Genomic DNA, 44,183 nt, shown 5'->3' with positions numbered 1-44,183 from the left:
GTCAGGCGGTTGATGACTATATCTATTGGTATAACAACGGTAGGCTTCAGGAGCGATTAAAGGGCCTGGCTCCGATGGGGTATCGGAGCCAGGCTTTGGCAGCCCTGACGGTCTAGGATTAAACCAGTCCAACTTTCGGGGGCTAGTTCAAAGAGCGGGGGCAAGACGGGCTTTTATATTTTTCTCGTCTTTAGAGATTATCGATGGCGTACTGGGCCTGCTCGGGGGTGAATTTTTCACCGTATTCGCTAATGAGTTGATCGTAGAGACGGTCTGTGCTCATATCCATAGTATCTAGGTAATTACGGGCTGACTCTAGAGCCTCAGCATTCCAATCTGCCTTAACATTATCTACTGCATATTGAGCCTGCTCAGGTGTGAACTGTTCGCCGTATTCACTAGTTAACTGGTCATAGAGACCCGCGTATGAGAAAGGCATGATATCGATGTAGTTCTGTGCGCTTCCCAGGGCTTCAGCATTCCAGTCAGCGTTGAGATTATCCATTGCATACTGGGCTGCTTCAGGTGAGAACTTTTCACCGTATTCACTGGTGAGTTGCTCGTAGAGACCTGCGTACGAGAAATCCATGATGCTAAGGTAGCGGTTTGCGGTTGAAAGGGCATTGCTGTAATCGCGTGGGACATCACTACTAGCAGAATTAGTCTGCTGGGATGCTTCGGTAGACGGCGCGCTCGAAGCGGCAGGGGCAGTTGTAGCCGGGGTAGTTGTGGTTGGGGCTGCAGAGCTAGCAGGGGCTGTAGAACCTGTGGGAGCAGTTGCCGACGGGCTAGCTACCGCTGACTCAAGCTCTTGTAGACTCTGCTGGAGCTCAGAATCGTTGGCGATGGTGTTGAGGGCAAAGAAAAACAGGACGATACCTGAAATCACTGACCCGATTACCGAGAGTGCAATGGCGATAATCGAGGTGACTTTTTCCTTGTTCTTCTGGAAAAGGCCAACAATGCCGGTTACAAAAGCTGCAAACAGTAAGAGCCAGCCGAGTAACACAACCGCGGGGATGCAACCCAGGATAAAGCCGAGGACGCCCAAGCCTAGGGCCACCAGGCCGAGCACATTCTTAGGCTTTTTGCTGTTAGGCTGCTGAGGCGCGGCGTAGGGGTCGTAGTAGGGCTGCTGGCCCGGTGCGGCGTAAGCCCCAGCAGGCGATGAGGGTACTCCGGGCTGATTGGGCTGAGAAGACGGTGTGTTAGGTGTGTATGGGTCTTCGCTCATACTTTCCAGCTTAAAGACGAACTGGGTGCCCACTGGCTAGATGTCGGATTATTTCTCGGTGATTCCCGGGAACCTGCCACCGGCGTCGGCCTACCCTCTACCGCCAGCAGCGCAAAACCTGGAACACTCACCCAAACACAAACCACCCTTGCTATCCTTAAGAATGGTGTGCCCTGCGTCCGCGCTGCCCGCATAGGCCATTCAGGCCGCGCAGCCCCACCCCACCGCCGTGAAACCCGGCAGGTGACCATCCTATTCAGGAGTAAGACTTATGCCAGCAATTGTGATTGTAGGTGCCCAGTGGGGCGACGAAGGTAAAGGCAAAGCAACCGACCTGCTCGGCGGCCGCGTCGATTACGTCGTCAAGCCCAACGGCGGTAACAACGCAGGCCACACCGTCGTCGTCAACGGCCAGAAGTTCGAGCTCAAGCTCCTTCCCGCCGGCATCCTCTCAGAAAACGCTGTACCCGTCATCGGCAACGGCGTCGTCGTTAACCCCGAAGCCCTCTTCGAAGAAATCGACGGCCTCGAAGCCCGCGGCGCAGACACTTCCAAGCTCAAAATTTCAGCTAACGCCCACCTGGTAGCGCCCTACCACCAGACCATGGACAAGGTCACCGAACGCTTCCTCGGCAAGCGCGCCATCGGCACCACCGGCCGCGGCATCGGCCCCACCTACATGGACAAGGTAGGCCGCCTGGGCATTCGCGTGCAGGACATCCTCGACGAGTCCATCCTGCGCCAGAAGGTTGAAGGCGCCCTGCGTCAGAAGAACGAACTACTGGTCAAGGTCTACAACCGCCGCCACGTCGAGGTCGAAGAAATCGTTGAGTACTTCATGAGCTTCGCCGACCGCCTGGCACCCATGATTGTTGAATCAACCCAGCTGCTCAACAAGGCCCTGGACGAGGGCAAGACCCTGCTCATGGAAGGCGGCCAGGCTACCTTCCTCGACGTAGACCACGGCACCTACCCCTTCGTCACCTCATCTAACCCTACCGCAGGCGGTGCCTCCGTTGGTTCCGGCGTTGGCCCCACCCGCATCTCCCGCGTCATCGGTATTCAGAAGGCCTACACCACCCGCGTGGGTGCTGGCCCCTTCCCCACTGAACTCTTCGACGACATGGGCGAATTCCTGCGCACCACCGGTGGCGAGTTCGGCGTGAATACTGGCCGCCCCCGCCGCTGCGGCTGGTACGACGCGGTTCTGGCCCGCCAGGCTGTGCGCATCAATGGCTTCACCGACCTCTTCATCACCAAGCTGGATGTGCTCACCGGGCTTGAGAAGATTCCTGTCTGCGTCGCCTACGATGTAGACGGTGTTCGCCACGATGAGATGCCCATGACCCAGTCGGACTTCCACCACGCTAAGCCTATCTACGAGTACTTCGACGGCTGGACCGAAGACATCACCGAGGCTAAGACCCTTGATGAGCTGCCCGAGAATGCCCGTAAGTACCTTGAGAAGCTGGAAGAGATTTCCGGCTGCCGTATCTCGGCGATTGGTGTTGGCCCCGGCCGCGAGCAGACCATCGTTGTGCGCGACCTGATCGAGGACGAGAAGTAGGGCGGACGTCCGCGCCCCTCTTCCTGCGCCGGGTAGGTACCATCTAAACCAGAAAAACCCACTAACTAGGTGGGTTTTTCTGATTTAATATGGTCTTTTCTGTAGAAGGACTACGATAGACACCATGACCTTACTCAACACGCTCAACCACACCACCGGGGCCGTCACCGGCTACGACTCCCTCGCCGACCTTGCCCGGGCCTTCACTCCCGGCACCGACTGCGCCTATATCGGCCTGGTTGACCCTTCCCGCGGCGACCTCACCACCCTCACCGGCCTCTTCAACCTGCACCCCCTCGCTGTTGAAGACTCCGAGCAGGGCCACCAGCGCTCCAAGCTCGATCGCTACGGCAGCACCTACTACCTGGTGCTCCGCCCGGCGATCTACCTCGATGACACCGAAGAAATCCGTTTCGGTGAAACCCACATGTTCGTGGGCGAGAACTTCGTGATTTGGCTTGTCAAAGATGCCCTGCGCTCTGTCGACACCACCCAGCGCACCATGGGCGCGGTCTTCTCGAGCGCGCTGGAGAGCCCCACCATGCAGGCCTACCCACTGGCTTTCTTGCACCGGGTGCTCGATATGCTCGTGGACGGCTACTTCCCCGTTATTGAGGGTCTAGAAAACGACGGTGACGAAATCGAGGACGCCCTCTTCGCCGATAACTCCGAAGCCAGCGAGATATCGCAGCGTATCTACAGCCTGCTGAACGAGGTCAGTGACTTCAAACGGGCGGTCAAGCCAGTGGGGCAGATGCTGGACCTGCTCATGGGGCGTATTCGTATTCAGGCTGAGACCGGCAATGAGCACCAGCTTGAGCTGCTCCCCCACTTCCGCGACGTGAAAGACCACGTCATCAGCGTGGCTGACCGGGTAGACGATCTGCGCTCCTCCCTCGAGAACGCCCTGGCGGTGAACTCCACTATCGTGGCGGAACGGCAGAACGATGATACGAAGAGAATCTCGGCCTGGGCTGCGATTCTGGTGGCCCCTACCGTGATTGGCTCAATTTACGGCATGAACTTCGACGTGATGCCCAAGCTGCACTGGACCTTTGGCTACCCGGCGTCCCTGCTGCTCATGGTTGCGGTGTCCTTTGGGCTGTGGGTGGTTTTTAAAAAGAAAGAATGGCTTTAACGGTCCTCTTCTACATCTTCACCCCGCGCAGGGTGCGCACCACCATCACGGTGCAAATCAGCATGAGCACTACGCCAATGGCAGAGGTGTAGACCACGCCGGAGTCGAAGGCGTGCTGGGCCGAAGTCAGCAGGGCAGCGCCGGTTTCCCCGCCGATGCGTTCGGCGGTTTCTGCCGCCCCGCCCAGGGTCTCGCGGGCGGCGTCCGCGTCCGCTGCACTAACCCCCTCGGGCACCACCAGGTGGGCAACATAGGCCGCGTTCAGAATCGACCCCAGAATCGCGGTGCCCATGACCGAGCCGGTCTCGTAGGCGGTCTCGGAGATAGCGGACGCCGCACCCGCCTTGTGCGGGGGAACAGCGGACAGGATAATGTCGTTGGTCAGGGTTTCAGCGAAGCCAATGCCCACACCGAGCAGGGCAAAGGCGACCAGAATACCGGTGTCCGAGCCGGAATCGGCGGTGAAGAAAACCAGGGTGAAGGCTGCCGCGTTCATGAGTAGGGCGCCAGCAATCACGATCCAGGGCTTGATGATTTTGACCAGGTACACCACGACCAGGCCCGCAATGACGGTCAGTACCAGGCCGGGCAGCAGCACCAGGGCCGCGCTAAAGGGGGAGTGGCTGCTTACCAGCTGCAGATGCTGGGAGACGAAGTAGAGGAAGCCAACCAGTGAGAAGATCGCCATGAGGTTGGTGAGCACCGCGCCGGTGAACTGCTTGTTGGTGAAGAGGCGCATGTCCAGCATGGGGTTGGTGCGCGCCAGCTGGCGGCGGGTGAAAGCAATGCCGCAGACGAGGGCGACCAGCAGCAGGGCGATGGTGAGCAGGTCGAAGCCATCGTGGGCGAAGTGCTTGATGGCGTAGACGAAGGGGGCCATGGTCGCCATAATCAGGGCGATGCTGACGAAGTCGATGGTGCCGGGGGCAGGGTCCTTGGAGTTGGGAATCAGCCAGAAGCCCAGCAGGAGCATGGGTAGCAACACGGGCACTGCCATGAGAAAGACCGAACCCCAGTAGAAGTGCTCCAGCAGGAAGCCGCCGACGATAGGGCCCAGGGCGGCACCGCCAGCGAATCCGGATGCCCAGATGGCGATGGCGGTGCGGCGTTCGGTGGCGTCAGAGAACATGTTGCGGATAATCGAGAGTGTCGCGGGCATGAGCATGGCCCCGAAGATACCCATGCCGGCGCGGGCGGCAATGAGCCAGGCGGCGGTGGGGGCGAAGGCCGCGGCTGCCGAGATGACGGTAAAGCCGAAGCCTCCTAACAGGAGCATGGTGCGGCGACCAAAGCGGTCACCCATGCTACCTGCAGGAATGAGCAGGCCCGAGAGAATCAGCGGGTAGACGTCGTTGATCCAGAGCAGTTGGGTGCCGCTGGGGGAGAGCCGGGCTGAGATTTCGGGCAGGGCAAAGGAGAGCACTGTGTTGTCGACAGAGACCAAGAGCACCGGCAGCATAAGGACGGCTAGGGCCGCCCAGCGGCGGGAGTAGGGTGCTGCGGTGGGTTCGGTGACGGCTCTCATTTGGCCGGTTGTGGGGTGCATGTCTGCTCTTTCGTGAGGACGGCTACCTGGGATTGGGTGTCCGCTGGGTGCGGGTGTTGCATCGGTAGCTTTAGTTCAACATAGATTACTGTACCGTCTGGACGGTTTTGTTTTCAAGTGCCAGCCCGGTAGGATAGAACACATGAGTTCTCGCGAAAAAATCCTCGACGCCTACGAAGCCCTGCTCATTGAAGAGGGGGAGCGGGCGGCGTCCATGAACGCTATTGCCTCCCGCGCCGGGGTGTCAAAGGGGGGCCTACTCTACCACTTCCCCGATAAAACCGCCCTAGTTGACGGGCTGTTGGTGCGGGCCTGGGCGCTCGCCGAGCGGGATTTCAAGGCTATGGCGGATGATCCTGCCGGGGCCTGTGCCTACTATGTGCGCACGTCCATGTACCAGGACACCCCTTTTGACCGGGTGTTTGTGGCCGCGTCGCGCCTGTGTCAGGACGCCGCCGAGAAGGTAGCCGGGGTCTATGACAGGATCCAGGGCCGCTGGTTTGAGATGATTCGGGCCGAGGTGCCCTCGGACGCGGTGGCGCGCGCTATCTTACTGATGGGGGACGGGCTCTACTACAACGCGGCGGTCGCCAGCAGCGAGTCCCGCCCCAACCTTGCCCTCAGCGGCGATATGGACGCCCTGCTCGAGGTCGTGGAGCAGCTGAAGGGGACATTAGGTTCTGGGGCAAGGGCTCTATCTAGCCCTGGAGCCTAGATAGCCTATGCTGAATATCTTTCGTGGAGACATAAAGCTGGCGGTAATCCGGGTAGAGCTGGTTATAAATTGGCACTTCTCGCGGGTGAATCATATGATTAATGGGGTTCCATTCATTAATGTCAGACGCTACTCCTAGCGTTTGAGCAACCATAAAAGCGTCGCCCAAAGAAGCACCGATGGTGTACTTTCGTATCACCTGTTCGCGGCCGGTCACGTCAGAAATAATTTGTGGCCAGAAGTCAGATTTAACTCCTCCACCAGCACAGGTAATACCCTGAATATTGGCGCCGGCAGCTTCCATCGTCTCAATATTATGGCGGACGGCAAAAGCGGTAGATTCAAGCAGAGCCCGATAAATATGCCCGCGTGTATGATCCAGCGTGAGCCCGATAAGTGTTCCGCGAGCGTCTGCATCTTGAATAGGGGTTCGCTCGCCTGCGAAATACGGTAAAGCAAGCAGACCATGGGCGCCTGCGGGTGTACCTTCAGCCTCAGCAATCAGCTGAGCAAAATCGGTCGCCTCCGTCAGGTCTCGGAGCCAACTCGTTAACGCTCCCGAGGTAGCAAGACCACCGGCAAGGTGATGGGTTCCTTTACGCGTTCCGGCTGTTCCCCACATCGAAAGATGGCGTGCGCGGCGATCTGTGTTTGCGATGAGAAATAAGGTCGTCCCGTACATAAGAAAGAGGTGGTGATTTTCGGTTGCCCCTACAGACTCTTGTTCTGCCCAAGCATCAATGGTTCCAAAAATTACCGGAATTCCACCTTTTAGCTCAGGAATTTCGGGGTTCGGACGAGTTTCCCCTGCAATCTCGTTTGACCAACCCAGACAGGGCATCTCAAGGTTCTTTCCACCTATCTCGCTCACCATTGAATCATCCCATTCACCGGTTTCAGGCCTATATAGGGGCGTCATCTGAGATGCAGAATGCCGGTCAAGTGTATACTCCCCGGTTAGATGCCATATCACCCATGAATGCGGCATAAAAAACCGGACGCCGCGCTCAAAATCTGCTGTATACCGTTGCTGGAACCACGCTATTTTAGGGCCACCGGCTTGTGAAGTCAGCGCCGAATCATAGGTGTGTAGTAGGTAGTCCTCGCCATAGCGGGTAGTTAGTTTCTGGATTTCGTCTGTTGCCCGCCAGTCCACACCGTAGAGAGCTGATGGAGCTATCGGGATGCCTTCGAGACTGGTCATGCCAACGCACGGTCCCATGCCTGAGAGCCCGATTCCGATAACTTCGAAGTCTTGACCACCTATGAGCGCGCGGTACAGGTCTTTAAATTCTTGCCACCATACGAACATCGGCATCTCAACGAGGCCGTGTTCGCCGCGGGTAACGGTGTGTTCTGTTGTTGCGGTGTTAAGAAGCTGACCGTTCGTATCTATGAGAACTGCCTTGGTGCTTGAGGTTCCTACATCGAAGCCAAAAAATACCTTTTGTGTCATACTCCCCATTATGGTTGAGTTCTTTGGTGCTCAGAAAAACCCAGCTGGATAAGGTAAAACGATGAGGTTCGCTTCGCTTCGTTCTCGGTGATGCCCGTACAATGACGGTATGAAACGTGACATCTATAGGCTGACGCGCCGAGACATATCCGCTTTGGAAGTGGCGAGGCTCTACCATGAGCGGGGTCTTTCTCAGCAGGAAGTTGCTCAGCATCTGCATATTGCCCGTCCCACGGTTTCTAAGTTGCTTACCCATGCCAAAGACCGCGGTTTCATTCGGACAACTGTGATTGACCCACGTGATAATAACCAGATAATGGCGGAGCAACTACGAAAGAAGTATAGCCTTCTGGGTGTGAGGCTTGCCCCTGTGGCAGGGCGCGGACCGATGGACTTGAGGCATGCTTTAGGGCGGTCGGCAGCCCAGCTTCTTAAGGAGCTCGTTCGAGAAGGGGATATCATCGGTGTAGCGTGGTCGCACACCATTGCTGAGATGGCTCAAGCGCTAACTCCACAACAGGTGAGCGGGGTGAGGATTGTTCAGTTACGGGGTGAGGCTATGGATGGTACAGCCAGCCAGCACATTGCTCACACGTACCAGCGGTTTGCTGAAGCATTATCGGCTGAACTTTACAGTATGGATGAACCCGCTGTGTTCTCGACGTTTGGCGATAAAATGAGCCGGTCACGTGATGTTTGGGTGAGCGAGGTCTTGCGTTTGGGCGCAGAAAGCCGCATTGCCGTGTATAGCGTAGGAGCCACTGACCAGGGCTCAATCCTCTTCAGTTCGCCGCTGCTCTCACCCTCTGAAAAGGAGCATCTACGTCAGGTATCGGTGGGAGATATCTGCTCACGTTACCTGAACGAAAAGGGGCAGGTGTGCGTTCCAGAGCTCAATAACCGCACCTTGGGTATCTCTTTACCTGATATGCGTCATACGGAACAGAAAATCCTTGTTGCGGGCGGGCCTGAAAAAATTCGTGCCGTCCACGTGGCGGTAACCTACGGTTACGCGAATAGGCTGGTGACGGATGTCCAGACTGCACAGCAGCTACTTAAGATGTAACCTCCACGCAAAAGGTTACAAATGTTCCATCGCGGTATAAATGCTATAAAAATGGAACATATGTAATGATAATCCCGTGGTGCGGGGTGCAGGGCAACTTATATTTGTCTCATCAGAACTGACAAAGGAGTTGTTATGACGATGGTGTCACCCTTTATTTTCCACATCACCTTGATTCCTTCTTTCCCCTCTAGGAAGCCCTCACTCTACCGGGGAGGGGACAGCTAAGATGAACGTTGAAAACCCTACCCATGTTGAAGAACGCGGCGTATCCAACACCTCTTGGGGAATTATTAAAGACTCCGCACGGCAGCTGCGCAACGGATACCTGGACCGCACCCCAATTTTCCAGTACGTCCTGCTTTCTATCTGCTTCCCTATGTGGGGTGCAGCAGCTAGTCTGAACGATATTCTTATTGCCCAGTTCAAGCACATTTTTACTCTTTCAGACTTTGCAACTGCTTTTGTGCAATCTGCTTTCTACGGTGGCTACTTCGTCATCGCTATCCCCGCATCACGGGTTATTCGTCGTTTAAGCTACAAGGCCGGACTGCTCATCGGCCTCACGATTTACATTCTTGGTTGCCTACTGTTTTTCCCTGCTTCACAAGCAGCGACTTACTCCGTCTTCCTTGCCTCTCTTTTCGCTGTTGCTATCGGTCTGTCTTTCTTGGAGACTTCTGCTAACACCTACTCCTCCATGATTGGCCCAAAGAAAACAGCAACTCTGCGTCTGAATATTTCTCAGACTTTCACCCCTATAGGTTTCTTTGCTGGTGCCCTTATGGGTAAGTATCTTATCTTCACAGAAGGAGCTTCATTAGAAGACCAACTTAAAGGTTTAGATCCGGTAGCAGCCCAGCAACTCACCGAGCAGCTTCTGCAACGCACACTAGAACCTTATCGCTGGATTATCTGTGTCCTTATCGTGCTGTTACTGCTTATCGCGATTACTCAGTACCCTTCCAGCAAACCGCTTGATGCTAGCAACCACGAAAAATCAGCTGGTTTAGGTGAAACCCTGCGCTATCTCTTACAGAAGAAAGACTTCCTCGCAGGTATCTTCGCTCAGTTCATGTACGTCGGCCTGCAGACTGCCCTGTGGTCTTTCACCATCCGACTGGCGCTCACCCTTGATGATTCCCTCAACGAGCGTGCCGCTACCAACTACCTGCTTGCTGCCTACGTGGCCTTCTTTATCGGTAAGTTCATCGCGAACTTCCTCATCACCAAAATGAATGAAGACCTCGTCCTAATTATTTACTCCCTCATCGGTGTTGGAGCGCTAACCTATGTCGTTTTCGTCCCCAACATCACCGCAGTGTGGGCAGCGGTTTTGGCTTCCGGTTTGCTTGGCCCCGGATGGGCAACAATTTATGTGCGCACCCTGGATACCATTGAAGATAAGCGCTTTACCGAAACTGGCGGAGCTATCATCGTCATGGCTATCATCGGCGGTGCCGTCATCCCCGTTGTCCAGGGTCTGATTTCAGACCTCACTGGATCAATGTCTATCAGTTTCTCAATCAACATTCTCTGCTTCTTGGTTATGGCTCTCTACTTCTGGGGCCTTTACCGTCAGTCTAAGAAGGCATAACAATGAGCACGATTATTCCTCTCCATCACAGCCTCTTCACCAGCGAGAAAACAACGGTTCTTCAGAACGATGAATTTGCCGTCAGCGCGTTGACCTATCCCTCCGGAGTACAATCACTCACCCTGGCAAACTCTCGTGGTTTCGTTGAAGTGCTCCCCTTCATGGGGCAGATTATCTGGGACGCCGAGTTCGATGGGACCAGCCTACGCATGAAGAACATGTTCAACCAGCCTCAGCCTGCCTCAACAATTGTTGAGACCTACGGTTGTTTTGCCTTCCACTCGGGTCTACTCGCCGCTGGATGCCCCGCACCCGAGGATACTCACCCCCTCCACGGTGAATTTCCCTGCGCACCGATGGACTCAGCAGAACTTATCATAGAAGATCATGGGGCACTCACGGTGCGGTCGCACCGCGAATACGTCATGGGCTTTGGTCACCATTACCTGGCCTCGCCCTCCGTAACCGTCACCGCGTCATCCGGCTTGCTGACCATTGGCCTGAAGGTCAAGAACCTTTCAGCCTACGCACCCATGCCCCTGCAGTACATGTGCCACATGAACTACGCTTTCGTCCCCGGCGGTACGATGAGCGATAATCTCGCCGCAGACTCCTTTCAGCTACGCCGCACCGTACCCGCTCACGTCACCCCCACTCCTGCGTGGGAAAAGATCAATGACAGCATTCTTTCAGGGGAGCATGATGCTGACTCCCTGGTGGGTGCAGAAGCGTTTGACCCTGAGATTGTGTACTTCGCTGACGCTCTTGACCAGCAGGTCAAGGACGCTCAGTTCACCCTCACACACCCGGACGGCACTGCCTTTATTACCAGGTTCTCAACGGATCAGTTCCCCGTTGCTACACGGTGGATTTTGCATAACCCTGACCAGACGGTTGCGGCTTTCGTCTTGCCGGGAACGTCTCGACCTGAAGGCTATCTGGCGGCAGACGCTGCGGGAACCCTCATTCACCTCTCTCCCGGTGAAGAACGCATCTTTGAAGTAGAAACTGGTTTGCTTTCAGCAGCAGAAACGCAGACCCAGGCGAAGGAGTAATACCCATGGATATCGCAGTCATCGGTTCAAACAATGTTGACCTGATTTCCTACATCACCCGTATGCCCCAGGAAGGTGAGACCATTGAAGCACCAGATTTCCAACTGGGGTGTGGCGGTAAGGGCGCTAACCAGGCTGTTGCAGCTTCCCGCTTAGGCTCCGAAGTGCTCATGGTGACCCGCGTGGGTAATGATCTTTTTGCAGATAACACCATCGCCAACTTCAAAGCCAACGGCATGAGCGATAAGTACATTCTGCGGACGGACGCAACCAGCGGGGTTGCACCGATTTTTGTTGATCAGCAGTCTCGTAACTCCATCATCATCGTCAAGGGTGCCAACGCTCTGTTGACCCCTGAAGATCTTCAGGCAGCTCGTGAGGATATCGCCCGATGCAAACTGATAGTGTTGCAGCTTGAAATCAACCTTGAGACTGTTTATGCGGCGGTTGATCTGGGGAAGGAGCTGGGCATTCCCGTCTTGCTTAACCCCGCTCCGGCTGCCCCTGAGCTTTCACTGGAACGGGCTCGCTCAGTAGAGTTCATCGTCCCTAACGAGACCGAACTGTCTCTGCTATCGGGTATGCCCGTTGATACGCTTGACGATATTTCTAATGCTGCTGGTGTACTGCTTGATTCTGGTATCAAGAACGTGATTGTTACCCTCGGTGCACGCGGAGTTCTGTGGGTTTCTGCAGAGGGCGAGAAGCTCATTGAAGGGAATGCCGTTGATGCCGTTGATACCACCGGCGCGGGGGATGCATTTATTGGGTGCTTCAGCCATTACTGGGTGAAGAATGGCGATATTGCAGAGTCCCTGCGTTTGGCAAACTACTATGCCGGTGACTCAGTGACCCGCCAGGGTACTCAGAAGTCATACACGACCGGTGAGGACTTCCACCAGAGGTTCGCCCATATTTTCTAAGAAGTAGCGGTAAACGCCCCCATCTGCTCTGAGCCCGGTGTGCGGGTAGCGTCGGTGGGGGCGTTTTATCTTGGTCGTCGCTAGCCAGCCAGCACCGCTATCGCCTCATAGGGTCGCAGGGTAATGGCGCCCGCGTCAGCGGCGTCCGCCAGCACGGGCTCATTCTTGTAATTACACAGGAGCACTGACCCCGCCGCGAACTCCGCGGGCAGCTGCACGGCGGCGTCCTTGCCGTAGAAATTGCAGAGCACCAGCAGGCGCTGGCCCTCGTGCTCGCGCACAAAACCGTAGACGCTCTCGTGCTCCCGGGCAAAAGGCTCATAGGACCCCTCAGCAATCAGGGGCATCTCGTGGCGCAGGCGCACCAGCTCCCGGTAGAAGGGCAGAATGACGCCCTCCGCCTCTTCGCGCTCAACGTTAATCTCGGCCTGCGAGGTGGGCATCAGCCAGGGCTTCACCTGAGAGAAGCCGGCGAACTCAGAGGCGTCCCACTGCATAGGGGTGCGGGAGTTGTCGCGGGACTTCTTAGTGACAATACGGAAGGCTTCGTCCTCGCCCACGCCGCGCTCCCGCAGAATATCAAAGGCGTTGTGGGATTCAACGTCCACGTAGTCAGCCATCGACGAGTAGACCGGGTCAACCATGCCGATTTCTTCGCCCTGGTAGATGTAGGGGGTGCCGCGGGTCAGGTGTACGGCGGCAGCGAGCATGGTGGCGGACTCAGCGTGGTAGCGCTCAACATCGCCAAAGCGGTTGATAGCGCGCGGCTGGTCGTGGTTGTTCCAGAAGGACGCCTGCCAGCCGCCCCCTGCTTGGATGCCGACTGCCCAGTCGGTCAGCAGGCCCTTGAGCGCCATGAAGTCAAAGGGCACGTCAGACCACTTCTCGGACCCGTTGTAGTCCACCTTGAGATGGTGGAAAGAGAAGACCATGTCCAGCTCTTCATTGGCCGGGTTGGTGTAGCGCACGCTGCTGTCGATGGTGGTGGACGACATCTCGCCCACGGTCACGATGCCCTTGGTATCGCCAAAGGTGGCCCGGTGCAGCTCCTGCACCCATGGGTGCACGCGGTCGGTGTCGGTGTAGATTAGCTTGTCGTTTTCGCCGGGGGCGGCGTCCCGCAGATCCTCGGCCTTGCCAATCACGTTGAGCACATCGAAGCGGAAGCCGCGAACGCCCTTGTCCTTCCAGAAATTGACCACCTTGAAGAGCTCTTCGCGTACCTTGGGGTTGTGCCAGTTGAGGTCTGCCTGGGTCACGTCGTAGAGGTGCATGTAGTAGAGGCCGGTATCGCCAAACTGTGACCAGCAGGGGCCGCCAAACTTGGACTCCCAGTTGGTCGGCAGGGAGCCGTCCGCCTGCGCCGGGCGCAGGTAGAAGAAGTCCTGGTACTCTTTCTCCCCGGCCAGTGCCCGCTGGAACCACTCGTGCTCGGTAGAGACGTGGTTGAGCACCATATCGAACATAACCCCAATGCCCTCTCGCCCCAAGGCAGCAATCAGCTCTTCGGCGTCCTCCATGGTGCCCATCTCTGGGTCGACCTCGTAGTAGTTGGCGATGTCGTAGCCGTTATCGTTCTGCGGTGAGACAAAGAAGGGGTTGAACCAGACCATATCCACGCCCAGTGAGGCAATGTAGGGGACCTTCTCGATGATGCCCCGCAGGTCGCCTATGCCGTTGCCGCTCGAATCGTAGAAGGACTTGGGGTAGACCTGGTAGATGACCTTATCGTGAAAGCTCATGGTGTGCTCCAAAGGGTAGGACACCGGTGCTGGGGTAGGTGCGCCCGGTGGTGGGTGGGGGTCGGGGTAAAAGAAAAGAAGCGCACCCCATCAAAGCGGGGTACGCTCCTTAACCTTACCTGTCTAACAGGTTCTTCAGTCTGTATTACAGCCGATTTGGAACTTTATTCAGAAACCGGAATTTCCTGGCGGCGGTGCGCGAAGTCCAGGTAACGGAACTTATCGGCGCGGTGGCGGGAGATGGTGTACTGGAAGGCGGTGCCGTCCTCAAGTACGGTGATTGAGGTGGTCACTGCAACGTATTCGCCAGCGTGCAGGTTTAGGTACTTGGCATCGTTGGGGGTTGCCTGTTCGATAGTGATCTGCTTGGCTGATGACACGATGCTCAGGCCCAGCTCGCCCTCGAAGTAGTGGTAGAGGGAGTCCTCGGCGACCTCGCGGGGAATCTCGGGAACCACGCTCTTGATGATGTAGTCGTGGTCGATGATGGCGGGGGCACCGTCCATGTGGCGCACACGCATGATGTGGGTGACGGGAACCTGCTCAACTGAACCGTCGGTCAGGGCCTGGAAGGGTACGTGGGGTAGCAGGGTGTCTTCCAGTTCAACCAGTTCGGTCTGGGTGTCGCGACTGGCTGACTCGGCAAACTCCTTGTAGCTCACCAGAGAAGACACGGGGATCGAGTAACGCTTGTGGTCGATAACCAGGGAGCCCTTACCCATGATGCGCTGAATGTAGCCGCGGTCGGTCAAAATAGCCAGAGCCTTGCGGGCGGTCTCACGAGAGACGTTGTACTTTTCGGTCAGCTTCTTTTCGCTGGGCAGCAGGTCGCCCACGCCGTACTTGCCTTCATCAATGTCACGAGCCAGGTCGTGGTAGATGCGTTCAAACTTTCCCATTTGGTTCCCCTATGTAACAGGTGCGAGATGGAGTGAGAGTTTCACACGGTGATTGTGTTTCCCTATAGTCTAGGACTCGCATGGGGTGTTTGCGAGAGACACACATGTAAATGTGTGTCACACGCTGGTCAGGCCGCTCACGTGCAGGTTTTAAGCAATCGGGGCGCTCTCTGGCCTGCGAAAACACCGGTTAGCGAGAGCACCTCAACCAAAAGATGTGGTGCGAAACGCACCTGCCGCACCCGGAAAACAGCCCACCGGCGTCCGCCTGCCCGAATAGTGAGAACGCAACCGCTTTTTCACGCCATCCTACCCCTGCCGGGGCTACGCTCTACAAGAGCGCCAAAAAATCACTACTATAAACCTGTTCACACGAAAAGAATGACCTGCTTCGTGCTTGATCTGCCACCGCTATTGCCATCTACGTCAAGTGATTCGGCCAGTACAGCACCTTCATTGCCGGTATCCAGTAGTGGCAGATCGCCCTGCTCGTGCTCGTCACCGTGGTGGCCCTCAACCTTATTTCGGTCAAGGTCTTTGGCGAAATGGAATTCTGGTTCGCCCTCATCAAGGTTGCCGCCCTGGTTATCTTCCTGGTGGTCGGTACCTTCTTCGTCATCTTCGGCACCCCCACCGGCAGCGAAGTGGGTTTCAGCCTAATCTCTGACAACGGCGGTATCTTCCCCTACGGCATCATGCCCACCCTGGTGATTATGCAGGGCGTCATCTTCGCCTACGCTTCCATTGAGCTCGTGGGTACCACCTCGGGCGAAACCAAGGATGCCCGCAAGGTGATTCCCAAGGCCATCAACACCGTCATCTGGCGAATCGCCCTCTTCTACGTGGGCTCCGTGGTACTGCTTACCCTGCTGCTACCCCACACCGCTTATTCGGCCGACGGTCACCTTCTTTGGCTCTGTCGGCGTAGACTACGCCGCGCCCATCATGGAACTGGTCGTTATCACCGCCGCCATGTCATCGCTCAACGCGGGTCTCTACTCCACCGGCCGCATCCTGCACTCCATGGCAGCAGCGGGCTCCGCACCCCCGCTTTGCCCTACGCATGACCAAGAGCGGCGTACCCTACGGCGGTATTCTCATGACCGCAGCGGGTAGCCCTGATTGGCGTCGTCCTCAACTACTTTGTGCCCTCACAGGCCTTCGAGATCGTGCTCAACCTGGCCTCCATCGGCATTATCGCCGCCTGGGCCACCATCGCCCTGTGCCATATCAAGTTCCTCAAACTGGTTAAGCAGGGCGTATACACCCGCCCCGCCTACCGCATGCCCGGGGCACCCGTCACCGACTGGATCATACTGGCCTTCCTCGCAGGCGTGCTGGTACTCATCGGCTTCGACTACCCCGTGGGCACCTACACCCTGGCGTCCCTCATTGTGATTATCCCGCTCATGGTGCTGGGCTGGTTCGCCTGCCGCACCAATATCCGCCGGATCGCCGCAGAACGCCAGGGCTACACAGGCCTTAGCCCCGTAGTCGCTGACCGCCAGGTCACCGAATACTTCAAGAACCGGTAGGCGCCAGGCGGCTAGCCGAACAGGCGCTCGCTGGCGATGCGGGCGCCTGTGGCCAGCGACTCCAGCTTGGCCCAGGCAAGGTCGGGGTGTAGGCGTCCGCCCAGACCGCAGTCGGTTGACGCCACCACGTTCTCCTTGCCCACCACCTGAGCAAACTGCTCAATGCGCTGGGCCACCAGCTCGGGGTGCTCAATCAGGTTGGTCGAGTGCGACACGACGCCGGGAATCACGTACTTGCCCTCGGGCAGCTCCAGGTTCTCCCAGACCTTCCACTCATAGGCGTGGCGAGCGTTGGCAGCCTCAAAGGTGTAGCCGGCGGCGTCAATTGACAGCAGGGTATCGGCCAGGTGCTTGAACTCCAGGTCGGTGCTGTGCGGCCCGTGCCAGGAACCCCAGCACAGGTGGAAGCGGGTCTGCTCGGTCGGGATATCCTCAAGTGCGTAGTTAAGGGCATCAACTGCCACCTGAATAAAGTCAAGGTAGTCGCTGACGCTGGGCTCGGGGTTAATCTGGTCCCAGCCCTCAGCCACCGAAGGGTCGTCGATTTGCAGGGTAAAGCCGGCATCGGTGATGGCCTTGTACTCCTCCTTCAGCACGTCGGCCCAGGCGTAGATGTGCTCCTTATCGGTGGGGTAGTAGAGGTTACCCACGCGGGCCGCTGACCCGGGTGACAGGGCGGCAACAAAAGCACTGTGTACCCCCTTGTCCTCGGTGGCAGCCGCCAGGTTGCGGACGTCCCGCCCCACCTCGTCCTGACCCTGGTAGGTCAGCGGGGCAACGGTAACAGGGAAACTGCGGTCGGGGTCGTTGCCCAGGTCGAGCTCCGCGGTGTAGAAGTCCTGAAAACGGGTCCAGTCGCGGCGGTCAGCAAAGCTGGTGTACTTGAGCTTGCCCGGCTCAGAACGGTGTACCTCGTTGGCGGGGTTGCCCTCGGTCAGCAGCTTTAGGCCACCGGTGCGGGCAAAGGAGTAGTGCCACCAGGCGCCGTAATCCACGGCCTGACTCATGGCATGCCCGTACTCACCGTCATTCACAATGTCGATGCCGATTTCTACCTGGCGGTCAACGACCGCCTGGGTTTCTTCGGTCAGAATCTTCTGGAAGTCTGCCTCGTCGATGCTACCGTCGCGGCGGACGGCGTTAGCGCGAATTAGGCGCTCGCTGCGGGGCAGGGAGCCGACGTGGGTGGTCAGGATACGGTCGGTGTTGATGGGCATTATGTGCTCCTGGGTTGGTCCTACGGTTGTAGAGGCTGCCTGCGTCAGCGGTCTTGACTCCAGCTAACACCCGCACCCGGTAAGCCCCCAAACTCTTTTCGGTCTAAGACGGCACATTTCAAAAATGAACTACAGTGACGGCTGCGCGTCATACTCCCGTCATGAGCTCCTGCCTCACCCAAAGGGGACGGGACTGTTCGCCCCTATCTTCACTATATGAGAACCCCGCTTTCCACTCTGTGGACTACCGCACCGACAGGCGTAGACTAATACCCAAACCTCCAACCACAAACTTTCTTGGGAGCTATCGATGCCTGAACTGCGCTCGCGTACATCCACCCACGGTAGAAACATGGCTGGCGCCCGCGCCCTCTGGCGCGCCACCGGCATGGGCGACGACGACTTCGGCAAGCCCATCATCGCCATCGCCAACTCCTTCACCCAGTTCGTGCCCGGCCACGTGCACCTCAAAAACATGGGTGAGCTGGTCGCCGGGGCTATCCGCGAAGCCGGCGGTGTAGCCAAGGAGTTCAACACCATCGCCGTGGACGACGGTATCGCCATGGGCCACGACGGCATGCTCTACTCCCTGCCCTCCCGCGACCTGATCGCCGACTCCGTGGAGTACATGGTCAACGCCCACCGCGCTGATGCCCTGGTCTGTATCTCGAACTGCGACAAGATCACCCCCGGTATGCTCCTGGCGGCGATGCGCCTGAACATCCCCGTCATTTTCGTCTCCGGCGGCCCTATGGAATCCGGCGAAGGTATTGAGGGCGTTGTTGAGCACCGCCTCGACCTGGTGGACGCCATGGTCACGGCCGTGGACGACAGCGTCAGCGACGACGCCCTGGCCCAGGTCGAGAAGAACGCCTGCCCCACCTGTGGCTCCTGCGCCGGTATGTTCACCGCTAACTCCATGAACTGCCTCAACGAGGCAATTGGCCTGGCCCTGCCCGGCAACGGCACCACCCTGGCCACCCAGGTTGCCCGTAAGCAGCTCTTCCTCGAAGCGGGCACTAAGATTGTTGAGCTGGCCAAGCGCTACTATGAGCAGGACGACGAGAGCGTGCTGCCCCGCTCCATCGCCACCAAGGACGCCTTCGAGAACGCCATGGCCCTGGACGTTGCCATGGGCGGCTCCACCAACACCGTGCTACATATTCTGGCGATTGCCCACGAAGCCGGCGTTGACTTCACACTGCGCGACATCGACGCAATTTCCCGCAAGGTGCCCTGCCTGGCCAAGGTAGCCCCCAACTCCACCAAGTACCACATCGAGCACGTGCACCGCGCAGGCGGTATTCCTGCCCTGCTCGGCGAGCTGGACCGCGCCGGTCTGCTGAACCGCGATGTCCACTCTGTGCACTCCGGCTCCCTGGAACAGTGGCTGTCTGACTGGGACATCCGCTCCGGCGCCGCCACCGACACCGCCAAGGAGCTCTTCCTGGCTGCACCCGGCGGCGTCCGCACCACCCAGGCCTTCTCTGCCGCCAACAAGTACGAGAGTCACGAAACCGACGCCGAAAACGGCTGCATCCGCGCCGTTGAGCACGCCTACACCAAGGACGGTGGCCTGGCCGTTCTCTACGGCAACATCGCCGAGGACGGTGCCATCATCAAGAGCGCCGGTATCGATGAGGAGCTCTTCCACTTCGTCGGCAAGGCCTTCGTGGTGGAGTCCCAGGACGAGGCCGTCTTCGAGATCCTGTCGAAGAACGTGAAGGAGGGCGACATCGTCGTCATCCAGTACGAGGGCCCCAAGGGCGGCCCCGGCATGCAGGAAATGCTCTACCCCACCTCCTATCTCAAGGGCCTGGGCCTGGGTAAGAAGTGTGCCCTGATTACCGACGGACGCTTCTCGGGCGGCACCTCCGGTATCTCCATCGGCCACATTTCCCCCGAGGCTGCCGCCGGTGGCGCCGTGGGCCTGATTGAGCACGGGGATGAGATTGAGATCGATGTTCACAACCGCATCCTGCGTGTGAACGTCTCCGACGAGGTGCTGGCCGAGCGTCGCGCCAAGAAGGGCCCTGCCCCCTGGAAGCCCACTAAGCCCCGCGAACGCCAGGTCTCCAGCGCCCTGCGCGCCTACGCCTCCATGGTCACCAGTGCCGACAAGGGCGCCGTGCGCATCGTCCCCGAGTAAACCGCGCTCCTTTAACCTCGGGTAAGGACGCCCTGCCCCGGCTTACGTAAGCCGGGGCAGGGCGTCCTTGTGTTTAAGCGTTTGCTTTACCTAAAGCGGCGTTAACTTTGCGAGTTTCGCTCACCGCTATGCCGAAGGATACGACCCAAACTAGGGCATATATCACCAGCGCCTGAAGCAAAAACCCCGCAAAAGCAGAGAGAGTCAATGGAAACCAGTGCAGATAAGCACCAGCGAGTAAGACACTGGTAAGCACAATAAGGGCGTGCACCAGGGATGTGAGAGGCAACGGCCAGCTTTCCCTTTTATAGAGGCCCGCCGCTGCACAATACTGAATGGTGCCTAGCCCGGAATAGATAAGGCGTTGTATGAGCACAGCGATATTCTGGTTATCGAATTGATTGAGGTAACTAGTAACTCCCGGGATATAGGAGTTGCCGGCGAAAGCTGAAAGTAAAAGCTCCATAGTGCAACCAATTGCAAACCCGATGAGAGCACCAATAGCGATTTTGCGAATCATTTTTTTCTCCTGTGGATTAAAGGCCGAGAGCCCGTTTGACTCTGGCTAGCGAACGTCTAGAAACAAAACATCGGGTACCGTCTTTTAGCACTACGCCGATAGTGGTGGAGAACGAAACGTCGAAGCGTTCGACCCAGTGAATATTGATGAGTTCGCCCTGATTGATTCTGATAAAGCTGGTAGGCAACCTGGTTTCGAGCTCTTTCATACGGAGCTTGACGTTCAATACACCCTGAATCGTGTGCGCATAGACATTTTTATCTGAGGTATAGAACCGGAGAGTTTGCTTTAACTCCAACGGCACAGCGCCGCCCTTTGTATAGGCCAGAAGGGGAACTAGGGATTTGCTCGTTAGATAGCTCTGTAATTCTTCTACCTCAGCAGTGAGTTCCGGGGCCGTGACATCAACACAGGTTTCTTGGAATTTTCGATCAAGAGTAAGCGTGAACTTCATGGTTTCCCTTTCCATCGGGAGAATAACTAGAGCTGACATCCTTAGTAAAACGGATTCTCAGGAACCCCAGCAAGACTTTTGCGACATGCGGTAGTACCTGGCTGGTAAGCGGTATGAGATGGAGGCATCCTTATGCTTCGGTCTAGTTTCTGCCTAGGCTATCTTATGGGGTGCCTTCCTCTGGTCCGTCTGCCTTGCGAGTGCTTACCAGACTTGGGCAGTGCTCACATGAGCCTGCGCGGGCGCTGTATGAGGGCGGTCCCCCCGGTAGCCGCTGAAGCTTTCTTCTTGGACTGTTTCCCTTTGGCAGGCTTGTGGTGTAACCTACATATTGATAAACCTGTGACTTGAAATCCTCACTACACAGATAAGGGATGTCATGTCGCAACAGACACCTTCAGTCGTGACCGAAGATCCTTTCGCTCACGAAGATGATGGCTTGCACAAAGGCCTAGGTCGCCGCCAGCTTCAAATGATTGCTATGGGTAGCGCGATTGGTACAGGTCTTTTCTTGGGCGCAGGCTCACGACTAGAAACTGCTGGCCCCTCACTATTTATTCTTTATGCAATTTGTGGCTTTTTCGGCTATCTTATTTTGCGTGCTCTGGGTGAACTGATTGTTCACCGACCTTCATCAGGCTCCTTCGTTTCGTACTCCCGCGAATTCTACGGGGAGAAAGCCGCTTATGTATCTGGGTGGTTGTACTGGCTCAACTGGGCAATGACTGCCGTAGCGGATGCAACTGCCATCGCCATTTATATCAAATGGTTCGGTCAATACAGCTCCTTTATTGCGGGAGTGGATCAGTGGATCATGGCCCTCATCGTGGTCTGCTTTGTACTCTGCTTCAACTTAGTTTCGGTGAAGGTCTTTGGCGAGATGGAGTTCTGGTTCTCGCTAATCAAGATTGCCGCGCTTGTAATTTTTATGCTGGTGGGTATCTATATGGTGATTTTTGGTACTCCGACAGGTAGCGTTACCGGATTCTCACTCATTACCGATAACGGAGGTCTAATACCTAACGGGGTACTGCCTGCTTTGATTGTGGTTCAAGGTGTTGTCTTTGCCTATGCAGGTATTGAGCTGGTGGGCACTACATCAGGTGAGACTAAGGACGCTCGCAAAATCATTCCCCGAGCCATCAACACCGTGATTCTGCGTATTGCAGTGTTCTACGTTGGCTCTGTGCTTCTACTGTGTCTACTGCTTCCCTACACCGCCTACTCAGCTGGTGAATCCCCATTCGTAACTTTCTTTGGGTCGATTGGTGTTGAGTATGCTGCCCCTATCATGCAGTTAGTGGTTATTACAGCGGCACTTTCATCACTGAATGCCGGTCTCTACTCAACTGGTCGTATTATGTACTTCATGTCTCAAGCAGGGTCAGCTCCATTGTTTGCGGGCAAACTGACTAAGAGCGGTGTACCTTTTGGCGGTATTGTGCTCACCGCAGGAGTGGCGGTTGCTGGCGTATTCCTTAACTTTGTTGTCCCAGAGCAGGCCTTTGAGATTGTGCTGAATATGGGCGCTCTAGGAACAATGGCGGGTTGGGCTGCAATTACTCTTTCGCACATGAAATTCGTCAAACTAGCTAAGCAAGGTAAATACCAGCGCCCTGAATACCGCGCTCCTCTGTCGCCCGTTAGCGACTGGTTGGTCCTTGCCTTCTTGGCAGCTGTGATTGTGCTGATGGCCGTAGATTACCCGGTGGGCACCTGGACTCTTGGTTCCTTTATTCTACTGGTTCCTGTGCTAGTAGGAGGTTGGTTCGCTGTACGTAACCGGGTTAACGAGATTGCTCGTGTACGAGAAGGCTACACCGGTAACTTCCCTATTGTTGCTCATCGCCCGGGAACCGACGCTTATCTGCAACGCACACAAGGTAGCGTGAAAATCCACAGAGATCTTACCTCAGACGACTAACTCAGAGTCTCACATATGAAAGAAGGGCGCCCATGCCGCGATGCGGTGTGGGCGCCCTTCTTCTACAGCCGACTAATGGTGCGAAGGAGCAGACTAGACTCAGTATTTACGACTCCGGTTACAGAACGTATATGATGCAGGACTCTATCGAAGTCGGCTAGGTTTCTGCAGGTCACTTCGAGAACCAAGTCCCAGCTGCCGTTAGTAGTATGTAACGCCATAACCTCGGGGATCCCGCGTAAGTCTGCGATGGCTTGGGTGGCATTTTTGCGTTCCAGTGCAACCATGGAAATAGCGTGTACTTCACCGGGGTGACTATCTGTTGTGGTTCGTACGGTGTAGCCAACAATGATGCCCTCACTCTCGAGAGCATCCATCTTCTTCGTAACGGTAGCCCGCGTCACACCAAGGGTTTCAGCAAGGCGAGATATAGAAGCTCGTCCATTGATACGTAGCTCAGCGATGAGTTTAGATTCTAGGTCACTCAAAGGTCTCATAGTCATAATGTTAGTTCTGTGTACGCAATTTGCTCTTCTTGGGTAGAAAATAGATCAATTTTTTACTTTTAGGTCACAGTAACCCCTTGTACTGTTGTGCTTGTCACAGGTTTGTATCTAGTCCATCCTCAATGAAGAGAGCACTGTATGGTTCAGTTTGTTAACGTCACTAATATGGCACGCTGGATTCAGCGTGAGAGTGTTGAAAAGATTATCGATACCATGATTGGCTACATCGAACGTGACTTCACGAGATGGGAGAAGTTCGACAAAATTGCCCGTGTGGCTAGCCATACACCGTTTGGCGTCATCGAACTGATGCCGACTTCTGATGGTGAAGAGTACTCGTTTAAGTATGTCAATGGACACCCTTCCAACCCAGCCCGAGGCTTTCAGACTGTCACCGCATACGGCATGTTAGCTGATGTCGATAATGGCTACCCTACATTTATCGCAGAAATGACATTGCTAACTGCTTTGCGGACGGCAGCTACCTCAGCTATGGTGGCAAGAAAACTTGCACGACCCGACTCTCATACTATGGCGATGATTGGCAGCGGGTCGCAGTCGGAATTCCAGGCACTAGGGTTCCGTGCTGCAATGGGAATTGAGGATTTGAGGATCTTCGATACGGATCCTGCTGCTATGGAGAAGTTCCGCCGTAACATGGAGCCTCTAGGGTTTAGAATCCATGTTGCTTCTTCGGTCGATGAAGCTGTGGAGGGAGCCGATATCATCACTACGTGTACAGCGGATAAGGCACAAAATAAAATTTTGACGCGAGATCAGGTAGCTCCAGGAGTGCATCTGAACGCGGTTGGCGGTGACTGCCCCGGCAAGACAGAGCTGGAAGAGCAAATTGTCCGTGATTCTACTGTATTTGTAGAATTCCCGCCTCAGACTCGTGTTGAGGGTGAGGTTCAGCAGGTGGAGGACGACTTCCCTGTAGTTGAATTCTGGAAAGTTCTCACTGGAGTTGAGCCAGGCCGCACATCAGATGAAGAAATTACTTTGTTTGATTCAGTTGGTTTCGCAATTGCTGATTTCTCTGCCTTGCGGTGTGTGCGTGACTGGACTAAAGATAGCGATTTGCAGGATTACATTGAACTTATTGCTGATCCTGAGGATCCCAAAGACCTATTTTCACTCGTCGGATTGCTCAAGCCCGTAGGTTAATCAAGCCTAGATTAGCCGTACTCTATAAATCTTGGATAGGGTGAGTACTACTTCAAAGGACGCCCGCCCCGGCTTACGTAAGCCGGGGCGGGCGTCCCTGTATGTGGGGTTCTGTAGCCCTGCCCGGTTTGTCTCCTGCCGGGCTGTTTCGGCGTCCGTCCGCTCGTCCGCTCCGCGAGTGCTTACCAGACTCGCGCAGTGCTTACGTGCGGGGTGGACGCTCCGCGAAGCTGGTGGGCGTTCACCGAGAGAGTGAAGAGGGCCCCGATGCCCCTCACCTGTTGGCAAAACGACGCTGAGTTGGTATAGCTTTAAAGAGTAAGCAAAACAACTATAGACACCCCTTAGGAGATGAATAATGTGGAAATTACGCCTGCACATATCAAAAAATGTGAGCTGACCTGGGAACCGCCGGACTACACCAGCTCTTACCCGGCAGGGTTCACCGAGCAGGGCGTGGCAGTGATTGTGGTGGTCATGGACCAGGTGCGAGCCGCCGGTGACTGCCATGTGGGGCTGACGTCCTTCGCCCTTATCTCGCGTGAAAACGGCGAGCGTGAGGTGATTGAGAGTGAGCCTATCGCCGAATCCCTGACCCACAGCCTCATGGACCCCTGCGACACCGTGCACACCGACATGCTCGGGCGCGCCATTTTGGCCGCGATGGAGGCTATCCCCGAGGGTTACAAGACCAACCTCATCACCGTGACCGCCGATAAGCACTACCTGAAGCTGCTCTTCCGCAAGTTCACGGCCTTCCGCGACTTTCTGGAGTACCGCTCTATTGATAAGGTGATGAACCCCTACGAGTCGCACTCGCTGGGGGAGATTCACGTGAAGCTGATCGGCACCCCCGCGGGGGAGCTCATGCCCCACTTCATGGACGAGGCTTCGCGCCTGGCCCACCACGAGTTTGAGAAGAACACCGCCCAGCTGCCGGTTGAGAAGCTGGTGGAGTACAGCGTCTTTACCGACTGTTCGTACAGGTCAACGAACAATAAGAAGTATTTAAAGGGCGGACGCATGGGCATCGGCGGGGTGAGCGAAGACGGCTTCTTCTTCCATGCCCACTACGATGCAACGAACATTATGACCGGGGAGCTCTCGGCCATGTTGGCTGCTTTTAATATCTTCTATCACGGTGGTCGCCAGCTGATTATTCACACCGATTCGCTGGGGGCGCTGACCTTTGTGCTGCGCCTGGCGCACAACCGCTGGGTGTATAACACCTGGGCTACCGAGGGTGTGCAGAACCAGCAGGTTCTGGACGAGATGGAGCGGCTGACCGAGGCCATTCGGGAGCGCCGGGTGCTGGTTAAACATATCCCGGGGCATACCGGGCACGGGTTGCAGGAGTCGTCGGATTCTGTGTCGAAGATGCATCGGCACTTCCCCGGGCAGATTGTGGATAAGGGGCATGTCTCCGAGTTCAACCAGCGCTGCGAGTCGATTATTACTGCCCTGTCTGGGTGTGAGAAGGCTCTGCGCCTGCCCTGCGGCGACTGGATTCAGATTCGCCCGTCGGTGGTGCACGCCCGCAATCGTCTGTGGAAGTAGCGGGGCTGCTGCCTGTAGGACGCCCTACCCCTCAAAGGGGAGTAGGTGCTGGCGCGGGGCTCAGCTTAAGCCGTGCGGACGCCCGCCGCTAGGCTACGTCGCGCTTTTCCTGGCGGGCGCGGCGCAGCAGCCAGAGGAAGGCAGCCACGAGAGCCAGGGCTACTAGGGCGTATACAACCTTGGAGTACTGGTTGATGATGCCTTCAACGGCGGCCCAGTTTTCGCCGAGAATCCAGCCGCAGTAGATGAGCAGGGCGTTCCAGACGGATGAGCCGATGAGGGTGTAGAAGCCGAAGGTCAGCGGGTTCATGCGGTCGATACCGGCGGGAATCGAAATCAGCGAACGAATACCGGGGATAACGCGGCCGATTAGGATGGAGGCCTTGCCGTACTTGTCGAACCAGGCCAGAGCGGCGTCGACGTCCTCAACCTTGACCAGCCACATCCAGGCTGCGATCTTGCGTAGGCGGTTGGCGCCGATAGCGGCACCCAGGTAGTAGAGGAAGTAGGCGCCAGCCAAGGAGCCAATGGTCGCCCAGATGAAGGCGGCGACCACGTTCATGGAGCCCTGCGAGGCGGTGAAGCCAGCCAGGGGCAGAATAACCTCGGAGGGAATCGGCGGGAAGACGTTTTCAAGGAAAACAGCCAGGCCAACACCGGGTGAGCCGATGGCCTCCATGATTGAGATAACCCAGTCGATAATGTTCTGGAGCACGAGTGCCCTTTCTTCTGTATAAATGTGGGCAACGGCCCGGTGACAAAACTTTCTCTATTCTCTCGTAGAACCCTGTGTTTTGCTATGAGCTAGCTTGTAGAGAGGCTGGGGGTTTTGGTCACGTTATAGTAATGCTGCGTAACCTGTTCACACCGTGAAATAAGTTACCGCCGCCGCGCGGGCATGGGCGACTATGGAGGGTAGAGAACTAGGCCTATCGATCAGGAGAGTCCATGGCTGAGCATACTTTTGGCTTCCGCACCCGCGCCCTGCACGCGGGCGGCACCCCCGACGCTGAGCACGGCGCTCGCGCGGTTCCGATTTACCAGTCCACCTCCTTTGTTTTTAAGGACGCGGATGACGCCGCCAACCTTTTTGCCCTGCAGAAGTACGGCAACATTTATTCTCGTCTGGGCAACCCGACCGTGGCGGCTCTGGAAGAGCGCATTGCTTCGCTGGAAGGCGGTATTGGTGCGGTAGCGACTGCCTCGGGTATGGCTGCTGAGTTCATTACTTTTGCGGCGCTGTGCCAGAGTGGTGATCATATTGTTGCTTCGTCTAACCTCTACGGCGGCACTATCACCCAGCTGGATGTTTCCCTGCGTCGTTTCGGCATTAACACTACCTTTGTGGACGGTACCGACCCGGCCGATTTTGCCGCCGCAATCCGCCCCGAAACCAAGGCTATCTACACTGAAATCGTGGCTAACCCCTCGGGCCAGGTTGCTGACCTTGAGGGTCTGGCTCGCGTTGCCCACGAGAACGACATTCCCCTGGTCGTCGACGCTACCCTGTCTACCCCCTACCTGGTTCGCCCCATCGAACACGGCGCTGACATCGTGATTCACTCCGTTACCAAGTTCCTGGGCGGTCACGGTACCACTCTGGGTGGCGTGGTGGTCGAGTCGGGTCGTTTTAACTGGGGCAACGGCAAGTTCCCCACCATGACCGAGCCGATTCCCTCGTACAACAATATCTCCTGGTGGGGTAACTTCGGTGAGTACGGCTTCCTCACCAAGCTGCGTTCGGAGCAGCTGCGTGACTTCGGCCCCTCCCTCTCAGCCCAGGCAGCTTTCAATCTGTTGCAGGGTGTTGAGACCCTGCCCCAGCGCATGGACGCCCACCTGGCCAATGCCAAGGATGTCGTCGCCTGGCTAAACGAGGACGCCCGCATCTCCTACGTTAACTACGCCGGCCTGCCGGAGCACCCCCACTACGAGCGGGCGCAGAAGCTGCTGCCGCTGGGTGTTGGGTCGGTCTTCTCCTTCGGCGTTGCCGGCACCGAGAAGGCGGGCGGACGCGACGTGGGTGCCGAGTTCATCAAGAACCTGCAGCTGGCATCGCACCTGGCTAACATTGGCGATGCCCGCACCCTGATTCTGCACCCCGCCTCAACTACCCACCAGCAGCTGACTGCTGAACAGCTGGCAGCCGGTGGCGTGGGCGAAGACCTGATTCGTATTTCGGTGGGCCTGGAAGATGCCGTCGACATTATCTGGGACCTGGACCAGGCCCTGACCATTGCTTCTGGCCGCAACCATGCCGGTGAGGTCGTCGGTACCGCCAGTGCGGACGAGCTGGTGGCCCGCCGCGAAGCTGCCGAAGCTGAGGCAGCTGCCCAGAAGGAGGCACTGGAGGCGGACGCAGCCGCCCACGCTGCCGAGCGCGCAGCGCGTGAGGGGGCTGGGACGTCCGCACCGGCGTCCGCGCCCGCCTGCGAAATTCCTGCACCCAAGAAGGAGGCCTAAGCCGTGACTGAGATTCGTACCTGGGAAGGCCCCAGCGCGCCGGAGCGACTGAAGATTTTGCACGAGACGAAGTCCATTGCGATTGTGGGTATGTCTGACAAGATTTCGCGGTCTTCGTATTTTGTGGCGACGTATTTGCAGTCGTCGAGCCCCTACACCCTGTATTTTGTGAACCCGATTTTGGCGGCTAAGGGTAAGGAGGTGCTGGGGCAGAAGGTGTATGCGTCGCTGGCTGATCTGCCTGAGGCCCCTGACCTGGTGGAGATTTTCCGCCGCAACGAGGACCTGCCTGGTGTGGTTCAGGAGGCCATCGAGGTGGGCGCGAAGACGGTGTGGATGCAGTTGGGCTCCTGGAATGAGGAGGCTGCGCGTCTGGGTGAGGACGCCGGGCTGAACGTGGTGATGGACCGGTGCGTGAAGATTGAGCACGCCCGCTTCCACGGCGGCCTGCACCTGGCCGGGTTCGTGACCGGCGTGATTTCGTCAAAGCGGCAGGTGCTGGCCTAGGCACTAGGTACCATCTAAGTCAGAAATGACCGCCTAGTAGGTGGTCATTTCTGGTTTAACTGGTCTTTTCTGGAGGGGTAGAGGCAAGGAACAGGGCTGTCTGCAGTTGCTCCAGTAGGTAGCACCTTCACGAAAAAGCTGGTGAAATAGGATGAGGGCTTCGTGAGACTGATCTTCAAAGAAGTTTGGAGATGAGCCCTAGTAGTTATAACTAGATAGTCGTTCCTCATCTGTATGAGGCTAGTCCCCCTCAGCTTTGGCTGAGGGGGATTTTAATTGCATATATTTTTATAATTACTAGTTGACAGTTTAGGGTGGGGTTGTTAATCTGAACTAGACGACTTAAGTATTTGAAGGAATCTTCCAAGTAGAGAAGGTTGACGATGAAGCAACTTTTTACAGGTGATTTCCCTAGCTGGAGTCCGCAAGCCGCTAGTCTCTGGGCCAAGACTGACCGATCTGACGACCAGAGCACTGACTGGCTTAACCTGCCCCAGCACATGATGGATTCTGCCCAGGCCGGAGCCTACCTGTGGAGCCACTACCTTTCAGAAAATCACCGTAGCTTTATTCAGAGACAGCTTGGTTTATCCAATGAAGATTGCCAGCGATTTGTAGCTTTCCTGTGCGGATCCCACGACGTAGGCAAAGCTAGTCACTCTTTCGCAAGTCAGCTCAACGAATCATCTCGCTACAGTTTCCTGGCTGACCAGATACGTGCAACGGGGTTGAGCTTGCCTTCCGCAGTACCTTCAGATCAGTGGTCCCCACACTCTGCAGCGAGCTACATTATTTTGGCTCAGTTCTTCGATGAAAAATTTGGTCAGAGCAGCTACCGCACGTTATCCCATCTAGGTCAAATTTTAGGGGCCCACCATGGTCTCCCCGCAGGTGGTGACCATCGCAAAAATGCAAAGCGCGAAGTTGATAATCTGTCGGATGGGTGGGCGATAGTTCATAACGAACTTCTGAGCAAAATTCTTGAGCTCACTCAGGCTGAACCGGCAATTATCAAGCTTCTAAGTCAGCGAACCAAGCTTAAAGACAACGCCAAAATGATTCTGGCAGGCGTGGTCATTATGGCGGACTGGATTGCATCCAACGCTAATTATTTCCCGTTGGGTCTCTTTGCACCAGGTGACCAGCGTGCGCGTTTTGAGTCTGCTACTTCCAAGCTCAGGCTCCCCCCAAGCTGGAAGTCTGAAGATTTTTCCTACCGAACACCTGGAGAAATTTATGCTGCTAAATTTTTGTGGGATGCAACTAGCTCACCCAGGCCAGTGCAGGAAGCTGTTATTGAAGTACTTAACTTAGAGAACCCGCCCTCTATGCTTATTATTGAAGCTCCTATGGGGGAGGGGAAAACAGAAGCCGCTTTGGTAGCTGCTGAAAAACTAGCTCATCTCAATGGTTGTAGCGGCATCTTTTTTGGGGCTCCCACTATGGCAACTACTGATGCCCTTTTTACCCGTATAAAAAGGTGGGCAGAGCAGTCGCATAATTCACCGGTGATCTCGATGTATCTGGGGCACTCGAAGAATCAGCTTAACCCTTTCTACACTTCTATGGGGCGATACGCCCGTTATAACCTCGATGATGAGGATCAACATTCTGCTCACAATCATTCCCAGGTTATTGCTCACCAGTGGTTCAGAGGCCGTAAGCAGGGGATTCTCTCAAGTCTGGTTGTGGCTACCGTGGATCAGGTCCTCATGATGGCTCTGCAGAGTAAACATCTGATGCTACGCCACCTCGGTCTTGCAGGAAAAGTCGTAGTCATTGATGAGGTCCACTCCTACGGCGCTTATATGAATCACTATATGGAGACCGCCCTGCGCTGGCTGGGAAGTTACGGCGCTCCGGTCGTTCTGCTCTCGGCAACTCTGCCCCACGAAACCAAAGCTAAATTAGCTGTGGCGTACCAGTCCGGGCTGAGAGGGAAACGAACTTCAGCTGAGGCTGTTCCTTCGGCCGGCATTGCTTACCCCGTCATTACTGCGGTGGCAGCTAATTCAATTGACGTGTACGAGGTTGAGGCGAGCTCTCGTAGTACTACCTACACGGTGGAACCCATGGCTGATGATGACGCTTCGCTCGAACAGCTGATGGGGCAGGTACGTGAGGGCGGAGGGTGTTTGTTAGTCATCTGTAACACTGTTGACCGGGCTCAGGCTGCCTATCAGCTCGCCCAACAGCAGGTAGGGGATGATGCCTATCTATTGCACTCTCGCTATATGGCAGTGGAACGTGTTCAAAGGGAGAGCCACCTGGTACAGGAGCTGGGTCCCGGAGCTTCACTAGGACAGGGACGTCCTGACCGCAGAATTGTGGTGGCAACCCAGGTGGTCGAACAATCTTTGGATTTAGACTTTGACTGTATGGTGACAGATATTGCGCCAATTGATTTAATCCTGCAGAGACTAGGACGACTGCACCGTCACCAACGTTTGCCTGAAGATAGACCGCAATGGGCTCAAGAGCCTCGTCTGTATGTACGGGGTATGCAGGAACTCCCAACAGAAGACTCTAGCCCGGTCTTTGCACCTGGTGTGGATGCTGTCTATCAGGCAGCTCTCTTGCTACCTACATGCAGTGAGCTTTCACTTCATGTGGGCGTGGAGAGAGTCCTCAAAGTTCCTAGTGAGATTCCTTCTCTGGTCGAGGCTGTCTATTCCAGCTCTCATGTCTTACCAGCTTGGGAGGACACTTATCAGCGGGCCCGGCAACAGCTTGATAGCGAGTTAGAAACTGCACGGAAGAAATCTGAAAGCTTCAGAGCGGAGCTGTCACGGAGCGTCCGTGAATTCTCAGAAGTATGGGCTGCTCAGAGTGGCGATCTATCGGATGAGGAAGGCGCTGCTCAAGTACGTGATACTGAGCCCACCCTTGAAGTAGTGCTCGTACAGAAGGTAGGCGATGGGTATTATGCTCCCTTACCTTGGCTGGTTGAAGACGGCGAGTCCCCGGCTTTGCCGGTGGGGCTCACCCCTGATGCAGATACAGCCTATCTTTTAGCTCAGTGTACGGTGCGGTTGCCCTACCAGCTGTCACGGTCTTGGCTACTCGATGAAGTGTTAGATCAGTTAGAACAGGCAACCGATTTAGCTTGGCAGAAATCGCCTTTGCTTAAGGGGCTTCTACAAGTAACTCTTGATGAAAATTTTGAAACTGAGTTAGCCGGTTTTCGGCTGCGGTACAGTCAGGAACTCGGTTTAGAGCTCCTAAATAAACCGACCTATAGAAAGGAGAACCATGAGTTCAACGGCAACTGAACTGAGCTTTAACCTGGTGGACAAGCCCTGGGTTCAATGCCTTATGGCTGATGGGTCAAACCGCTGTCTTTCACTTACAGAAGTGTTTAAAGAACTTGAGGATATTAAGTGCTTGGCAGGTGACTCTCCCCAGCAGGATTACGCTATACTCCGTATTCTTATTGCTATCTTCTGGAGGGCTCACGCTGCCACCGAAGACGTACAGGAGTGCGAGGACTTCCTAGACTGGTGGGAAGACCTTGTGCAAGGTGGGGCTGAAATTATTTCTGAGCCTGTGTTTGATTATCTGACTCAATATCGAGACCGGTTTGATTTGCTCGATGATCGTGCTCCCTTCATGCAGGTAGCTGACTTGGCTACTGCCAAGGGTGAACATGCTCCTATCCAGCGCATCATCCCTGAAGCAGAGACTGATTACTTCACCATGCGGGCTGGAAATGGAATTCAGGCTCTTTCTCCTGGAGAGACCGCCCGTTGGTTGATTTCAATCCAGGCTTGGGATTACTCAGGCATTAAGCCTGGTGCTGTGGGCGACCCCCGCGTCAAAGCTGGGAGCGGTAAAGGGTATCCCATTGGAACAGGCTGGGCTGGTTTCACCGGTGGAGTCGTTGTTCACGGATCCAACCTTGCTCAAACTCTTCTGCTTAATACTCCCGCAAGTTTTATCTTCACCGAAGAGAACCTAGATGGGGACCTCCCTGTCTGGGAGAGGGAACCTGCAACCGCTGCTCCTCGCACTAGCGAGTTTCCGACTGGGCCTTGCGATGTACTGACCTGGCAATCCCGCCGCGTCCGACTTTTCTGGGACGATGTTGAGGAAGTTGCCATCGGCGTACTGGTCACCAATGGCGACAAAATTGAAATCAGAAATCAGTTTGCAGATCCCATGACCGGTTATCGTTACAGCAAGGTCCAGTCCAAGAAGGGAGCTCCGGTATTTTTTGCTAAAAGCCACCCTGAAGAACGCACCCTTTGGAAAGGTATTGAGGCGCTCCTAGCTGATGAGCGACTTCAAGAAATACCAAAAGGCGGGGAACCAGACAAAATCCCAGCAACCTTGCACTCTCTACAAGTGCTCAAAGAAAATCGTCTGGTTAACGCAGACCAAGAAGTCCGAGTAGAACTTGTTGGGTTTGTGTATGGCCCTCAATCTTCGATTATTACCAATTCAATTCATGAGGTCGTTCTGTTCAAGCTCCGTACCCTGATAGCTAGAGATTCTCCGTCCTCTGACCGAATCGTTCAGGCCGCTCGACGAGCTGTCGAGGCGTCTATCAACTTGGGGCAGTTCGCCGGTTTCTTGGCAGAAGCTGCAGGTGGGACGTACGCTTTCGTTCCTTCAGCGACTGAAAGTGCCCTCAATAAACTTGAAACTAGATTCAAAGACTGGCTCCTGACCGTCACTCCCGATACTGATTTAGCTCAAAAACTTAACGAATGGTGCGATACCGTTGAAAAAATTATCGGAGATGAAGCCATTAGGTTAGCTCAGGGAGCAGGTTCAAAGGCTCTGATTGGCAGGCTTGATACAAGCTCTGAGAAGCCCCGAGTTTTGAATACCGCAACAGCTTTTAACCGTCTTAGAAAGTCTCTCAAGAAAACCCTTGAAAGAATACCGGCTAATGAAAATGCCTCATAGAAAGGAAAACTATGGATACCGGAACCCAACAAGATTTCTCCGGCCAAGATATGCCGTTATCCTCTCTGCCTGAAAAACAGAGTTTCTACAACTCGATAGCAACTGCTCTTTACAAACTTCAGGCAGCGTATGAACGCGGCGATCGAGCGACCCTAGCAACGCTTCGAAAGGCAGCAGGAAAAACTCCGGAAAAAGACCCTTTGGCATGGTCCTATGCCTTGGATACACTTTTGCCCGATTTCGCCTACACCGGTACTAAGGACGAAGCGAATAACGCTGAGCGAGCAGCTTTCACCGCTCTATCTCTATATGCACTACACCAACGTGCTTTAGGCCGTCCTATGCACCTTAAAGGTAAAAAGTCACTAGGAACAGCTGTTGCTGAGTTGACCGTTTCATCGGGAAGCAAATCCATTAAAAGTCGGCTGGACGCTCTTATGGTTGCTCGCACTCCTTCCGCCATCAGCTACCATCTCCGATCTCTCATTAGCCTTCTGCACACCTACGAGATCCCGCTTGACTATGCCCAACTAGCCAGCGACCTTTGGGCACTGCATACTCCTAGCCGACGTGAAGGTGTCATCCTGCGTTGGGGCAGGGACTATGCTTCAGCCCTCTGGAAACAAACACCCACCAAGAACTAACCATCGAAAGGAAAATCTCTAATGTCACTCTTTATTGATATTCACGCACTACAGACCTTGCCTCCCAGCAACATCAATCGCGATGATACTGGCGCCCCCAAAACAGCGACTTTTGGCGGTGTGCCCCGTCAGCGCGTTTCATCTCAGGCATGGAAGCATGTCATGCGACATGACCTTGCAGAAACTCTCACCCCTGAACTCATGGGTGTACGTACCAAGCGGGTCGTTCAGAAGATTGCGTCCAAGATTCAGGAACTCGACGAGCGCTGGGACGAGGCCCGCGCGACCGCTGAGGTTGAGGCTCTTTTGAAAACTGCTGGCATTAAGGTTTCCCCCTCTTCCAAGAAGAAGGGCGAAGACGAAGAAAGCCACCTCGAAACCGGCTACCTGCTTTTCCTCAGCAACCACCAGATTCAGGCTGCTGCTCAGGCAATTATTGATGCTGATGGAGAAAAGATTGCTAAGAAGGACGCCCAGAAGGTCCTTGACGATAAAAACTCTGTCGATATTGCCCTCTTTGGCCGCATGGTCGCTGACGATGCTGCCTATAACGTTGATGCGGCTGCCCAGGTAGCCCACGCATTAGGCGTCGCGGGAGCTGAACCCGAGTTTGACTTCTTCACTGCCGTTGATGATGTGGTTCGCGATGCCGAAGAAACTGGTGCTGGAATGCTGGGTACCGTTGAGATGATGTCATCAACCCTCTACCGCTATGCCACCGTCAACCTTGAGGGCTTAGCAGCGAATCTAGATGACCGCGACGTCGCAGTTAAAGCAACGCGGGCTTTTGTGGAGTCTTTCCTGACTTCCATGCCTACCGGCAAGCAGAATACCTTTGCTAACCGTACTTTACCTGAGGCTATTGTGGTCAGCGTCCGAAAGGATCGCCCCGTTAGCTTGGTCAACGCCTTTGAAGTGCCTGCTACCAATGAAAACGGTGGTTACCGCTTACAAGCGGCTCAGAAACTAGCAGAAGAGGCACAAGCCCTAGACGCTATGTACGGCTATAAGCCTGAGGCATCTTGGGTAGTTGCTTTGCCTAGCCTGGTTAAGGCTCTTGACAGTTTGGGCACCGTTACTAACCTGCCCCAGCTTCTGGACGAACTCACAGCAACCCTGGAAGCCACTGAAAGTAAGTAACTCCATGAAAACACTGGTTCTTAAACTGAGAGGGCCTTTGCAATCCTGGGGGTCAAATAGCCGCTATCGTACTCGTGCAACTAATACTGTACCCACCAAGTCAGGAGTTTTAGGTTTGCTTGCTGCGGCTCAGGGCAGACAACGAACCGATAATATCGCTGATCTTGCTGCGCTTGAGTTTGCGGTACGTATCGACCAACCAGGAAACCTGGAACGGGACTATCAAACAGCCCGCGAACCAGGTGCTAAAGCCCCTAACCTCTCAACCCGTTACTATCTGTCAGACGCGGTCTTTCTAGCAGCTGTGTCAGGATCTGATGCGCTCATCGAAACCATCGCGGAAGCGGTACAGAAGCCGGCGTATCCCCTTTACCTGGGGCGCCGTAACTGTCCTGCAAATGCTGATCTTTTCGTATGCGTCAGCGAAGATGACGCAGAAACGGCGCTCCGCAAACAGCCTTGGGGAGCAGCGTCCTGGCATAAAAAACGCAGAGACCAGAAGGTCTTTCTGCCCCTTATCCGAGATGCCCGTACTGGTGAAGACGGCGACCAGGTGCGAGATACTCCACTGAGCTATAGCCAAGAAAACCGACAATACAGCTGGCGAACCGTGTATGAAGCGGAGCCTGTGGTGTTTGATAATGAAGAAGGACAACTCATGAGTGATCCCTTTATGGAAGCGGTGCGAGGCCTATGACCTGGTTCAGTTCTATCCTTATCAACCCACAAAAACGTGAGGGACGAAAGCTTCTAAGCAACCGTCAGTTTATGCACAAGGCTGTGCTCCAGACCTTCCCACCAGGTTCGCTTGAAGAAGCTGGGGAACGTGTGCTTTGGCGTTTAGACCAAGAAGGCATCAAATATACCTTGTATGTAGTGAGCCCTCTGGAACCAGATTTCACCCATATCGTTGAAAATGCGGGTTGGGTGTCTCAAACCTGGAACTCGATTCACTACGGCACTTTCCTTGACCGACTTATGGTTGGGCAGGAGTGGGGATTCCGTCTGCAAGCTAACCCTGTCAAACGGGAGTCAACTCCTCCCGGGAGCAGAGGGAAGGTCTTACCTCATGTGACTCCTGAACAGCAGATTAACTGGCTTACCCAACGGTCTGCGGATTTTGGTTTCGAAATAAAAGAGGCTCCTCAGGGCCTCACAGGTCTTGCTGTCGATGTTACTAACCGAGAAGACCTTCGATTTTCTCGGAAGGACCCCTGTCAGGGTGGTAGAAGCGCACAGGTTACTTTGCGAAAAGCGCAGTTTGATGGCGTCTTGAAAGTTACCGATTCTGAGTCCCTAAAGTCTGCTTTAATTCAGGGAATTGGGCGAGGAAAAGCCTACGGTTGCGGCCTAATGACGCTTAGGAGGGCAGCGGCATGAGTATTCCTGGTGCACCGCCACCTACTAGAACTGAGCTGGCGCGAGTTAGCGACAGATTATCTTTTGTGTATCTGGAGAGGTGTGCGGTGCACCGGGACGCCAACGCGGTTACCGCAACTTCTGATAGGGGAGTAATCCATATTCCAGCAGCCACTTTAGGGTGCTTGCTCTTAGGGCCCGGCACCCGTGTAACGAATGCTGCGATGACTCTCTTGGGTGACTGTGGAGCTAGCGTAGTTTGGTGTGGTGAGAACGGCGTCCGATTCTATGCTCACGGTAGCTCTCTAGCTCGGAGCTCTCGTATGTTGCAGGCTCAGGCTGAGCACGTTTCAAACGTGCGTTCACGGCTTGATGTTGCACGGAAAATGTACGCCTATCGTTTCCCAGGCGAAGATGTCTCGCAACTTACTATGCAACAGCTCCGTGGCAGGGAAGGTGCTCGCGTCCGTCGCATTTACCGTGAACATTCTGAACGTACTGGTGTTGCCTGGGGTAAGCGCGATTATATGCCGGGGGCCTTTGAGGACGGTTCCCCCATTAACCAAGCCCTTACCGCCGCTAATGCTGCTTTGTACGGGGTGGTTCATTCAGTCATTGTTGCGTTGGGATGTACTCCAGGACTGGGCTTTATTCATACTGGCCATGATCGCTCTTTTGTCTTTGATATCGCTGATTTGTATAAAGCTGAGATCACCATTCCGGCTGCTTTTGATGTAGTTGCTTCAGGCAGCAGTAACATCACATCGGATGTTCGCCGAGCTGTCCGCGATGCTGTAATCACACATCGTCTACTCGCCCGGTGCGCTCGTGATATTTCGCGGCTATTAGCTCCAGATATTGATACTGAATGGGAGCAGATTGATGAGCTTTCACTTTGGGCTGGGCCCGGTAAAACTACAGTAGAAGCAGGCATCAACTATGCAGGTGATGGTAGTTGATTGTTTTAGTTGTGACTGCGTGCCCAGAGGGATTACGCGGAGACCTGACGCGGTGGCTATTAGAGATTAGTCCTGGAACATTTGTAGGCAATGTTTCGGCAAAAGTTCGCGAGGCTCTCTGGGAACGAACTTGCTTATATGCTGGGAGCGGTAGAGCAATTCTGGTGTACTCTTCGGACAGTGAACAGCGTCTTCGTTTCAAGGTGCATAAACACGACTGGGAACCTGTCGACCTGGAAGGGTTAACATTGATGATGAGACCTTTACCTGGTTCCCCTGCGAAATCGAAACGTACCACGGGGTGGAGTAAAGCGCGAGCACAAGTGCGTAGTCGCAATCCCCCGTGGCGGACTAAGATGTAGTTAATGATTTCCTGACGATAAGTCACTCATACTGATTGGATTTAACCTTTGGCTCAGGTAAATATCCTTGTCAGGAAGTGTGTTCCCCGCGTGTGCGGGGATGAGCCTTCTCTCCATTTCCCCATCGAACGCTTCTAAGAGTGTTCCCCGCGTGTGCGGGGATGAGCCCGCCGGAGTCTGCCGGGTCTTTGCCGTCACCAAGTGTTCCCCGCGTGTGCGGGGATGAGCCCCTGCGCCTCTGCCTGCTCGGCGCGCTCCTCAGGTGTTCCCCGCGTGTGCGGGGATGAGCCCGGTAAGCCTGTGTGGACTCGGGAGCATTTGGTGGTGTTCCCCGCGTGTGCGGGGATGAGCCCGTCTCCTCACTGGTATGGGCCGAGGCTAAACGGTGTTCCCCGCGTGTGCGGGGATGAGCCCGAATTAACCGCGTCACGCATGTGCTGTTGGTCGTGTTCCCCGCGTGTGCGGGGATGAGCCCAGCTAGCACCCTTTGAGTGTGCCAGCACAGCAGTGTTCCCCGCGTGTGCGGGGATGAGCCCACCACGGGTACGTTTACGCGATACAGAGCTAAGTGTTCCCCGCGTGTGCGGGGATGAGCCCCGGTGCTTACTCTTATCTACTGAGATAGTGGGGTGTTCCCCGCGTGTGCGGGGATGAGCCCTCAGGGACGGCCGGTGTAGCGGGGGCGGTGTTGTGTTCCCCGCGTGTGCGGGGATGAGCCCCCGTCACCGGCGCCTACATCACCACCACCGGGGTGTTCCCCGCGTGTGCGGGGATGAGCCCGGCAACGGCCCCAAGCGCCGCTGGCAGCTCCTGTGTTCCCCGCGTGTGCGGGGATGAGCCCCGCGAATCTCTAGCGATTATCAGCAACGCAATGTGTTCCCCGCGTGTGCGGGGATGAGCCCTACACCCCATTAATAACGCGCACGCACACGAAGTGTTCCCCGCGTGTGCGGGGATGAGCCCTGCAAAAGCTCAGCGCACCCCCGAGCGGTGGGGTGTTCCCCGCGTGTGCGGGGATGAGCCCTGCCCAAAATAGTCTTTGAAGACCTCTTCAAGGTGTTCCCCGCGTGTGCGGGGATGAGCCGCAACGCAAGCGATAATCCAACCAACCTGTTTCGTGTTCCCCGCGTGTGCGGGGATGAGCCCGCCATAAAGCCACCATCAGCACCTGGACAAAAGTGTTCCCCGCGTGTGCGGGGATGAGCCCCCCTGGCCGCCACAGTCAAACCCGCAGACTCAGTGTTCCCCGCGTGTGCGGGGATGAGCCCGTTACCGCTGGACTCTACCGCTTCCTTTGAAAGTGTTCCCCGCGTGTGCGGGGATGAGCCCTTCCGCTGTGAACTGAGCGCCTTAGATTGACTGTGTTCCCCGCGTGTGCGGGGATGAGCCTGCCGTGAACGGTTCCGTTAAACCAGTTTCCGTGTGTTCCCCGCGTGTGCGGGGATGAGCCCCGGCGGCTCCTATGAGGTGGGCACGAATTTTCGTGTTCCCCGCGTGTGCGGGGATGAGCCTTCGGCGGCTTCATCGTCGATTGCTACCTGCTTGTGTTCCCCGCGTGTGCGGGGATGAGCCCCAGGAGCGTTGAAGCAGATCCATGGTTTTCTTGTGTTCCCCGCGTGTGCGGGGATGAGCCCCAATGTCAGTTCACCTCCGTGAGCGTCAAAGAGTGTTCCCCGCGTGTGCGGGGATGAGCCCGGTAAGCCTGTGTGGACTCGGGAGCATTTGGTGTGTTCCCCGCGTGTGCGGGGATGAGCCTTCGCTCCCTACCTTCGACGTCCTCGCCGAACGGTGTTCCCCGCGTGTGCGGGGATGAGCCCCCCTGCAAGGAAGCCGTCGTGTACGAGGACGCGTGTTCCCCGCGTGTGCGGGGATGAGCCCGCCTACGCAGGCGGCTTCGGGGCACCCCAAGGGTGTTCCCCGCGTGTGCGGGGATGAGCCCGTCGTATGCGGATTCGTCGGGGTCGGCGGTGGGTGTTCCCCGCGTGTGCGGGGATGAGCCCCGGTACACGGTCGATGATACGGGGCCGTACCAGTGTTCCCCGCGTGTGCGGGGATGAGCCCCGTGAACCGTTCAGTGTTGGCTACTTATTCGGGTGTTCCCCGCGTGTGCGGGGATGAGCCCGGCCTCTACGAAATCGTGATCTCCAAGGAAGAGTGTTCCCCGCGTGTGCGGGGATGAGCCTCCTGTGTATGTCCAGGCTTCCATGATTGACCAGTGTTCCCCGCGTGTGCGGGGATGAGCCCGAGTGGAAGAAGAACGGCTACTTGATTCGCTCGTGTTCCCCGCGTGTGCGGGGATGAGCCCGTACGAAACAGGTGACGCCATGAAAGTGCGAAGTGTTCCCCGCGTGTGCGGGGATGAGCCCCCTGCTGGTGGTGCTTTTTCCCCGCGTCTGCGGTGTTCCCCGCGTGTGCGGGGATGAGCCCTGGAAACCATGACCCAGCAAGTGAACAAGCAGGTGTTCCCCGCGTGTGCGGGGATGAGCCCCACCTTATGAACACCACCACCAGCACCGCACCGTGTTCCCCGCGTGTGCGGGGATGAGCCCCACAAAAACCAGGGCATCAGCGACCGGCACAAGTGTTCCCCGCGTGTGCGGGGATGAGCCCCGCTCTTCTACCGGCAGGGTAGTAGTATTTCCGTGTTCCCCGCGTGTGCGGGGATGAGCCCGAGGGGTACGGCGATACCTACCTGACCATCACGTGTTCCCCGCGTGTGCGGGGATGAGCCCAGGGCGTGGTGCATTTATAGTGCGATTTCACCGTGTTCCCCGCGTGTGCGGGGATGAGCCCGACTCCGAAACTGTCAAAGTCGAGATAGACATGTGTTCCCCGCGTGTGCGGGGATGAGCCTCTCACAAAGGAGAAACCAGAAAATGAGTGAAGGTGTTCCCCGCGTGTGCGGGGATGAGCCCAGGAAATGGTCAGGGCTGATGACACTCACGGCGTGTTCCCCGCGTGTGCGGGGATGAGCCCCGTAGGGGCAACCCACAGACGCGTCCCATCTAGTGTTCCCCGCGTGTGCGGGGATGAGCCCGGATTCTGCAGTAACAGGTGTCCCTGATGATGGTGTTCCCCGCGTGTGCGGGGATGAGCCCCAGCCGGTGGTGACAGTGAAGCTGAAGAGGGTGTGTTCCCCGCGTGTGCGGGGATGAGCCCCGCATGAGCAAAACATCTTGAGCGAAAGGATGGTGTTCCCCGCGTGTGCGGGGATGAGCCCAACCATTCCTTTGAGCTTTTCACCGGATTCAGGTGTTCCCCGCGTGTGCGGGGATGAGCCGCCGAGTGCACTGCTCTACGCTCTGGGTACGAAGTGTTCCCCGCGTGTGCGGGGATGAGCCCCACACCAGCAGAGCCCACATAATGCCGCTCAGGTGTTCCCCGCGTGTGCGGGGATGAGCCCGAAGGGGCCTGGCTGACCGTAGATGTCACCGCGTGTTCCCCGCGTGTGCGGGGATGAGCCTATCGGGGGCCGCCTCAGCGGTAGCCCAGGTTGGTGTTCCCCGCGTGTGCGGGGATGAGCCTACTGCTGGGTACGCTGCTCTTGCCTCATCGTAGTGTTCCCCGCGTGTGCGGGGATGAGCCCATCAAGGGCCGCGTTCACCGCTGTTTGTGCCAGTGTTCCCCGCGTGTGCGGGGATGAGCCCGACATGGTTTTCCCCGAATTTCACGCCTGCCGGTGTTCCCCGCGTGTGCGGGGATGAGCCCACTTCCCGGTTGGCGTCCTCACTAAACTTTTCGTGTTCCCCGCGTGTGCGGGGATGAGCCTGGTGAAGGGAGACCCCGCCGGGCGGCGCCGTTGTGTTCCCCGCGTGTGCGGGGATGAGCCCCGCATGAGCAAAACATCTTGAGCGAAAGGATGGTGTTCCCCGCGTGTGCGGGGATGAGCCCCCTACAAGGTAGGAGCTGCGTACCCTGGCATGTGTTCCCCGCGTGTGCGGGGATGAGCCCGCCCTGGTCTCGGAAATTCGCAAAACCAACGGGTGTTCCCCGCGTGTGCGGGGATGAGCCCGGCACCGGCTTGGTGAAAATAGCAGCCTTATAGTGTTCCCCGCGTGTGCGGGGATGAGCCCCTTGATTGTTGGTAAGAGTCAGCTGGCTAAGCGTGTTCCCCGCGTGTGCGGGGATGAGCCGCCGGTGACGGCACCCACGCCCACCCCACCCAGGTGTTCCCCGCGTGTGCGGGGATGAGCCCCTTCGAGCTATTCGACGAATACACCATAGCCCGTGTTCCCTGTGTGTGCGGGGACGAGCCACAGTGTCCGGTGCAAGTTTAGTCATTAGCCTTTTCCATGTATAGCTCCTGTTCTAAACTGGTAGGAGAGGGTGGGGGCTTCTGTCCCACCCGGTGCAGGTTCAGCTGTTTCTTTTTGCTGTTCCTCTTCTTGCTGGTGGCCTTATGTGCTTTGCGGGCTGTGAGGCTACCGGCAGTGATTTCTATAGCTGAGAGTGGTCCCCTCGCATGTGCGCGGGGAGCGATGCGGCGCCTGTGCCGGCTCCCCTCCCCGCTGCGTCCTGTGCATGTTCGGGGGAGTGCACCTTTGGTGCCCTTGTAGGGTAGGGGTTCGGTATGGGCGTTTCCTGCAGACGTATAAATACTAGGGCCTACCGGGCCCGCCACGCCCCACCCCAAAAAACTTCACGAGTAAAGTATTCCCTTTTTTCTCCAGTACACTAAACCCATGAAACTCATTGAGCCTCGCCCCGTCCCGCTCGGCGGGTTGCGCGCCATGACCGTGCGCCGCCTGTTGCCCTCCCGCGACCGCTGCATGGTGGGCGCCTGGTGCTTCATCGAACACTATGGCCCTGACGACGTCGCCGTCACCGGCGGCATGCGCATCGCCCCGCACCCCCATACTGGCCTGCAAACCGCCAGCTGGATCTTCACCGGCACCATCGAACACCGCGACTCCCTCGGCACCGTTGCCGACGTACGCCCCGGCGAGCTCAACCTCATGACCGCCGGCTACGGCATCAACCACTCCGAATACTCGTGCTGCACAGCATCCAAACTCTGGATCGCCCTGCCCCACCAAGACATGAACACCGCCCCCGCCTTCGAAAACTTCGTGCCCGAGGCCCTTACTTTCGGCGGGCAGGGGAGTGGGCAGGACGCGTCCGCCCCGGCTCCGGTGCAGGCCCGCGTCTTCCTGGGGGAGCTTGGGCGTGGCCATCGATGGGCAGACCCTCACCGGCTCGTCGCCCATCACCACCTTCTCGCCCCTGCTCGGCGCTGAAATTCTGGTGGGTGCCCCCGGATCTAACCCCGGGTACGAGCACGGCTTCGTGGTCGACACCGGCGCCCTCCTCATTAACGGCCAGCAGGTAGCCGCCGACGAAATGCTCTTTATCGAACCGGGCACCGCCGAACTCACCATCGAGGTGATCGGCGACACCCGCCTGATTCTGCTCGGCGGAGCCCCCTTCGGCGAGAAAATCGCTATCTGGTGGAACTTCATCGGCCGCTCCCACGAAGACATCGTCGAAGCCCGCGCCGCCTGGAACTCCCAGGCTGAGAGCTTCGAGGCCGTTACCGCCCCGGCGGGTGCGTCGGGCACCGAGATAGTCATCGGCGGGGCACTTGCAGTCGGTCAGGACGCTGGCCCCGACTGCCCCCGCTTTGGCGGGGTGGTGCTGCTGCCCGGGGAATATGAAGAGAAGCCCCGCACATCGGTGATTCCTGCCCCGGAGCTGCCCAACGCGCGCTTGAAGCTGCGCGGCGACTAAAAAACCCCGGTTCAGGGGTGTGAACTGCTCCCCATAAGTTGGACTACTAAAAAACAGTCACCAACTAATGGGGAGCATCTCCTATGCGAGCACGAAGCTCACTCACCCAACACCAACGAGAACAACTCATCCACCTCTTCCAAC

The 44,183-nt window shown here is 56.4% G+C and carries 34 protein-coding genes, 1 pseudogene and 1 CRISPR repeat array; of the genes and pseudogenes, 25 read left to right on the top strand and 10 right to left on the bottom strand.

Features of this window, described 5'->3' with window-relative positions; genetic code table 11:
- Positions 1–116, top strand: a 116-nt coding sequence (locus E4U03_RS07490) for an IS3 family transposase (RefSeq protein WP_135011154.1), incomplete at its 5' end; no start/stop codon positions are given.
- A 74-nt stretch (positions 117–190) separates the two neighbouring features.
- Here E4U03_RS07490 and E4U03_RS07485 read toward each other — a convergent pair.
- Positions 191–1,234: an Ltp family lipoprotein gene (locus E4U03_RS07485; protein WP_135012931.1), complete on the bottom strand. Its 1,044-nt coding sequence runs from the start codon at positions 1,232–1,234 to the stop codon at positions 191–193.
- Between the two features lie 271 nt (positions 1,235–1,505).
- On the opposite strand from E4U03_RS07485, the gene E4U03_RS07480 reads away from it, so the two are divergent.
- Both E4U03_RS07480 and E4U03_RS07475 read left to right on the top strand, forming a co-directional pair.
- Positions 1,506–2,801, top strand: a complete 1,296-nt coding sequence (locus E4U03_RS07480; protein ID WP_135012930.1) for an adenylosuccinate synthase — start codon at positions 1,506–1,508, stop codon at positions 2,799–2,801.
- Between the two features lie 124 nt (positions 2,802–2,925).
- Entirely contained in the window at positions 2,926–3,939 is a 1,014-nt protein-coding gene (locus E4U03_RS07475; protein WP_135012929.1) for a magnesium and cobalt transport protein CorA, read from the top strand.
- A 10-nt stretch (positions 3,940–3,949) separates the two neighbouring features.
- Here the strand turns inward: E4U03_RS07475 and E4U03_RS07470 are convergent, their stop codons facing one another.
- Positions 3,950–5,485 (bottom strand): MFS transporter, encoded by a 1,536-nt coding sequence (locus tag E4U03_RS07470; RefSeq protein ID WP_228066007.1) that lies wholly within the window; start codon positions 5,483–5,485, stop codon positions 3,950–3,952.
- A gap of 142 nt (positions 5,486–5,627) precedes the next feature.
- On the opposite strand from E4U03_RS07470, the gene E4U03_RS07465 reads away from it, so the two are divergent.
- Positions 5,628–6,200, top strand: a complete 573-nt coding sequence (locus E4U03_RS07465; protein ID WP_135012928.1) for a TetR/AcrR family transcriptional regulator — start codon at positions 5,628–5,630, stop codon at positions 6,198–6,200.
- Here the strand turns inward: E4U03_RS07465 and E4U03_RS07460 are convergent.
- On the bottom strand, positions 6,184–7,656 hold the full coding sequence (locus tag E4U03_RS07460) for an FGGY-family carbohydrate kinase (RefSeq protein WP_167752356.1): 1,473 nt from the start codon (positions 7,654–7,656) through the stop codon (positions 6,184–6,186). The two genes, E4U03_RS07465 and E4U03_RS07460, sit on opposite strands and share 17 nt — an antisense overlap.
- Positions 7,657–7,765: 109 nt before the next feature.
- Here E4U03_RS07460 and E4U03_RS07455 point away from each other — a divergent pair, with 109 nt between their 5' ends.
- The 4 genes from E4U03_RS07455 (at position 7,766) to rbsK (ending at position 12,297) form a co-directional block, all read left to right on the top strand.
- Positions 7,766–8,722, top strand: coding sequence for a sugar-binding transcriptional regulator (locus E4U03_RS07455; RefSeq protein WP_135012926.1), 957 nt, complete (start codon positions 7,766–7,768; stop codon positions 8,720–8,722).
- Between the two features lie 229 nt (positions 8,723–8,951).
- Positions 8,952–10,319, top strand: a complete 1,368-nt coding sequence (gene fucP / locus E4U03_RS07450) for an L-fucose:H+ symporter permease (protein WP_135012925.1) — start codon at positions 8,952–8,954, stop codon at positions 10,317–10,319.
- A gap of 2 nt (positions 10,320–10,321) precedes the next feature.
- Entirely contained in the window at positions 10,322–11,374 is a 1,053-nt protein-coding gene (locus tag E4U03_RS07445) for an aldose 1-epimerase family protein (RefSeq protein ID WP_135012924.1), read from the top strand.
- Between the two features lie 5 nt (positions 11,375–11,379).
- Positions 11,380–12,297 (top strand): ribokinase, encoded by a 918-nt coding sequence (gene rbsK / locus E4U03_RS07440; protein ID WP_135012923.1) that lies wholly within the window; start codon positions 11,380–11,382, stop codon positions 12,295–12,297.
- Between the two features lie 80 nt (positions 12,298–12,377).
- On the opposite strand, the gene E4U03_RS07435 is transcribed toward rbsK, so the two are convergent.
- Together E4U03_RS07435 and treR are read right to left on the bottom strand one after the other, a co-directional pair.
- A complete protein-coding gene (locus E4U03_RS07435; RefSeq protein ID WP_135012922.1) occupies positions 12,378–14,039 on the bottom strand; it encodes an alpha,alpha-phosphotrehalase in 1,662 nt (553 codons plus the stop codon).
- A 164-nt stretch (positions 14,040–14,203) separates the two neighbouring features.
- The gene (gene treR, locus E4U03_RS07430; RefSeq protein WP_135012921.1) at positions 14,204–14,938 is read right to left on the bottom strand and encodes a trehalose operon repressor; all 735 of its coding nucleotides are present in this window, start codon (positions 14,936–14,938) and stop codon (positions 14,204–14,206) included.
- Between the two features lie 404 nt (positions 14,939–15,342).
- On the opposite strand from treR, the pseudogene E4U03_RS07425 reads away from it, so the two are divergent.
- A pseudogene (locus tag E4U03_RS07425) lies at positions 15,343–16,473 on the top strand (amino acid permease); the annotation flags it as partial.
- Between the two features lie 11 nt (positions 16,474–16,484).
- Here E4U03_RS07425 and E4U03_RS07420 read toward each other — a convergent pair.
- On the bottom strand, positions 16,485–17,690 hold the full coding sequence (locus tag E4U03_RS07420) for a cobalamin-independent methionine synthase II family protein (protein ID WP_135012920.1): 1,206 nt from the start codon (positions 17,688–17,690) through the stop codon (positions 16,485–16,487).
- Between the two features lie 310 nt (positions 17,691–18,000).
- Here E4U03_RS07420 and ilvD point away from each other — a divergent pair, with 310 nt between their 5' ends.
- Positions 18,001–19,839 (top strand): dihydroxy-acid dehydratase, encoded by a 1,839-nt coding sequence (gene ilvD, locus E4U03_RS07415; RefSeq protein WP_135012919.1) that lies wholly within the window; start codon positions 18,001–18,003, stop codon positions 19,837–19,839.
- A gap of 73 nt (positions 19,840–19,912) precedes the next feature.
- Here ilvD and E4U03_RS07410 read toward each other — a convergent pair whose 3' ends face one another.
- Both E4U03_RS07410 and E4U03_RS07405 read right to left on the bottom strand, forming a co-directional pair.
- The gene (locus tag E4U03_RS07410; protein ID WP_135012918.1) at positions 19,913–20,359 is read right to left on the bottom strand and encodes a DUF3021 domain-containing protein; all 447 of its coding nucleotides are present in this window, start codon (positions 20,357–20,359) and stop codon (positions 19,913–19,915) included.
- Positions 20,360–20,375: 16 nt separating this feature from the next.
- Positions 20,376–20,813 carry a LytTR family DNA-binding domain-containing protein gene (locus tag E4U03_RS07405; protein WP_167752355.1) on the bottom strand — a complete coding sequence of 146 codons (438 nt, stop codon included), beginning with the start codon at positions 20,811–20,813 and terminating at the stop codon, positions 20,376–20,378.
- 379 nt (positions 20,814–21,192) lie between these two features.
- On the opposite strand from E4U03_RS07405, the gene E4U03_RS07400 reads away from it, so the two are divergent.
- Positions 21,193–22,737, top strand: coding sequence for an amino acid permease (locus E4U03_RS07400; protein WP_135012916.1), 1,545 nt, complete (start codon positions 21,193–21,195; stop codon positions 22,735–22,737).
- Positions 22,738–22,799: 62 nt separating this feature from the next.
- On the opposite strand, the gene E4U03_RS13755 is transcribed toward E4U03_RS07400, so the two are convergent.
- Entirely contained in the window at positions 22,800–23,234 is a 435-nt protein-coding gene (locus E4U03_RS13755; protein WP_416220621.1) for an Lrp/AsnC family transcriptional regulator, read from the bottom strand.
- Between the two features lie 147 nt (positions 23,235–23,381).
- On the opposite strand from E4U03_RS13755, the gene E4U03_RS07390 reads away from it, so the two are divergent.
- The gene (locus E4U03_RS07390; protein ID WP_135012914.1) at positions 23,382–24,410 is read left to right on the top strand and encodes an ornithine cyclodeaminase; all 1,029 of its coding nucleotides are present in this window, start codon (positions 23,382–23,384) and stop codon (positions 24,408–24,410) included.
- A gap of 360 nt (positions 24,411–24,770) precedes the next feature.
- Positions 24,771–25,967 (top strand): RNase H family protein, encoded by a 1,197-nt coding sequence (locus tag E4U03_RS07385; protein ID WP_135012913.1) that lies wholly within the window; start codon positions 24,771–24,773, stop codon positions 25,965–25,967.
- An 88-nt stretch (positions 25,968–26,055) separates the two neighbouring features.
- Here E4U03_RS07385 and E4U03_RS07380 read toward each other — a convergent pair whose 3' ends face one another.
- Positions 26,056–26,682 carry a DedA family protein gene (locus E4U03_RS07380; RefSeq protein WP_245207691.1) on the bottom strand — a complete coding sequence of 209 codons (627 nt, stop codon included), beginning with the start codon at positions 26,680–26,682 and terminating at the stop codon, positions 26,056–26,058.
- Between the two features lie 233 nt (positions 26,683–26,915).
- Between E4U03_RS07380 and E4U03_RS07375 the strand changes: the two genes are divergently transcribed.
- From E4U03_RS07375 to E4U03_RS07320, 12 genes are all read left to right on the top strand, one after another.
- Complete coding sequence (locus E4U03_RS07375) at positions 26,916–28,430, top strand: O-acetylhomoserine aminocarboxypropyltransferase/cysteine synthase family protein (RefSeq protein ID WP_135012912.1); 1,515 nt, start codon at positions 26,916–26,918, stop codon at positions 28,428–28,430.
- A gap of 3 nt (positions 28,431–28,433) precedes the next feature.
- A complete protein-coding gene (locus E4U03_RS07370; protein ID WP_135012911.1) occupies positions 28,434–28,937 on the top strand; it encodes a CoA-binding protein in 504 nt (167 codons plus the stop codon).
- Positions 28,938–29,320: 383 nt separating this feature from the next.
- Positions 29,321–32,209, top strand: a complete 2,889-nt coding sequence (gene cas3 / locus E4U03_RS07365; protein ID WP_135012910.1) for a CRISPR-associated helicase Cas3' — start codon at positions 29,321–29,323, stop codon at positions 32,207–32,209.
- Complete coding sequence (casA, locus tag E4U03_RS07360) at positions 32,190–33,848, top strand: type I-E CRISPR-associated protein Cse1/CasA (RefSeq protein WP_135012909.1); 1,659 nt, start codon at positions 32,190–32,192, stop codon at positions 33,846–33,848. Before cas3 ends, casA begins: the two co-directional genes overlap by 20 nt.
- Positions 33,849–33,859: 11 nt before the next feature.
- Entirely contained in the window at positions 33,860–34,492 is a 633-nt protein-coding gene (casB, locus tag E4U03_RS07355) for a type I-E CRISPR-associated protein Cse2/CasB (RefSeq protein WP_135012908.1), read from the top strand.
- A gap of 21 nt (positions 34,493–34,513) precedes the next feature.
- Positions 34,514–35,632 carry a type I-E CRISPR-associated protein Cas7/Cse4/CasC gene (cas7e, locus tag E4U03_RS07350; RefSeq protein WP_135012907.1) on the top strand — a complete coding sequence of 373 codons (1,119 nt, stop codon included), beginning with the start codon at positions 34,514–34,516 and terminating at the stop codon, positions 35,630–35,632.
- Between the two features lie 4 nt (positions 35,633–35,636).
- Complete coding sequence (gene cas5e / locus E4U03_RS07345; RefSeq protein WP_135012906.1) at positions 35,637–36,329, top strand: type I-E CRISPR-associated protein Cas5/CasD; 693 nt, start codon at positions 35,637–35,639, stop codon at positions 36,327–36,329.
- The gene (gene cas6e, locus E4U03_RS07340) at positions 36,326–37,012 is read left to right on the top strand and encodes a type I-E CRISPR-associated protein Cas6/Cse3/CasE (protein WP_135012905.1); all 687 of its coding nucleotides are present in this window, start codon (positions 36,326–36,328) and stop codon (positions 37,010–37,012) included. Before cas5e ends, cas6e begins: the two co-directional genes overlap by 4 nt.
- The gene (cas1e, locus tag E4U03_RS07335) at positions 37,009–37,950 is read left to right on the top strand and encodes a type I-E CRISPR-associated endonuclease Cas1e (RefSeq protein ID WP_135012904.1); all 942 of its coding nucleotides are present in this window, start codon (positions 37,009–37,011) and stop codon (positions 37,948–37,950) included. Before cas6e ends, cas1e begins: the two co-directional genes overlap by 4 nt.
- A gap of 11 nt (positions 37,951–37,961) precedes the next feature.
- Positions 37,962–38,312: a type I-E CRISPR-associated endoribonuclease Cas2e gene (gene cas2e / locus E4U03_RS07330; RefSeq protein WP_245207692.1), complete on the top strand. Its 351-nt coding sequence runs from the start codon at positions 37,962–37,964 to the stop codon at positions 38,310–38,312.
- Between the two features lie 79 nt (positions 38,313–38,391).
- Positions 38,392–42,568: a CRISPR direct-repeat array (repeat unit 29 nt; unit sequence GTGTTCCCCGCGTGTGCGGGGATGAGCCC).
- Between the two features lie 426 nt (positions 42,569–42,994).
- Entirely contained in the window at positions 42,995–43,549 is a 555-nt protein-coding gene (locus E4U03_RS07325) for a pirin family protein (RefSeq protein ID WP_135012902.1), read from the top strand.
- A complete protein-coding gene (locus E4U03_RS07320; RefSeq protein WP_167752354.1) occupies positions 43,479–44,039 on the top strand; it encodes a pirin-like C-terminal cupin domain-containing protein in 561 nt (186 codons plus the stop codon). The genes E4U03_RS07325 and E4U03_RS07320 overlap by 71 nt, the downstream gene beginning before the upstream one ends.
- Positions 44,040–44,183: the final 144 nt, after the last annotated feature.

This window comes from Rothia nasimurium, from assembly GCF_004569295.1.
GTDB classification, from domain to species: domain Bacteria; phylum Actinomycetota; class Actinomycetes; order Actinomycetales; family Micrococcaceae; genus Rothia; species Rothia nasimurium_B.
The sequence above is the reverse complement of the archived record's forward strand: the minus strand, read 5'-3'. Positions and strand labels throughout refer to the sequence as shown.

Excerpts from the sequence above, each read along its gene's own strand:
- E4U03_RS07480 (WP_135012930.1), top strand. The coding sequence starts at position 1,506 with ATGCCAGCAATTGTGATTGTAGGTGCCCAGTGGGGCGACGAAGGTAAA.
- E4U03_RS07445 (WP_135012924.1), top strand. The coding sequence starts at position 10,322 with ATGAGCACGATTATTCCTCTCCATCACAGCCTCTTCACCAGCGAGAAA.
- E4U03_RS07470 (WP_228066007.1), bottom strand. The coding sequence starts at position 5,485 with ATGCACCCCACAACCGGCCAAATGAGAGCCGTCACCGAACCCACCGCA.
- E4U03_RS07475 (WP_135012929.1), top strand. The coding sequence starts at position 2,926 with ATGACCTTACTCAACACGCTCAACCACACCACCGGGGCCGTCACCGGC.
- rbsK (WP_135012923.1), top strand. The coding sequence starts at position 11,380 with ATGGATATCGCAGTCATCGGTTCAAACAATGTTGACCTGATTTCCTAC.
- E4U03_RS13755 (WP_416220621.1), bottom strand. The coding sequence starts at position 23,234 with ATGAGACCTTTGAGTGACCTAGAATCTAAACTCATCGCTGAGCTACGT.
- casA (WP_135012909.1), top strand. The coding sequence starts at position 32,190 with ATGAGTTCAACGGCAACTGAACTGAGCTTTAACCTGGTGGACAAGCCC.
- E4U03_RS07435 (WP_135012922.1), bottom strand. The coding sequence starts at position 14,039 with ATGAGCTTTCACGATAAGGTCATCTACCAGGTCTACCCCAAGTCCTTC.
- E4U03_RS07400 (WP_135012916.1), top strand. The coding sequence starts at position 21,193 with ATGTCGCAACAGACACCTTCAGTCGTGACCGAAGATCCTTTCGCTCAC.
- cas7e (WP_135012907.1), top strand. The coding sequence starts at position 34,514 with ATGTCACTCTTTATTGATATTCACGCACTACAGACCTTGCCTCCCAGC.
- cas1e (WP_135012904.1), top strand. The coding sequence starts at position 37,009 with ATGAGTATTCCTGGTGCACCGCCACCTACTAGAACTGAGCTGGCGCGA.
- treR (WP_135012921.1), bottom strand. The coding sequence starts at position 14,938 with ATGGGAAAGTTTGAACGCATCTACCACGACCTGGCTCGTGACATTGAT.
- E4U03_RS07375 (WP_135012912.1), top strand. The coding sequence starts at position 26,916 with ATGGCTGAGCATACTTTTGGCTTCCGCACCCGCGCCCTGCACGCGGGC.
- cas6e (WP_135012905.1), top strand. The coding sequence starts at position 36,326 with ATGACCTGGTTCAGTTCTATCCTTATCAACCCACAAAAACGTGAGGGA.
- cas3 (WP_135012910.1), top strand. The coding sequence starts at position 29,321 with ATGAAGCAACTTTTTACAGGTGATTTCCCTAGCTGGAGTCCGCAAGCC.
- ilvD (WP_135012919.1), top strand. The coding sequence starts at position 18,001 with ATGCCTGAACTGCGCTCGCGTACATCCACCCACGGTAGAAACATGGCT.
- E4U03_RS07460 (WP_167752356.1), bottom strand. The coding sequence starts at position 7,656 with ATGACACAAAAGGTATTTTTTGGCTTCGATGTAGGAACCTCAAGCACC.
- E4U03_RS07420 (WP_135012920.1), bottom strand. The coding sequence starts at position 17,690 with ATGCCCATCAACACCGACCGTATCCTGACCACCCACGTCGGCTCCCTG.
- E4U03_RS07455 (WP_135012926.1), top strand. The coding sequence starts at position 7,766 with ATGAAACGTGACATCTATAGGCTGACGCGCCGAGACATATCCGCTTTG.
- casB (WP_135012908.1), top strand. The coding sequence starts at position 33,860 with ATGGATACCGGAACCCAACAAGATTTCTCCGGCCAAGATATGCCGTTA.
- E4U03_RS07465 (WP_135012928.1), top strand. The coding sequence starts at position 5,628 with ATGAGTTCTCGCGAAAAAATCCTCGACGCCTACGAAGCCCTGCTCATT.
- fucP (WP_135012925.1), top strand. The coding sequence starts at position 8,952 with ATGAACGTTGAAAACCCTACCCATGTTGAAGAACGCGGCGTATCCAAC.
- E4U03_RS07410 (WP_135012918.1), bottom strand. The coding sequence starts at position 20,359 with ATGATTCGCAAAATCGCTATTGGTGCTCTCATCGGGTTTGCAATTGGT.
- cas5e (WP_135012906.1), top strand. The coding sequence starts at position 35,637 with ATGAAAACACTGGTTCTTAAACTGAGAGGGCCTTTGCAATCCTGGGGG.
- E4U03_RS07325 (WP_135012902.1), top strand. The coding sequence starts at position 42,995 with ATGAAACTCATTGAGCCTCGCCCCGTCCCGCTCGGCGGGTTGCGCGCC.
- E4U03_RS07390 (WP_135012914.1), top strand. The coding sequence starts at position 23,382 with ATGGTTCAGTTTGTTAACGTCACTAATATGGCACGCTGGATTCAGCGT.
- E4U03_RS07405 (WP_167752355.1), bottom strand. The coding sequence starts at position 20,813 with ATGAAGTTCACGCTTACTCTTGATCGAAAATTCCAAGAAACCTGTGTT.
- E4U03_RS07485 (WP_135012931.1), bottom strand. The coding sequence starts at position 1,234 with ATGAGCGAAGACCCATACACACCTAACACACCGTCTTCTCAGCCCAAT.